Source organism: Pseudomonas sp. PA-5-4B, from assembly GCF_021606215.1.
GTDB lineage: Bacteria > Pseudomonadota > Gammaproteobacteria > Pseudomonadales > Pseudomonadaceae > Aquipseudomonas > Aquipseudomonas edaphica.
In genome coordinates, this window is the sequence record NZ_WKDB01000018.1 from 56498 (window position 1) to 99842 (window position 43345).

The window sequence follows — 43345 nt, forward strand, 5'->3', positions numbered from 1 at the left end:
TAGGACGCATAGAGGCGACATTAATTCCCATGGCGGCATCATACAGGTCTGCGATACATCATTCGCATTGTTTAAGCCAACGTTTATGACGGCCAGAATAGACAGTGAATGATAAAGTTGCCTCTTTATCCTTAAAGGAGCAGGGCTGTGCGTAAAGTAGCGATGGCAATTGCGGTGTTGGCGTTGGCCGGTTGCGGTGAAGGTAAACCGGTTGACGCCCCCAAGGCCAAGCCTGCCGTGACCGAGAGCCAGCCACAAACCGGGGCGATTGCCGCTCAGGAATGGGATGTGTGGGTAGGCCCGCCGGACCATAAGCTGCAAGCAATCACCGACCTGACTGCCTGGTTGCTCGAACATGGTTTCAACTTCTATATCGTCAAAACAGACGGCAAGGACGAGGTGTATCTAGGCCCGTTCGCGAGCAAGGCCGAGGCTGAAGCCAAGCAGGCGCTGCTGACCGAAAAGCTCGCACGGGCCAAGAAAAACGATACCGAATCAGAGGTTATCGAGCACAAGGTCGCGCAATAACCGGCAGGGTGGGCGGCAACTCCGCCCACGCTCAACCGCAGGTCTTCAGGTTTACCGGGCCGACGAACTCGTTACCGCGCCCCATCACACACGCCACAGTCTGGTTGCGCTGGCGCTCCCAGGGTTGCACCGGATAGGTCTTGTTCCAGGCTTCATACAGCTGGCGGTCCTGTTTTGACAGGCGCAAGCCGTATTGTTTGCTCATGTAAAAATACGTTCGGGCGATCATTCCGCGAATAGACGGGCGGGGCATGACTTTTTTGGCCTTGAAATCGACCTGGGTCAGGCATGAGCCGTACTGCCCGCGTTGCGCCGGCAGCCAGCCAAAACTGAAGTTGTTACGGTCGCCATTGACTTGCTTATCCGATAAGACACCGCATTGACATCTGTACTGAGAATACATAAAACCTAGAAAAATCAATGGTTTTAGTCGGGTTTAACGTGTCATATAAATCACCAAAATCTTGTCAACGTTGACATTTTGACCCTTCAGCGCAGCCGAATTTATATCCGACGAACGGTAGGGCTGTATTCGGATCCGGATGTACGTCCGTTCAAAAATGAGCCCATCCGACTCCCGCATCTGTTCATATCTCTGCCAGCGCTTTCCACTCCGTCCGCACAGATTTATCTAGGTGAACCCTGCCTACGTCGCCTGAAAATGTCCCCAATTCCACCTGATGAGAATGCGAGTTTCGGTCGACGCAACCTGACTATGCCCCTATTCGTTCCTGAGGAAATGATGGTGAAGCGGCTACTGATTCCACCACCACCATCATCTAACAAACAGAAACTCAGCCGTCGGATTTTCGATTCCAAAGCCGGCGTAGTGTGGATCCCGGAATTCCGAGCTCCTTCGCTGCCTGCGACTGACTAAATCCTCGCGCTTTCAGATCCTGAACCGCCACCCATTTTTTGCGAGCCTCTTTCACCACCGCTGTCGTCAGAGGCTGAGGTTCGGTGGGCAGTTGAACGTCTGCGAGACTCAGGGTTTCGACTTCGGCCAGAGAAGCCAGGAGAACCTCACGCACTGTGCGTTTTTCGTGAGATGCGACAGCAAGTGCGAGAAGAGTGATGGGCTCTACTTTGAGGGCAGCAGCGATCTGAACGCTCATATCGACTGTGGCTGAATTCTTGGCGAGTTCGAGGTTACTTATGTTTGCTTGCGTCAGTGAGCCAGCGAGGTTTGCCTGGAGCAGCCCTTTCTGAGTGCGTAGCAGTCGAAGCACTGCCGCGTAGGAGTGGCGCAGAGACATCCAATGATCCCCATAAAAGCAGACGGTATGCCGTGTTTGCCTGCCGCCACACAAACATATATATTTGTATAGGTGGCGCTTTGCTCCTGAAGGCGCTTTAATTTACGAATATTGTCGAGATAGGCGGTGATGGGTGGTTAGTCCCAAGGAGCATGGTTTGCTGGGGGAGGAGGGTATTGAGCTGCAAGGTTCCGAACTTACCCTTGACGAAGCGCTGGCGTTGGCCAGAAAGCGCTACAGATGGATGCCCCTATGCGCCGTCGAGGAGTGGATCATCCTAGACGCCGTCGTCACCGACGAAGAGCGAGCCAAAGTAACCGCCGCAGGCTGCCAGCCAATGTTTATGTTTGCCCACAAAGTTGTGGAGGATGAGCAGAGGCGTTTCGAGCCTGGCCACTGGGTCAGGTCGAGTATGGGGACTGCGTTCAACGACGGTTTTCTGTTCGAAACTCGGAATTCCGTCTACGTGCTGCTGGGCCCAGGCCATCGTAAATCTGCTTCTATCGAAGCGATATTTTCCCTTTTCTGATTACCCACCGTTTCTGCTGGGCAACTGACGTGCTCCAGCAGCTTGAGGCGACACATGTTCAGAACCTTAGACAGCGACCTGATAGGCGTCCCAGGAATGTTCGGGGAGGGCGTGTCCCATTGGCGCGGAGTCTCAAGGCTGCTCCGAACGGCTTGGTACCACTTAACCCTTAGCGTCGAAAACGAGGGTCGGTTCAGCGAGTGCGCGATGATGATTGACGACACCCATCAGCTTCAAAAAATGTTGGTAAGCCAGGGTGCGGATTTAGCTATTACCGAGATTATGGCTGTGACGCCATCTTGGATGAATAAGTCCGGGGGCTGGCAGATGGAGCGGTTAACCAAAGTGTCCGTTGGGGAGGACGGGTCTGGTTCTGAGGTTTGCTTGCTGGAAGTGGCCAAGGGAGCGGTGTATCACACCTCACACCAGCGAGACTTCAAGATTGAAGGGCTGGCCAACCTGAGGCCCGTCTTTCTCTCAAGCATGATTCGATCAGCCTGAAATTTACCAGTAATTTCCCACGAAACCAGCGCCTCTGGTTGCGTGCGAAATTCCTGATAACTCCATACAGAACGCAACCGGAGCGCAGCGATGCTCGACACCATAGATGTAAATTTTCACGGAAAGCGCCATACAGATTTCGATCTGAAGCGAATCTTAAAAGCTCAGGAGCAAGGTTTTGATATGCCTGTCACCGCCTACCTTTGTGGAGTTTCCATCAGGTCGCGTGCAGGTATCGGTGTTGTTTTTGGCCACAAGCGGAAAGACCAGTATGGGCGGTTCGGCGACGGCCATTTGATCCGCACTTCTGATGTTCTGAAAGTCGAACGTGAAGGGCGATTTTGGGTGATGACAACCGTGAATTCGCGTTATGTACTAGCAACGTTCCAACGGGATAATGGACGTGCAAGCCTCCGCCAATACCTACGACTGTCTAGTGGTCAGCATCATCTATCCCCGAACCTGCTGCAATAAGGCGTGCCTCCTATCATCGGACTATGACTAAAGGATCCGGAGATTGTATGTCGAGAATGTTGATGAGAGCGGGCGAAACGATCTGTATTGCATCAGGTGTTGATGACCTTCCTGTTTCGTAATCGATAGCTATTCACATCCCTTCCGTTTTGGGCTTGCCCCAGTTGGGGGCTGGCTGGCGTTACCAAACCCTGACTGCACCAGGTTTTGGCCCTATGGGCTTTCATTCTCAAGCCTTTGGCCCCAGAGGGCCGGCGCGCTCTGCTTGCTTTAGGCAGTCAATGAGCGCTTTTATAGGCAGCACCTCTTGTATTTTGAGCCGCTTCCACAAGGACATTGGTCGTTGCGCCCATGTCTCTTTGGAACCAATGCTCTCTCGACCATTTTCATTGCCGAGCCCAGCGATGAAGATGGCTTCATTGCCTTCGTCAACTCATCCATTTCTGACGATTGCTCCCACGGAAAATCGAGCGTGATACCGAATTGAATCTCCCCTTGAAGCCCCACTGAAACTCCAAACCAGTTCGCGGTTCGCTGAGCGTATTTGCGTTTCGCACAATGGAGTTCCAAGGTTCTGACGGCTGCTTCACTAGGCGTCGGGTTGCAGTGGAAACAGATGCCAGTACCTGGTTCAGTCATCCCAAGTACGAAGTCATGTCGCTGACCATCCATCTTTCCCATCTTGGTCAGCCCATCAATAGCCCGATGAACCGTATTACATGAGTCTCCGTCCATGGAAAGAAGCGTGAAGCCCAATTCTAGTACCGCTGGATGGGGGCGGCGCTCTATCTGCTCAATCAATCGCTCGTAGTATGTGCCCTTCATCTTGGTCAAAATTCCTGGCGGCACACACTGGCCAGGAAGGCCTTCACGCCGAACAGTCATGGCCGTATCTAGGTCGGCTGCGATTGAGTCTTCCAGCATCACTATATTGTATTGCTCGTCGAGAAAGAGGTTGCATCGAAGGTGGTACGCAAGAGCGGTGAGCTCATGCCCCATCATCAATTTTTGTGCCGACTCTAGCCGCATACGGACGTAACTAATGAAGCGCAATGGCGTATCCAGCATTTCTGCTAGGACATCCAGCAGGAAAACGTCCATCACGAAAGGGGGACGGATGATCTCATCGGCAGAATATTTGAGGTACTGGCTGACTTGAAACGCCAATGCGGGGTAGTGGTCGGATACCACGCAGAATGGATAGATCTCCTTGATCGTCTCCGGGAGCACGACAGCTTGGCCACTATCATTTTCTAAGCGACATTTGCCTGAGAGGATGGCCGCCGCACACTCAGCCCCTTGGTCGTAGGCCTTTTGAATCGCTGCGGCAAAATCAGCCTTGATCTGTCCGTCGCTACCTTTGCGGGCAGCAAGAGTTAACTTTTTGGCTTTTGCCTGAACGATGATAACTCGGTCACCAAAGATGACCAGAACGTCCGCCTCGGCGACAATCCGTTTGCCCTCGTAGAGATTGACGTTTGTGTGAACATTCGCTTTTCCGAAAACCGCTGCCAGGCGACGCTGGGAGAATTGTTCAGTGAATGCGCCTCGATTGTCGGACGCTTGTTGTCTGTAAGCTTTATCCTGGTGCATCCAGAAGAAAGGTGACTCGTACAGCGCTTCATAGATCGCGTAATGAGAGAACAGTAAGACCGAATCCCGCCCTGTCGGCAGCAGTGGGGTTGCAGCTACCTGATTAAAGTCTCCCACTTCATTAAATTGGCCATTATCGCCACTGAAGGTTAGAGCTTTGAAAACGGCTTCAACAACAGCGAGCTCTTGACCAGAACGCGCAGCGATCTCTTGTGCGGTGAACTCGAAGAGTGCCAGCACCGATGCTGCAGGTAGCTCCCCTATCTTGGCTCCGCCACCTACTTGCGCTCCTTTGGTCGCCCTGACGTCCATCAATGAACACATTGCACTCGCCACTTGCAAAGCCTGTGCACTGCTAAACGCCATGGCCCGAACCAACCAGTCATCATCCTGGGCATGTTTCTCAGCAAAAAAATCTCGATACTGGAAGCTGTAAGCTGACTCGGTGCCATAGAAAATCGGCTCCTTCATCATGGCGCCTTTCCAAATGTCACTCATGGCGATGCCTTGCTGAGCTTGAGGCATAAGCTCGCCGATCATAAGGCCGGTCATTGCGTCGTGAAGCTCACTCATCAACTCATCAGTACGCGAGGCGTAGCTTCTCAGCGTGGCTTCATCAACTTCAGTTAGATCTAGAGGTTGACGCGACATCAACCCCAAGATCGTAGTTATTTCATTCCGATTGAGCCTTTTGCGGTCGAAGAGATGCTCAATATCAGAAGACTTATGCTCACCTTGAAAAGACACTAAGTTGTCGCGATAACAGATGCCAGCAATGGCATGAGCGTACCCTGGCTTGGCCGCCAGAGCTGCTAAATCATCAATGACGTCAGCTTCGCTTCGGTGCATGGGATGCATGGCTGATACCCTCAGAACTTATGATTTATGAATAGCTCGGAAGGGAACACTTCGGCTAGAAAACCCGCCAAAGACCCTCTGAGAGAACTGTCGTCGAAAACAGTAATCCTTTAGGTCGTACCTGCGCCCCACGCCCAGTCACCACCTACCACAATGAAGATCTCAGACTTCAAAAGTCGCGCTCGGAAGGCAGCTTGTACCGAATTACGGACATCGTTTCGTACAGCAACTGCGCTGGTGCCGTTAAAGAAACCCATCGTAGAGGTGGTGGGAATGACTACATGCTGCCCCTCGTCTGCCTTAACCACCTTTGCTAGGCCGATCCGCTGAAGATCTGCATAGGCGCTTTCGTAGTCCTTCGAAGAGGCGTTCTTCAAATCAAACGTGCAATAGACCAAATAGCTCATAGTACAAACTCCTAGATAACTCACACTCGAAGAGTGGGGGCCAGCCCATCCAGCAGCCGGCTCACCCAAGAGCGAGAAACCTAACCTCTAGCCTCTTCCTACTGGGTGTGGCACACCGAGGAGCACGTCCGGCAGCCGTTCGACTGCGGGTATGTGTTGCGAGCCTGACGCACGGCAGTCACACAGCTGCTGTGTTGGCCCAAATCGAGGCGGTTCTGCAGTGCCGGCAAGAAAATGCATGAACTGGTATGCACTTCATGATCGCCATTGTTTTGGGCATTGCGGTTAACGTAATACTGAGCCATCTCACTCACCCCGCTGTTTATTCGATTGAGCGAGTACCGAGGCCGCGAGGGTCTTGGTGGTGGCGTTGTATTTGTTGCTGTCGAGGACGTGGCTTGCTTTGGTTTCCATATCAGCACCAGTTTGTTTACCGCTGGAGGCTTGGGCCATAGCTGATCCCGCCAATTCTTTCTGAATCGCGGAGGAGCTGTCGCTACGCAGGATTTTGGAAGCCAGGCTGGCCAAGGGAGTCGAGGTTTGTTTAGTATTTTTAGGCACGGTTAGGTGCTCCTGTATTTACATAAAAATTGCGTAAGCAGGAGCAGCCCTTGAGCGGAAAACCAAGCCGGATAGTTGACATCCAAAGTCGGATTTTTCTCTAATGCGCATCCCACCGATGTTCGCATTGGCTCAGGGTAGGCAGGTATGTGTGCTCGGCGACCAAACTTCGCACGCATACCTGCTGTCTTTACTGAATCCTCAGCTCACTCGAAAAACACTACATATAGATGTGCTTCTCTGGTGTAGCTACAAGATAGTGTGGTCGATTTTACTTTGCAAGATTACAAGGCTGTGGATAACGTGTATTTAAATTGCAATGTGGATCCATTTTGATGCTGTATGGATGCCCAGGCCTTCTAAATCGGGGGCTAAGAGCCATAACAGCCGAAACAACTTGTAATACTTTCCGTCCTTACCGTCGATTTACCTTTAAAAGTGCGGCGATCAGCACTCGAAAATGACGATTCTATGACGTCATTTCTTTGTTTCATGACGTCAGTAACCGTCGGTTTCCAAGCTATTACTCCAGTCGCCCCAACGCTTTGATCCGGCACAAGTTGTTCCAGTAGTCGTACTCGAAGCAGAGCCTTCGCTGAGCGTGTAGTTGATGACCACATCATCGTGAATCAGGATGGCGAGCGTTATCTCAATGCCAGTCGTCATCACCTCCATGGTGGTCACGATTGGAGCAGCACAAGAACCACCAACTATCTTCATCGCTGATCCACCTTCGTCGTGCAGCCGGCGCATCGCCCTGGCCTGCCTGGCAGTTACAGTGGCTGTCCTGAGAGCTACTTCTCCCCAGCGCCGGACACTTCATCCTAAATACCCATCACCTGTCAGCCACCAGAGTCTTCAAAAGCGAAAGCACGCCTTCGGAAAATTCTCCAATTTGCCGCAAATTCTTCAGTAAACACTCTGCCGTGGTGTACTTAAGCCTTTCCATGAGTAGCGCTTATGAGATTTCATTAAGAACGGACATCGCTTAGATCAACCACCAGTTTTGACACCCGGCATACCTGAGACCGCCCAGGTAGCGGCTGGTACTGTAGGAGTCATATGGTGGGATTATTCGCCCCGAAGACTTGGACGCCATTGGCGTAGCCTGGCATAAATTAAGGACAAAATATGTTCAGCAAATCTCAGATCATCACCATCCCAGTCCTGATCTCATCGGTACTCTTACTCACCGGCTGCCCGCCACCGGCGTCTTTCACCCAATGGAAACGTGCTTCGACCTCTGTAGAAGGCGTCAAAGCCGCAATGGCAGAATGTGGCGACCCTGTAGCAGGGCCACAAAACCATTTCCCAATAAACGAACAAATAATCCACTTTCAGTGCATGCAGCGTCTCGGTTTTACTCGAAAAGACGGCTTTGAATACTGCGACATAATGAAGAATATGCCGGCCTGTGTTGAAGAAAGGCAGGGGAGGCCGCTCAGCTTGTCCCAGCTCGAAGCGTTACCGTTTGTCGAAGACGAAGCATTTCACCCAATCAAGCCTAATTCAGGCCGGGATGAACGTATGCAGGTCTCATGGCGTAAAGCGGGAGCATCACTCCATTTCTCATTCAATGTAGCAAATGATAGTGAAGCCCTGCCGGTGATGTATGCGTGCGGCTATGCGAAACCACTAGGGTCGAATCTGGACGTCGCAAGCATCGGGCGCACTGCAGAAGTGCAGCGTTGCATGATTGATCATGGCTTTGAGCCCAAAAACAAAATAATGCAGGTTTGCCAGACTTACCCTCAAGTGACGGGCTGTTCGTCGACAACTCCACCGAGTTGATGCAGATAGAGCGCATAGCCAAGGGGCGCGCTCGTTAGCGATAGAGAGCTCATCGGCCCAGTGGCGTCGTCTACATCGATTTAACCGATACGACATCCACGTACTTGTACTTCTTCCTAGCAGCCTTCACAGCCTCTTGCTCAGCAAGCAACGAGCTCAACGTATCAGCCTCGTGAATCAATTCGATCATTTTCCCTTCAAACTCGTTTCCAACACGTAACGTGACCCTCAGCCTTGGCGTAAATGCTTTCGCCACTTTCTTCTTCACTTGGGGAGCTTCTGCTGGCTTTGTAGGTACCATTTCTGGCTCAGGCTCCTGTACTTGAGGCGCAGACACCTGGTCTTCGGGCTGAGGCGTACCGAATAGCGCACGACGCATTTCTTCTTCAGTTAATTCAGAGCTCATAGAACATCTCAAAGGGGGCGGTAATCAGATCGACGAATTCTACTAGGATGGCTGCTCCAGCGTGTCCTCTGGAAGCATGTATGACCACTGTTAATTCGGGCTACGTGCTCGCAACATTTCAGCATGGTAGTGGGCCGGATAGCGATAAGAATGATGCAACGTAAGCTAGGCTATTGAGGGCTTAAGGGTGCATCGCTATGGTTGTCTGGCTTCGTCTTCGACAGCTGAGTGAACTGCTCCAATGCGTTTTGGAAGTCCTCCAACGCAAAGCTTATCGGCTTGCTCTCCGCAATCCATTTTGTCGAGATTCCAACTTCCAGTTTGTCCGAAATACTACGACCAAAGCGCCGCCAGTGTACGGTGTCACCTTCGATTACCTGCTCAGCGACCAAGACGATACAGTCGAAATTCATGTCATCGCTACAGACCAGCAACGGCACGATTGTGGAGCTTCCATCCTCCGCCGGGATGATGCGACGGTTCGCAAGAGCGTCTTCGTCTTCGTCGATAAGCCAGATCAGAGAAAGACCAAGGCTTGCGACGTCTGACCATTCGAGATGAGTGGACAGCCATTGCTCAATGCCAATGCCGTCAATCATTAACCATGCGCAAGCGCTACTGGCGAATCTAGGTCGGTAGTAAGCTGCGCTGATAACTTGGTGCATGGCGAAGTCCTTTTGTGCGGTGCGGCTGGGTCATAGAGAATGATGATACTCCAGTGATATCACCCTGCGTTTCAGATCGCTCCTCTCGACGCTTGAGGGGCAGCCTAATGCACCGGGACGTATTGGCAGCTTTCAGCCTGGTCACAATGATGAGGTTGGATTGTGAGCATCTTTGCCCTTCGGGCTTCCCTGACAAGCTGCTCCTCCGATTTTAATCAGGTACGATTCTGACGACTCTTCAACAATCGAGATCGTGTCATGCAAGATGGCTGCTGGCCCTTCCATCTCTTCGGTGCCAATTTCGTCACTGAATCCGATGCGCAGAAATTTGTGTTTGAGCAGTGGGAGCCAGAGCCCCCTGAAAGCACAAGCGAAGCCGAGTACATTTCGTGGGAAGACCGCAATCCAATCTGGCGACTAGCGGAAGAACTTGGGTTCTATATGGATTCAGACTTCGTTGAGCTAATCGGCACCCCAGAAGACGTCATAGCGCAAATCCGCAGTCAGTCCGAGAGAGCGTTGGTCAGCTCTAGGGTAGGAGAGTTCACGCATTTTATAATGGTGGGTTCGAATGCCATCTGGGGTGACCGTCGTTCGACTTCTACCCAAGTAGAGCCGCTGGTGCGCTTGCCGGAGAGCACTGCAACCATCACATATCTCGGCCTGTTCAACTGAGCTGACGGCCTCCTAGGTTAGGCCCGTTTTTGACCAGGGGCGGGCACTGGATTAAGGCTAAAATTGTCCTCATTAGGGGCGGATGACGATTCAACCAGACGTGAAATTATGACCAGACAGCTTGTCTACCAACGAATACGAAAACGAATTGTCGAGCTACTTGAGTGGCTGATTGAGTGCGAGAATGAGCCACCTCGGTGTGGTATGAATGAGTTAATCAATTCATGGGAAGATTGGGTGCCAACTCCGTCGCCAAAAGGATACTTCGTCGATCAGGGGTTCACTCCAATGCAGAGCGTTTTTTTGGTAAATGTAAGCGCAGCCATCGAGGATTTTTGCGAAGCAACACCTGAACTCATAGAGAACGACGCTGCGGCAATTGCGCTCCCTCAATGGCGCCTTGTCATCGCTGCTGCCAAGCGGACGCTATCTGCGATGAAAGCGAGTACCAAAATGTCGGAGGAGAGTGACGACAGGCTCGAGCGTTGAGTTGCTGGCTCTTTAAGCAAGGTATTGCGTACGATTTTGCCAGGGTGCAGCAATCGGTCAGAAATAGGTAAGCGTCCAATCAAGTCATCTACCGATCCAGTTATCAGCACGAGGATGACTGCTTTTCGCCCATGCCGTAAGGTTCGCTACCAAAATCGCCACAGCCTTCCAGTGGTGGTAATACAGCAAGGAGAGCGAACAATGAACACCTTCAAATCATCAGTTCAAAACGTAGCTGCGGCCATAGGCCTCATCGCAGCAGTGACAGTCGGCGGATGCGTCATGATCCCTTACGACACGCCGGAATCAAAAGCCCAAATCCAGCGCGATCTGAAAATTGCACCATCGGATATTCAAGCCGTATCGGAAACTAACTGGTGCTTGTTCCCATATGGAAGCGAAGGCAGCTGCAGGGCCACTCAAGGCCTGGGAGTGTTGACCAGCAAAGGCCTGATCCTCAGCCTCTACAACAACCACACCTACACTGAAACCGCACGCATCCTCCCAGAACAAGTGCAGTGCGTGAAGACAGTTGGTGGTCGCACTGGAGTCGAACCGTTCGTTGTATTCACCAAAGACCGAGCGATCATGCTCGCCGTCATTACGCCGGGTGGGCAAATGAATGTGCCTGTGAAAGTCAGTTTCTTTGATTATCTGACGAAGCCAGGGCAGCACGTCTTCACTGGGACGGATGGCGGATATGTGCGCAAGTCGGGTCGAAAGCAAACCGTAGGCGGAATGGTGTCAGGCACTGCCATCCCGTGGCATACAACACTCGACGTAACCGAGGTTTTTAACCCTTGCCCGCAGGTTACAGATTAACGATGACTGGCGCGTTCCATCGCAAGCGGTGCGCGCATGCCGAAGCCCGTAGGTGTGAAGGATGAATGCCCGAAGGGCCGAGCCCCCCCGGCGGCTCGGCTCGCGAAAGCCGCCCTTGAAGAGGCTGGTTTCGAATGCCATCTGGGGCGACCGACGTTCGACCACTACCGATGTAGAGCCGCTGGTGCGCTTACCGGAGAGCACCGCAACCATTTCATATCTCGGTCTGTTCAACTCAATTTGACTGCTCGAAAGGGCATGTCTGCGTTTGCATACGACTGCGCGCTTTCGACCCGAAGCGGTCATCCGGCGAACCATAAGGCCTCCGGCTAAAGGATTTTGATGCCGTCACCCCCCTGTCGCAAAACTTGCATCAGTTGCCCAACAACGAGGGCTTCAACGGCACCTTCACTGGCATCCGCCTCAAAAGCAGCGCAGCAAGCCGATGCGTCGCCGTCGCAGATGCGGTAGACAGCAATGACGCTGCCTGGCCCGCAGCCTGTGTGCCCGGATAGAGAATACCCACCGTCAATCGAACCGTGCATCAAGCCGAGGCCGTAGCCCGGGGTGACCCATGGGCGCCCGGGAATCGGGCCGCCTAGTGTTCGTGCTGTCTGCATTTCCTTGAGCAAGCCCGCGCAGAGGAGATCTGCGCAGAGAAGTCGATCCAGAAAGAGCGCTGCTTGCGAAATCGGGCCGATCAACAAGCCATGGTAAACCCATGCGGGGTCATAATTTGAGGCGCGTCCAAGAGGGGACGTTTGTAAGTCGGCTCGTGTTTTAGCAAAGCGAACGTTCGAGATGCCCAGAGGGGAAAGAGCACGTTGAATCACCGCATCATCAAGCGCCAGATCAGTCAGCCGTTCAATTAGCCTGCCGATGAGTAAATAGCCGACATTCGAGTAACGCCAGCCGGTTCCGCAGGTGTATCGAAGTCGAGTACCGTCAAGGCGCCGCATCATTTCATCTGCCGTCCATGCTGGCTCACCGTTAGTAACGGCGGTGTGATACTCCGCAAGTTCTCCGTAATCAGCCAAGCCGGCCTCGTGCCGCAGTAGCTGGCGTAACGTGAAAGGGTGATCGGGAATGGGGTCGTCCAATCCGATCAGTCCGTCACGCACCAACGATAGGGCCGTCGCAGCCAAGACCGTTTTCGTGAAACTCCACCAGGGGGCGATCAGTTCCAATCGGTCTGGCGTTTGTGGCTGACCATTTGACAAGAGTGAAATGAGCATTGGCTTCCCTGGAATTTTGAGCGAATCGACAGCTCGACAAGATATCTCAATTACTCTTCTTCGCCGGGGTGACGTCAGCCGTTTGTGCTGTGCTGAACGACTGCTTCTGGCCGATTGCAGCCCTTCGCGACAGGCAGTTGTCGTTCCCAAAGGCACACCGGAGCAGGTTATCTACCAGCTGTGTGTTTGGAGGTGTGTATTGTTGAATTTGCCGTTACCCTTCTGGGACATCACGCAATAAGGGCTATGCACATGAATGTCGGAATGGCTAATGCGATTGAGGCCGCAGAAAGCGAGTATTTGTGTGCCCGCGTCGAGAGTTTGTCTCGGATAAGTGGAAACCCTTTTGGTGCTCGTGTGTTTTTCAACGAAGCTTTTCCATGCTTTCAGGTGAAGGCATCACCTAGCCCGATGCTCAATCGCATCTACGGCGATAGTACCGACAGACCCAAGTCACTATTGAGCTTGCTCAAGGAATCAGCAGAGTATTCGACAGTAACGCCTCTTATCGGAAAGGCCTCGACTTTGGAACAGTACACTTTGGTGGGTGAGAAGCGGCTGGAGCGTCTGAGGGGGTGGACGCATCTGCAACTCGCGTGCACCATCGAAAATGTGGTCTTGAATCACCACTCATTCGAAATCGAAGAAGCCACCTCACAAACGCTTCTTGAGTTCGCAGCCGTGCATGCGAGTGGATTTCATACCAAGCCAGAGTATCTTCAGTTGAGCCAGGCTTCGTTCGCAGGACTGATGTCAAATGAACGTCTGAAAATGTACGTCCTTAAAGCTGATGGAAAGGTCGTGGCAGGAGCGTTGATGTACCTGGCCTGCAATGGAGTTGCCTACCTTGGGACGGCTGCCACCCGAAAAAATGCACGAGGCCAGGGCTACCATGGAGCCCTGATATCTCATCGGATAGAGCAAGCAAAAAAACACGGCAGTCTTGTGATCGCCGCAACCGCGCTTCCCAGCTCGCAAAGTCGCCGAAATTTGCAGCGTACAGGGCTAGCGACATCCCACGCTCAAGCGCTATATCGCCTGGTAGATAGCTGAAGTCTGCTCTTGGCCGATTGCAGGCTGTCATGAAGAGCTACTGCTGGCCGATTGCTGCCTGTCGTGAGGAGCAGCAAGCGACCCAAAGCGGACATTTGACAGAAATGTAAGCGGTAACGAATTTTTCACTGTGGCTCCAATTCTGACCATAAACAACTGCGCCCAATGCCGGCCATTAACGTACCGTAGTCTTCAAAATTACTGGCACTCACCTCATCCTGGCTCGTCCACGTTGCTTCACACTCTTCGCACACCCACAGCAAAATATTTGTGGAGCGCACCCGCATTGCTCGAACGTAACCTTGGCTGCACCTTTGGCACTCAATCAGCATACAAATAATCTCTGACAGGACTTAGATGTAGTCTAATCCTATCGGCTGCTTTTGGCCGATTTCTGCCTGTCGTAGCGGGCAGTAATCGGCCAGAACCGGATGTTTAAAGCTGGGGCAATGAACTCGTCGAATTTCTTCCCGCTTTAAGAGTTTGCCGGCGCGCTCTTACACACTCTGGGCTGGCAAGTAGAGTTAGGAAATCAACTCGTCCCTTTTTATAAAGTAGGTGCAAATGGTGGCTCCCTTCGTTCTCCAGGACTTTGATGTTGGATGGGTCTGTCTCGGATTTCACACACCTCAATCTCGGTAAGCGGCTGGCCCTTTTTATCCTCGGCGGCTTGCAGCACTGCCGCCAGAGCCGGCACAAAGACTAGACATAACGGATCTGTAGTCATCAGTTCTTCCCTGAGTCGATTAGAAATTGCATGGTAGGCCAGTTTCGGACATCAACATTACCTCGAAGTGCGAACGTCAAAGTTAGCGTAGCGTGCTGCTATGTGATGGCAGGAAAACCTATTTCGCTCGGCGGCAGACCTTCAACGATGATCCTGGAACGCTTAGGATTACTCACTCAGTTCAGTTCCATCATGGAGAGGGCCACGGTTTATGGATATCGAATTTCGCGGTAATGGCATGCGTGAAAATCCGTCTGTAGGTACATGCGACGAGTACGGCGTGAGCGGGATTACCAGCTTTGACGATTTGACCGAAGCTCGTCGTAAGATTGTTGAGGCGCACCCAGGCTTTAAACCTCTGTTCTCGCTCGATGACCTGCACCAGGCCCGCTACACCTCGGGACATGTGCGCAATAACTTAGGGATGGACGATGCATCGGAGCAGGACATAGCGGGGTTACCTCCAGAGTGCTTTGAGAATGGTGAATACATTGGCTATCCGACTACGAAAGCGGAGTTCGCAATCTGTCTTCGCAATTTCATGAGCCTGGTTGCAGCCACGTCTTTCGAGGATGCTTGCGCTCATGGTTTGACGCTAGATCAGCAGGCCCTCCAGGAGTGGATCGGTTACCAGAACAACCCTATCTCTCTTCTAGAGCAGCCTCTTTCAGTGCTCTTGGTACCCGTTCAGCAGTCTTGCCAGGCACTCTCGGCTTTTCCGAATGGCTATTTCACTTCCGACCTGGATCCTGCAAAAAACTTTGCGGTTGCGCGTCACTTTTCAGAAGCGCATGGCTATGAGTTGATGGGCGTAGGTGCTTCTTACATCGGCTTCGTTCGTGCTGAACCGCCTGATACGTCCCTTGCTAACGTCGTAGCCCAAGACTTCTGTGCGCTCTACAACACTAACGATGAAGACCTACAAGCACGCATTTCCGCAGTCGCACAGGCGATCTCTGGTCGGACATATTTGTGGCTCCGTTACGTGGAGTGAGCTTCGTGCGCAGCAAAAGCCCGGCTGAATAGATACCTGAGCTTGTGAGAGGTCTGGGGTTTTTGGCAGCCATGTAGGAGGGCATTTGCTTTGCGCTTTTTGTTCAGCCACGGCGGTGGTGCTACTGAGTCAAGCAAGATCTGACTGACTTACGTCTGTTGGCGAGCCGCTGTGCGCGGGCGGGCTGTCGTAAACCGAGCTCCCGCGTCCCGCCGTATCTCGGCCCTGCGGGCGTCCATCCTTCACGCCTTCGGCTGTGCCAGCCTGCGCGCTCCGCTTGCTCCGATTACTCAGCGTTTTCCGACGTACTGTGGTTAAGCAGGATTGGCGATCTCAGATTCCCAGCTGACTCGGTCTAGTGGAAGGATCAGAGAAGCATCAGCTATTCAGATTGCTTCCCACCCAACTGGGAAAGGCGGCCTTCAATGGACGAGAAGCTAAATCAGCCAAGTTGGTCTCAGTAAAAATTCAACAACCCTAACAATTGAAGTGCGAATTGTTATTAAAATCAATATTACTTGGACTTAGGGTGGTAAACATAAGAAACAATCTATTTAAGCTGCGCGTGAGAAAAAAATCTCAATAATCGGACTTGCTTGCCGATACATCTCCAGATCAATGGCACGCCTCAAGGTTAACCAGATCTCCCCTATCGAAGAGAAAGCTCTATGACTTGGTTTCTGAATTTACGCCTTGCGGCAAAACTGTCCATATCATTCTTGATATGCGCATTGATAACTATTGCGATTGGGCTCGTCGGGATGAACGGCAACTCGCGGCTGGGCGACGCGATCTCATCGGTATTTAGCAATAATATAACTTCAATTAACAAGGTGAATGAAGCTCTTCAGCAAGTAATTTATCACAATAGAGACCTATACTTGTTGCTGGCACAAAAAGCTGGTGGTGCAGCTGAGGGGGAACTCGCAACCACTCTAAAATCATTATCTGACCGCCAGCGTGCTGTAGAGAAAGCATTTGCTATTTATCGTAGCACCCCGCTGCGCGATGACGAAAAGGCATTAGGTGATAATTTTGAACGGGATTGGCCTGCTTATATAAAAGCGGGAGATAAGTTCGCCAATACTTTGATGTCGGGGGATTTGCCAGGGGCGAGATTGCAACTGATAGGAGACGTCAGCGATAAGTACGGTTTCGCTGAGAAAGAGATGCTAGGGATAATTGCATCTAACAATGATCAGGCAGACGATCTCCGAAGTGAAAGCGATGCTCTCATTCAAAGTTCTAAGCTAACGATGATTGCAGGTATGGTAATCGCGTTCGTCCTGGCAATGGGCCTGGGTCTTCTTATTACGCGACTCATTACACGGCCACTCTCCTATGCAGTATCGGCTGCGGAGCGTATTGCGGGTGGAGATCTTACGCAACGTATTGACGCAGGTAGCCAGGACGAAACCGGGAAATTACTGTCCTCCCTAGATGGGATGCAGGCGAGCCTTCGAAGCACAATTCAAAATATATCCAGTGCATCAGATCAGCTAGCCTCGGCAGCAGAAGAGCTGAGCGTCGTAACGGACGAGAGCACACGGGGTCTTACTCAGCAGAACAGCGAAATCGAACAGGCTGCTACCGCTGTGAATGAAATGACAGCTGCGGTCGATGAAGTCGCTCGAAATGCCGTTTCTACAGCAGAAATATCGCAAAGAACCAATCAAGACGCCATGGCAGGCAAAAGTAAGGTTGGAGAAGCTGTTGTAGCGATTGAAGGAATGGTTGGGGAAATCAACTCATCGAGCTCGCAGGTTCAAGAGCTTGCTCATCAGACTAAAGAAATCAGCAAGGTGCTTGAAGTCATCAGGTCGATTGCTGACCAAACCAATCTCCTAGCTCTGAATGCGGCCATTGAAGCTGCTCGAGCGGGCGAGCAAGGTCGCGGATTTGCAGTAGTAGCTGACGAGGTAAGAGCTCTAGCTCATCGTACCCAATCATCGACTATTGAAATCGAGGGGATGATTAACGCTGCTCAGACAAGCGCTACCTCTGTAGTAGAAACCATGACTAAGAGTCAGAGCCAGGCAACTAACACACGTCAGCTTGCGCAGGCTGCAGGCATTGCTCTGGAGTCAATCACTGAGGGTGTAGCTGCAATCACAGAACGCAATCTGGTTATCGCAAGCGCGTCAGAAGAACAGGCACAGGTTGCTCGTGAGGTAGATCGTAACCTCGTCAACATTCAAAGCTTGTCAGCTCAAACTGCTACAGGAGCACATCAGACAAATGCCTCGAGCCACGAGCTCTCAAGGCTTGCAGTATCCTTCAACCAGTTGGTAGCCAAATTTAAGCTTTAGATCCTGCAAAAAAGTGCGCTTTTGCTGGCGCACTTTTCAACCTACGTTACACGAGCGCGAAATAACCTGACGTTCTGATACGGCCATTATCTGAACAGACAACATCAACGTTTTAACAACTTCTCTTCATCAAGTTGCAAGGGGTCGTGAACGTTACGCGCGCAATCGCGGCAACACTCATACCTGTGAGATGCTTCATCTCTAGCCAGGATGTAAACCCGTTTCAAATTTCCGATAAAACTTCTGCGCCGCCCGGTACTCAATTGACGTAGTCACTGAAGGATTGCACATGATTGCTCGTTGGCGTTGGGTAACGAATCAACTCACCAAACGGCTGTGGTTCAGAGCCTCCCTATTCTCCCTTCTAGGGGTGGCTACGGCACTGCTCGCTGTTGTATTCAAAGACTTCATTCCGGAGTCATTGCCAGCGCGCATCGGCGCAGATGCCGTAGACAAAATTCTGGGGATCATTGCCTCCAGCATGCTGGCCGTCACAACCTTCTCGTTGAGCACAATGGTCACCGCTTATGGGGCCGCGAGCAGCGGAGTGACACCGCGCGCCACCACCTTGGTAATGGAAGACACGGCGACCCAAAATGCCCTTGCCACGTTTATAGGCTCATTCCTGTTTAGCCTGGTGGGGATCATCGCGTTGAGCACGGGTGCATATGGCACGCAAGGTCGGGTGTTGCTGTTCGCAGTGACTATAATTGTGGTGATCTTGATCGTTTACACCCTCTTGCGCTGGATCGACCACCTGTCAAAACTTGGACGGGTGGGAGAAACCATCGACCGCGTCGAGAAGGCTGCGATAACGGCAATCACTCAACGAGTTCAGTGGCCTTACTTGGGCGGTTCTGCTTACCCGAGAGATCTCTCGCTACCTCTCGGCGCAATAACGGTCAAAAGTGAGCTGACAGGTTACGTGCAACATATTGATGTAAGCGCACTCGGAGCTTTCGCGCAGGACGATCAAGTACAGATTTATCTGGAGGTGCTTCCGGGGACATTTGTGCACGAAGGAATGCCACTGCTCCACATTGTGAGCTTGGGCAACACGATGGGCGGTGATACCGATACTACAAGAGAGAAGATTCTAGCGACCCTGACCTTCGGCGTCCGTCGAACCTTTGAAAATGATCCACGCTTCGGACTTTGTGTGCTCTCGGAAATCGCTTCTCGCGCCTTATCGCCTGCGGTGAACGACCCAGGGACAGCCATCGATGTCATTGGCCGGGGAGTGAGGACTTTAACTTGCTGGAGCAAGCCTCACGTCCCTAGCTCGCAACCGGATCAAGGCTGTAAACAGGTATTTCTCCGAGGATTGACGGTTGATGATCTGTTCGATGATTTTTTTGCCCCGATCAGCAGGGACGGTGCAGCTTTGCTGGAAGTTAACTTGCGCCTGTTGAAAGCTCTCATCAGTCTCGCTGAAATAAACCCAGCGATCTTTAAAGATGCATGCGACAGGCACGTGGATCTTCTGATGACTCGTGTAGAGACCACGTTAGCGCTGCAGCATGAAAAGGATCAACTGAACTCTCTGGCTAGAACGATGACACGATAAGGTCTATCGAGCTTGATTCTTTGGTGCAGCAGCAGGTTCTGCACTCTCGAGAAAGCCTCGCGCCAATTGCTGATACAACTCAGGGCCCATTCTTGAGCTGACAGCCTTGGCGATCAGGGCTACCGCCATGAGACTGATCACCATGCTGTGGCTATCAATCATCTCCATCACAATGATTGCGGAGGTGATTGGCGACTGAGTAACGGCAGCCAGAAATCCGACCATGCAGAGTGCAATAGTGGGCTGCGCGGCCAGATGGAATAGCTCTGCGGTGTTGGCGCCGACTGCGGCCCCTACAGCGAGCGAGGGGGCGAAAATACCTCCTGGAATACCGGAAAAATACGTCACTACGGTCGCCAAGAAGCGAGTAATGGGGGCGTGCCATGGCAGGGCTACATCAGATGCGATGACCTGAGAGGTAATGCCGTACCCACTACCGAACGACATTCCGCCACTCAGCCAGCCCAATATAGCGACGACCAATCCGCAGATGCCGGCAAACCACACTGGGTGCAGGCGCCACCATTGCCAGATGATGAAATGTGGATGCCGTTGTGGCCATAACAACATTCGGCTAAACAAACCACCCAACAGGCCACATCCAATGGCTATCACTAATGCCGGGATGACTATGTCCAGGTTGATGTCCTGAATGCCGAAATGACCGAAGTAGTTGTAGTTTCCCTGCAGCGCAATCGCGACCATCCCAGAAAGGATGATGGTACTGAGAAGAACGCCACTGGTACGGGTTTCCAGCTTGCGTCCCAGTTCTTCTACCGCGAATGCAATCCCTGCTAGGGGCGTATTGAATGCAGCTGCAATACCCGCCGCACCTCCCGCCAGGATGAGATCCTTCGCTGCGTACGATTCTTGCGTTGGGGAGGAATCGGTGAAAGAAGTGCATGATGGACGCGGCAACCTGAACTGAGGGGCCTTCACGCCCCGCCGAAAAGCCACCCGTCAACGCCAGAGTTCCAAGGCCTATCTTGGCGAAAGCAATTCGCAGTGAAACCAGTCTTTCAATGGGCTTACCTTGACGCGCGAGTCGTGTTGCTGCGATTACCTGAGGAATTCCGCTGCCTTGGGCCCCCATAAAAAAGCGCGTTGTCAGCCAAACTACGAGCATGCCGATCAGTGGAGTATAAATAAGAGGAAGCCACGCTCGCTCTGCGGTCAGGTGGGAAAACTGAGCCAGGGCTATGTCCGCGAGCCTTGCAAAAGCCACCACCAGCAAGCCGGCAATGGTTGCTGCGATCCATAACGTGACCCTGGTGCGCCAACGCATGGAGGCGAAGCCTCGCCGTAACAGCATTATCGGTTTGATCAATCCGGAACTCCCGTTCAAGTAGCCGTATTCAGGGCAAGACTATACAAATAAAACGTTGGCTCCAAACGGCCTTGGAGCGCAGCGAGTGAGATAAGGAGGGGGAGGGCCGGCAGGTAGAGCGTAGTAGAGGAAGCGCCGTGGAAGGGCATGACTTAATGCAAAGCGCCGTCGGTCAGGTAACGGGTCGCAATCAAAATTAGCTTTAAGGTATTATTGGTGCCGCCTCCGCCTTGAGCTACAGGAACATCAGCATGACTGTACTCCAAACGATCTACTGGCAGCCTACGCCGCCTTAGCGCTACGCCCCCTCGCAACACCTCGCACCCGCCTGTTTCGCTCGCGTTGCGTGCTGCTGTATGCCCGGTTCTTACACCCAAAGCACACAGTCAAATAATCCTCACAATTTGAATTCGTATCGATGCGCTCGCCATTTTTTTGGTGTGCGTGCGGTGCATTGCCTTGGATATTTCTATGCTGCAAAAAATTAATCAAACGTGGTTTTCCAACGTTCGCGGAGACGTGCTCGCAGGAGTCGTCGTCGCACTCGCGCTGATCCCGGAAGCCATCGCCTTTTCCATCATCGCCGGGGTAGACCCCAAAGTCGGTCTCTACGCCTCCTTCTGTATATGTGCCGTCATCGCCTTTATCGGCGGGCGTCCCGGAATGATCTCGGCGGCGACAGGCGCCATGGCACTGCTGATGGTTACGCTGGTAAAAGAGCATGGACTTCAGTACCTGTTGGCCGCGACCCTACTATGTGGCGTACTTCAAATCCTTGCCGGCTACCTGAAGCTTGGCTCGTTGATGCGGTTTGTTTCACGGTCGGTAATTACCGGTTTCGTAAACGCATTGGCGATCCTGATTTTCATGGCGCAGTTGCCGGAACTTACGAATGTCACCTGGCACGTCTATGCCATGACCGCAGCGGGTCTCGGGATCATCTACCTGTTCCCATACGTACCGAAGATCGGCAAGCTGATTCCGTCACCGTTGGTGTGCATCCTGACCCTGACTGCCATCGCCATTTATCTTGGCTTGGATATCCGTACTGTAGGCGACATGGGCCAACTGCCGGATACGTTGCCGATTTTTCTTTGGCCCGAAGTGCCGCTGAACTTTGAAACCCTGCGCATCATTTTCCCGTACTCGGCTGCGTTGGCCGTAGTAGGTCTACTCGAGTCAATGATGACCGCGACTATCGTCGACGATCTCACCGATACCACCAGCAACAAAAACCGCGAGTGCAAAGGTCAGGGTGTGGCCAACATCGCCGCAGGAATGCTCGGCGGAATGGCGGGTTGCGCGATGATCGGCCAGTCGATCATCAACGTGAAATCGGGAGGCCGCACCCGTCTCTCGACATTGTGTGCAGGCGTTTCCCTGCTGCTGATGGTGGTATTTCTTGGCGAATGGCTCTACAAAATCCCTATGGCAGCACTCGTGGCTGTGATGATCATGGTGTCCATCGGCACCTTCAGCTGGGATTCTTTGCGCAATCTGAAAGAGCATCCGCTGTCGACCAACCTCGTGATGGTGGCGACCGTCGTGGTCGTCGTGGCCACTCACAATCTAGCCTATGGCGTACTGGTAGGTGTGTTGCTGGCTTCTCTGTTCTTTGCCAATAAGGTCGGGCACTACCTAGATATCAACAGCACTCTGGATGAAACGAAATCGCATCGGACTTACCACGTTGTGGGCCAGGTGTTCTTTAGCTCTGCAGACAAGTTCACTGAGGTTTTTGACTTCAAGGACGTGCTCAACCAGGTCACCATCGATCTCACACAGGCTCATTTTTGGGATATCACCGCCGTCGCAGCGCTAGATAAGGTCGTGATAAAGTTCCGACGCGAAGGTGCTGAGGTTGAGGTGCTCGGTCTCAATGAAGCCAGCGCAACAATCGTTGACCGCTTCGGCGTGCATGACAAGCCCGGTGCCATCGATAAGCTCATGAGCCACTAAGGAGAACGACAATGACCCACGTAACGGCATGCATTGATAACTCATAATCCTCATTGGCGGTCTGCGATTACGCAGCATGGGCCTTGCTACGACTCAGCGCTCCCCTGCATCTGCAGACCTGATCGGCAATATTGGCCTTTGCAGTCAAGAGCATCTGCTGGAGGAGCTGGCTACATTATCTCAAAGATGTGCTGACACGTTGCCGACACAGAGAGCCAGTAGGATCGGCCAATTGAACCCAATCAAAGGATGCCGGCTTGCTGAATAATGAATCGCCCCGAAGCAGAAGCTAGGAGCGATTCACTACTATAGCTCTAGCCGGGCAGGCTCAGGTACAGCAAGGGGGAGGGGCGGCCCTCGTCATCTAGCTGAGAAAGACGTGCTTGAAGACACCCGCAATGTAAATAAACCCTACCGCTTCGGGATTCTGTTCTCACATCAACACTCAGGGGGATCTAGCATTACGGACAGTTGGCTTTTCCATGGCTACCTCATGGTGCCTAGGTCACAAAATAGAGCTGAGCGGACAGCTTTTACCTTATATCTAAACTAGGTCGATGTGATTGGGCGGCATCTGAACCCGATTACGCCAGCTCGAACAAAAATCGACTCTCGACGGTAATAGATAGATGGTCGGCGAAGTTGCCAATGTCAGTGTGGATAAGAGGTACACTACTGATTGCTAATTGCCACTACAGTTTGCCTGATCGAAGGAAATACCATGCACGCCCGTATTGACCATAGCGAGAAACACAGACGCATGATGCTCAAGTCGCTGCTTTGGACAACTCTGTGCTTTGGTATCTTCTTCTCACTGTTCAACGCCAAGCGTGGTTACTGGCTGCTGGCTGGGCTGGAACTAGCTTACGCGTTCATCTCTCTGTACATGCTGATGATCATTGACCGCACCAAAAAACTACGAGCCTTGACCATCATTTATCTGCTGCCGTTCTTCACTGTTATGATGTTCACGCTCGTCTCGCCAGAGACATCAGTAGGAATATTTGCCTGGATCCAGACCATACCGATAATTCTCTACCTGCTGCTTGGCTTACGTCTGGGGCTGATTGGTTCTCTGCTGTTCGTTAGTCTTGGCCTGTACATGATCACCATGCACCATGCAGAAAAGAGTCCAGTGGACGATATTGGCTTCGTTCTCGACATTGGTCTAGCGACATTGGCAATCACCATTTTCTCGCACACTTATGAGCGTACCCGAGTTCTTACCGAGCAGCGTCTGATAGAGCTAGTGACTACCGACCACTTAACCGGATTGGCCAATCGCGCAAAGCTGGCCGAGGTATTTCAGCGTGAGTCAGAGTGGGCCCTACGCAATGGTTCGCCCCTAGCGCTGGTGTACCTGGATATAGATCACTTCAAGCAAATTAACGACCGTTTTGGCCATGACGCAGGTGACCAAGCGCTCTGCCATTTTGCCAGCATACTAACGAAACGTCTGCGTGCCACCGATCTACTTTGTCGTCTGGGCGGAGAGGAGTTCGCCGCTCTGTTGCCGGGGGCCAGGGCGGAACAGGCCATGCTAATCGCAGAAACCTTGCGCGAGCACCTTGCCGCGACGCCCTTAGAGCTCAGTGGACAGCAACTGAACATGACCCTAAGTGCGGGTGTCGCAGTTTTCGGTAGTAATTGCGAGCACCTTGACGATCTGTTAAAGGTGGCAGATGGTCGTGCCTATGCAGCCAAGCGTGCGGGACGCAACCGAGTGGTCGGTATCGAGCCCCCGTCACAGACAGAATTACGCGCTAACGACAGTGCTTATTAGGGGTGTTCATGTTTCGCATGGGCAGTCGTAGAATTGAACAAGCAGGTTGCGAGGGTACTTTCGCAATTTCTGTTCAACGTGTCGAATCGCTACGTCACTGATAGTCACTGCTTGAGTCGCGCGAATGAGTGGTGTAAATGTTACCGTTCATCCTGTAACCGCCACACCACAAATGACAGGCGGGCGCTCACACGTCCCAGGCAAAGAGCGCTATCCTCGACTACATCACGCCAATTTTCTTGCTATATAGACCAGAGTTGGTGGTATCCCTACACAAAATCTCCATTCGTCGTATCAGTACGATTAAGTCATTTTCAAGACCCTGCGTATGCGTCCGTCCATCACGCCTAGCGTGATTAAACCGGTTGTCACTTATGCGGCAGCAACTGATCGATCAAACTCGCCCGCTACGTCGGCAGACGCGTGAGCACGTCCTTCAAATAAGCATATACATCATGTCCATTCAGTCGCGCAGACTGGATCACAATCATGATCGCCGCCGCCGGTTTTCCGCTGCGCAGCGATCCGGCGAAGAGTCAGTTCTTGCGTCCAAGAGCCCATGGCCTGATTTGATTCTCACACCAATTGTTTTCTATGGGGACGACCCAATCATCCAGGTAGCGCGACAGCGCTGCCCAGCGTTGCAGGCTGTAATCCAGCACTCAAATGATGGCCGAACCTTAGGGCACCAGATCGCGCTGGGCGATCATGCAGGCATGCAGCCTACCCATCACCTGTACAGGTTTTCCTACCGTATTTGGCGCCGTAAATCCGGTTCCAGGTCGCGGACTTCGCTCTCGATTTCGTACAGCGACTGGATGTACCGCAAGGACTGCTCGGAAATCCACTCGCCTAACTGAGTTAACGACCGCAGCAATTCCCCCTGAAGAGCTCCATTGAAATGGTGATGGCTCAGCGACATCACTACTCTCAAGGCGTTCCAAAGCTGTACAAAAATAAATGGCTGTACAACTTTTGATAAAGTTATCAATCTCAGTGCCGACAGGATGACTGAAACGTTTAATTAGATAAAACGTGATTAGCCGAATGAGCCAGACAGAGCCAGGCATTCGAGAAAATGGAGCGTTCTCAGCAAAAAACTAACTACAAACTGTCCCATTCCGGGCTGTGAGAACTCTATGAATATCCTTGCTCCTGCCATAAACCTAGCTAACCGTTTACGCTTCCCCGCGAAATTTGGTGTGCTTGCAATCATCGTCCTAATCCCCTTGGTTCTGCTCGGCACGCGCGTGATCCATCAGATCAACGGAAGCCTTGAGGTCATTCGCTCGGAACAAGTAGGCCAGCGCTATCTATTGGACGTAACGCCTGTACTGCGCCTATCGATGTTGCAACGCGCACTCACTAACCGCTTGCTCAGCGGGGATAGAAACGCTCAAGCCGATCTGTCGGCCAACCAGTTGAAGTTGGAGGATGCGTTTTCGAAACTGGCTGCAACCGACCGACAACTCAACACGCAGCTGGAAACCGGTGATCGAGTGCAGCGTCTGCACTCTGGGGCGCAGCGTTTGATTGAGCTGGCGAAAGCAGATGCCAACCAGAGTGCCATCTTCGACGACTGGAACGATCAGCTCACCGAGACGTTGAACTTCGTGTACTACGTATCGGCCACGTCGGGCATGGTGTTGGATGAAGATTACGCATCGCTTTTCATGATCGACCAGAGCACCTTGAGGCTGCCACGGCAAATCAACATCGTCGGGCAATTGCGCGGCCTTGCCAGCGGACTGCATGACGGACAAACGTTGAGTTCGGGGGCGCGCAGCGTTATCAAGTCGATGCTAAAAAATGAGTTACTCGTCCACAAAGAACTTCAACAAAGCCTGGCCCTGTTGCGTCGCAGAGAACCTGCCCTCGCCGATAGTATTCAGGCACCGATCACCAGTGCTTTTGTGAGCCTGGACAGTTTCCGTGCCGACCTTGAAGTATTAATTGACGCACCAAGCGACACCATCACCGGCGTTCAGAATCTTCCAGGCAAAGGCAATGCGGTGGTCGCTGAGTTGTACAAGGCGCAAGACACACTGCAAGACGCACTGCTGAATGCGCTTGAACGACGAGTTCAGGAAAAAACCTCGGAACGGCTATTCATCCTGGGCATGTTTGCCGTTCTTGGCCTGTTGCTGGTGTATGTGTTCAGCGGTATCTATAGCGCCATGCGCCGCACCATCAACGACGTTTTGGTAGCTACCCAACTCATTGCACAGGGTGACCTGAGCGTGCGCATTCAAGTACGGGGCAAAGATGAAATGGCCGACGTTGGTAATGGCCTTAACCATATGGTGCAAGCCTTTAGCTCCTCGCTTGCTCAGGTAGAGCGCAGTTCACAATCGGTCTCCGATGCGGCGGAGCGTATAGGTGTGTCGATTGACCGGGCTAAGCGCGCGATGAGCGCACAGCAAAGCGAAACCGAACAAGTCGCAACGGCTATCAACGAGATGACCACCAGCGTTGCGGACGTGGCGCAAAACACCGAGGGTGCCGCACACGCCGCTGAGCACGCCAGCCAGTCCTCCAACACCGGCCTGGCGAAGATGCAGGAAACCCGCGTGACTATTGAAGCCTTGGCCGATGAGGTGGAGCGCAGTGCGCAAAAGGTTTCGGCGCTTGCGCAACACAGCCAGCAGATCGGTGGCGTTATCGAGGTGATCCGTAACATTGCTGATCAAACAAACCTGCTGGCGTTGAACGCGGCCATTGAGGCGGCCCGCGCCGGTGAGCAGGGTCGAGGATTCGCGGTGGTCGCCGACGAGGTCAGAACTCTGGCCTCGCGCACACAAAACTCCACCGAAGAGATCCGCCGGATTATTCAAGAGCTTCAACTGGCGACAGGTGACGCCGTCGAACAAATGAAAGCGGGCAAGCTGCGCGCGCAGGAGTGCATCGAGTCCGCTGATCAGGCCTCGACCAGCCTGGATGCAATCAATGACGGCGTTGAGCAAATCGTAGGGATGAACACCCAAATAGCCAGCGCGGCAGTTCAGCAGCACGCCGTCTCGGAGGATATCAATTGCAATGTGACTGAGATTCGTAACGGTAGCCTTGCATTGATGGAGGGCATAGAAGACAACGCTGTTACTGCGGAGGAACTGTCGCTGCTGGCAGGGGAACTGCGTACTGTCGTTTCGCGTTTCAAGCTGTAACGCGACAGTGGGGGAGCCCAATTTGTTGCCTCCCCCAGCCTTTGTTTGCGGGCTTATGCTGGTGCTTATCTGCTCATTCGCTGTTCCATTCGAGCGAGTACAATTAATTTTTAAACCTTCTCAGGTAAAGGCTAGTCGATGTAAATACAGTGACGCCATATTGATTACTGGTGGTACCTGAATAATGCTCCCACGCCTCTAAAAATAAACGTATTGCCAAGCTTCCAAGCGCTTGGTTGAGACAGGTTGAAAGCGATGAATCACGATGCTATTGATGGTATTCCCATCGACTATGCAGATCTCTACCAGCAGGCTCAGCAGGCATCTGAACGGCTTCAGCTGGCACTTGATGCAGGTGCCATCATTGGTACGTGGGTTTGGGATGTGCCAGCAGATCGCTTTACCGCAGATGAACGCTTCGCGCGTTCATTCGGTCTTTCGCCTGACCTGTGTTTAAAAGGGTTGCCACTGGAACTCGTCACGGCCTCTATTCATACGGATGACTTTGCGCACGTGCAGAGCAAAGTGACCGATGCGCTCGGAAGAGGTGGTGCCTACCGCTGCGAATATCGCGTTTTGCAAAGCGATGGTGTTTACAGATGGGTTGAAGCAAATGGGCGGGTGGAGCTCGATGAGGATCACAAACCGCTGCGTTTTCCTGGCGTCCTTATTGATATCGAAGCGCGGCGGGTAGCAGAGGCCGAACGAGACAGGCTCAACACGCTGCTGCGAACGTTCACTGCCGCAGTCCCAGGCGTAGTATTTGCGAAAGATCGGCAAGGCAGGATGCTTGTAGCTAACCAGGGTACGACAGAGCTAATCGGTAAAAGTCCTGAATTTTACATTGGCAAAACAGATGCCGAGTATCTGGATGACCCGGAACAGGGTCGCGTAATCATGGCGACAGATCGAAGAATTATGGAGAGTGGTCTATCAGAGCAAGTTGAGGAGGAGGTCAGGCTTGCTGATGGCTCTGCCGCTACATGGCTGTCGGCCAAGGCACCACTGTTTGATGAGAGCGGCGAGGTCATTGGACTGATCGGCTCGTCAATCGACGTGACAGATAGGAAGAAAGCTGAGGACGCACTCAAAGAACTTAACCAGACCCTTGAGCAGCGTATTCTTGTTGCCGTCAGTGAACGTGAGAACATCGAGAAAACCTTGCGTCACTCGCAAAAGATGGAAGTGGTGGGCCAGCTCACAGGGGGCATCGCACACGACTTCAATAACATTTTAGCTGGCATCTCGGGCAGTCTGGAATTGATGCAGACTCGACTCGCTCAAGGGCGCTCAGCAGATGTTGATAAGTACCTTGCTGTTGCCGAGAGTGCTGTCAAGAGGGCGAGTGCCCTCACTCATCGCCTTTTGGCGTTTTCTCGACGCCAAACACTGACACCTCAGCTAACTGATGTGAAGGCGCTTATCGAGGGAATGGTAGAACTGATTTCACGGGCTGTTGGGCCTTCGATTAGCATCGACGTCAAAGAGATGGAGGGATTGTGGCCTGCGTTGATTGACTCTGCCCAGTTGGAGAACTCGTTACTCAATCTCTGTCTGAATGCGCGTGACTCGATGCCTGACGGGGGGCGAATAGTCATATCGGCGTCCAATGAATGGCTTGAAAAAAACGACGAACTCGATCATGAAATCGTACCCGGTCGATACCTTCGTATATCTATTTCGGATAACGGCTCGGGTATGACTCCTGAGACGCTCTCCAAAGCGTTTGAGCCGTTCTTTACCACCAAGCCTTTCGGTACAGGTACAGGCCTAGGACTCTCAATGGTTTTCGGTTTTACACGTCAGTCCGGTGGCGATATCAAGGTTGAATCTTCGCCGGGTAGAGGAACGACCGTATCGATTTTTCTGCCACGCCACGATGGCCACGTTACGCCAAATCCTGACGAGACTGATATCAGTGATGACCATTCTGGACGAAAGCGGGAAACCATACTGATAGTCGATGACGAGCCTTCAATCCGGATGCTTGTGGCTGACGTACTGAGTAATCTTGGATACGCCACGCTTGAGGCTGCTGACGGTGTAGATGGCTTGAAAATTCTTCAGTCTGACGCGGTTGTAGACTTGCTCATTACTGACGTCGGATTGCCAGGTGGAATGAACGGTCGACAAATGGCAGGGGTTGGTCGCAAATCTCGCCCCAATCTCCCTGTCCTCTTCATCACAGGTTATGCCGAAAGCGCTGTATTAAAAGACGTCCATCTCGAACCCTGTACGCATGTTCTAACTAAGCCATTTGGGCTGGATGTTCTGACTTCTATGGTGGCGGATTTGGTCGAATAGTCCACGTTGTGAAGGCGCGGCCAGTTGCGAGTGACAGTGGATTTGGAATGCAAAATATCTTTCTGACGTTTGAATCGCTCAACTAAACTTGCGATCAGCCACTCCTGCCAGCACTCGGTGAGCCGCCATGATCGCCCATACGCCCACTCTCTTTGCCTGTGTCGCTTTAGTCGCAACCATCATGGCTTTTTGTTTAATCCTGGTCGGACAGTTCAACCAGCGTGACGGCCTTCTAACGATTGGCTTTGGTTTGTTAGCGCACGCCTTGGCCTATATTGGCTATACGTTCTATGGCCATGCACCGTTGTGGTTGACCTACGGCGCTGCCAATACCCTGCTGGCAGTAGCACTGGCTTTTTATGGGGCCAGTGTTTTTCGGATTGTCGAGCTTCCTGTCGCCTGGTGGCGAGTGTTTGCTCCAGCAGCATTGATGCTGGTGTTGATGGTCAGTTTGATCGATACGCTGGAACCGCGAATGCTCGCTGCTACGCTCGTGTTGATGGTGCAGTGTTCATTGATCATCTACTGGACGCGCCGGCACATTCCCGCCCAAGGTCGTGCACGCATGTTGTTGATCATCGGATCGAGTATCAGCCTGATCGGCTTGGGTATGCGGGTTGTCGCCGTGCTTGGCGGAGGTGCTGCGCAAATGCGTTACGACGTAAGCAACCTCAAGCAAACAATATCGGTAAGTATCGGTACGTTCACCGCGATGATGATCTCCCTCGGCTTGGTGCTCCTGGCTAAAGAGCGCAGCGAGGCTTTGCTTCAGCACATGGCGCTGCGAGATGTGCTGACCGGTATCCTAAATCGTCGAGCCATCCTTGATCAGTTTTCGAGGGAGTTGGAGCGTGCGCGCCGAGACGGTTCGAGCCTGGCAGTTGCTATGGTCGATATTGATCACTTCAAGCATATCAACGACAGGTATGGCCATCTGGCAGGAGACGAAGTTATTAGGCACTGTGCCAATCATCTAACCCAGCGTATTCGCCATTCCGACAGTATTGGTCGTTATGGAGGTGAGGAGTTTTTGATCTTGCTGCCGACCACTAATACTGACGGGGCCTTGGGTGTACTAGATGAGTTGCGCGCCTCTTTAGCTGAGTCGTCAGCTCAATATGGTGAGGCAAAAATTTCGGTGCGCATCAGTATTGGTGTTTGCTGCGTTGTACCCAATGAGGGCGACGCGATAGCCAATTTGCTTGCCAAGGCGGACGCGGCGCTTTATGAAGCAAAGGCGTCAGGGCGCAATACTTTGAAGCTCGTGCAGTCATACCCCCAACAGAATGAAGCGCCTTTAATACTGTAGCCGCAGCACTAAAGAACTTCCTCCCAGTAGCATGATCATTCTCCTACACGTCCTTATTGATCGTATGCGCCGGATGAGACTGCCCCGAAGCGAGCAGTAAGGTTATACGATTCAGGGGCGGAACTCTTGGCCGTCCCGGTAGCGAGCGAGGTTCTCTTGCGACATCAAGATTAGCCCGCTGAATTAGCATCATGACCTCACATAAAACGGAACAGCTTGTCTGCCGACGGCCTAGCTCCCAGGTGCAATCACCGGCACTGGGTAGATTCCTGTTAGGGCGCCGGCATTGACGCTCAGCGCGCTGCAATAAACCCCAAACAGCTGCGCCAGATTTGCCGGGGTCATGAGCTTGATCCAGTCGGCACGCATGAACGGGCACGATCCATATATCTATCTGAAGGACGTTTTGACTCGCCTGCCGACGCAGCGGGCGAGCGAAGTTACTGACCTGTTGCCGACTAATTGGGCAATCAAATCACAGGATTGAAGGAAATTAACGATGGAAATAGATCACATTTTTATTTGTGTAAATGATGACGGTCGAGGCGCTGACGCACTGAAAGCCCTAGGGCTCGTTGAAGGGACGCCAAATGTACATCCGGGCCAAGGCACTGCGAATAGAAGGTTCTTCTTCCGAAATTCTTTCATCGAGCTTTTACATCTCACCGATGAATCAGAAGCTCAAAGTCAGTTAACAGCGCCAACCCAACTCTTTGACCGCCTCAAGTGCGCAGATGGAATCGCCGCGCCCTTTGGAGTTTGCTTCAGACCGTCCACCGTAGGGGAGAAGCCAATATTTCCAGTTTGGGAGTATCGACCTGTCTACCTGCCAACTGCCCTGAAAGTCGAAGTGGGATATGCGCCTATATCCGAACCGATGTGGTTTTTTCTTTCGTTTGCCAAGAGACCAGATGAGGCTCCGGTTGAGCGAGCGCAGCCGTTTGAACATTCCAGCGGCTTTCGCGAAATTACATCTGTGCGAGTTACCACTCCCAACAGCCAAGCTTTTTCTACCCCTGCAAATTGCGCAAACCAGCTGAAAGGATTTGAAATTGTTCATGGTGATGAGCATCTGGTCGTATTGGAAATCGATCATGGCGCAAGTGGCCAGACACAAGATTTCCGTCCAGGATTGCCCATGGTTCTGAACTGGTGATGTATTGACCTAACCATTCAGCCAACATCTCGTTCTGATCCCAATGCGGGGGCTCTGGCGTGTGATTCGTCGAGGTTTGGATTCAGAAGAGGTGTTGGCCCGGCGCTTACTCATCGCAACGTGCCTTAACCGGACGCTTACACTTGGGCGACAAGGATGTCGCTTTCGCTTCGTTTTTTTGGGTTTTAGGTAAAGCTCCGCTCATGGCTAATCACTTGTGGTTAAACACATCATGATCTGCTGGACGGAGTTAGCCGATTCAAATCCGGTTGGCGAGCAGTAAAGTGAATAGAGAGGCGCTCCCAGGAGCGCCTCTTTTTTTGGCGCTACTGACGAGCGGTCGTCAATAGCCAGCCTCCAGGTTATTTGTCTTGTTTGAAGCTCTGGCAGATCACGTCTAGGTCATCCCACGGCGTGCAGTGCTGCCCAGCATAACCAGAACCCGGAAGGTGCTCAAAAGCGTTCCCTCGTTGAGTCTCAGGCTGCTGGGAATGGCATGTCTTGCAGGACACAATGCCGCCAGCAAGACGCCAGCGAGTGTTCCAAGTAATCAAATCTTCGTTTGCAGTCATGACGTTATCCGGTTGCCAGCCCTCAATCATAGAAGGTGTAGCAGAAAAGCTGGCCGGCAAGGCGCAGAGCGCGGTCGGGAAGCTGATTGGTGATTCGAAGATGGAAGCTGAAGGTGCTGGGCATCAAGCAGCTGGACAACTGACTAAAACCTACGGCGATACACTGGATAGCGTATTCACGTTCGTTAAAGAAAAACCAGTCACTGCACTCGCGATAGGTGCTGCAGCGCTGATCCTGATCAACCGCATTTTTCGTCGCTGAACGAGTTGGAGGTGTCTCCAACCTGGTGACACTTCCTGCTAAGTTGGGCTTACTGTGAGCTGATCCAACCTTCAAGTTTTTGCAGTCTGCCCATATCGAGAAGTTTCTGTTTTCCGGTTCCCAGAAGCGTGAAGAGCATTTGTCTGTCCTCTAGCGAGGGAAACCACTCAGCCATCTCGACATTGCTGTGCTTAGAATCGCTTAGAGTCCACTTAACGATCATGTCGGAAGCCGCTCGGTAATGATCGGCCATGAAGAAGCGTTTGCCTTCTGATGCCCAGCCTAGCTTCGCCAACTGGTCGGTAACGTCGCATATTCCAGCGTCACCAAAGAAGTCGGTGGTATCAGGATAATGAATACCTGCAAGCGACACTTTTGCCACGCTCGTATCTCTGTTGAAGTACGACAGAAAATGCCAACCGCCAGTTGTACTCCCAGCGTGCGGAAAGTTGATCGCCGCCTTGCCAGTGATGTAGTGCGTGCGGGAAACGCGTTTGAGATCAAAATCGAAAAGCGGCTGGGTCATGGGAGTTTTTTGAGCCGGGCCAGCCCCTGTTTGATATGACCAGCGTTCTCACCAATTGTGTAAAGCGCACCACGGACGTTGTCGCCCACTTTCGCATGTCCCTGGGCTTCCACTTGGAGGGTCAACTCCATGAGCGCAGCTTCGAGAGCGAGCTGATTTTGGTACATTCTTTCCAGCACATCCGACAACGAGTATTCCTTTGGCATTGATGTGGCCTCCTTCAGGGAAACTCAGCATAGCGCAGCACAAGAAATGAATACGTATCTAGACAAGGCGAGCTGTCAGACTACTAGCAGTGGATGGGCAAATGGCCTTAGAAAATATGGGTAGAGCCACGATAGCCTAGAAAGCTATCGCGGTTGTTCTGCGTTTTAGCGGTTAGCGTCGGCCAAGCCAGCCTCGATGAAGCGAACGGAGCTCTCCATAGCCTGCTGAGCTTCAGGCAGCATGGTGGCGTAGAAGTGCCAGGCGTGGAACATCGCTGGCCATACTTCCAGGTTCACGCGAACGCGGTTATCAGCCAGGTGATTTGCAAGGCGCATTGCATCACTCAACATCAACTCGTTCTCGCCGATCTGCACTAAGATTGGTGGAAGGCCGGTGACGTCCGCGAACACAGGTGAGGCCAGAGGATGATTGGCCAATGTGTCGCCTAGGAATGCTCTGGCGAGGATGTCCAGGACAGGCTTGGAGTTCAGAGGATCCAGACCTTCACGGTTGCTCATGGAAGCACCGGTGTGTTCAAGGTTCGCCCATGGTGAGATGGAGGAGCCAACCGCAGGCAATGGAAGCCCTTTCGATTTAGCCGCGACCATGACGCTGACAACCATTGCGCCGCCAGCCGACTCGCCAGAGAACGCAATTTTGTTAGCCGGGATTTTCTGCTCAAGCAACCATTCGTAAGAGCGCAATGTGTCGTCAATAGATGCTGGAAACTTGTGCTCAGGAGCGAGGCGGTAGTCCGGCATGTATACACGAGCACCGAGCATTTTCGCGTAGTTGCCGCCGATACCGTGGTAGCCGTCTGGACGTCCTACGATGTAGGCGCCGCCGTGGATGTACATCACGACCGCGTCGGTTTTGATCTCGTCCGGAGTAACCAGTGTGCCGGGTACGCCACCCATGTCGACTGCTTCGAATTTAACGCCAGCTGGCGCTGGATTTTGCGCGAGCATTTTTGCGTAAGAGTCGCGGATGTCGCTCATTTTTGTGGTGGTATCGATTCCCTTAAGAACGGGTACCAGATCGCTAAGGCTATTGGCCCAGGTTTGGACGGCTGCTTGGACTTTGGTGTTCATAATGACCTCAATTGATCGCTGGGAGTTGATTAGCTAATTGAGATACTATGCTTACTATTGGGGAATAGGGTTCCCCATAACAGGTGCTAAGCCGCCCGAGCGTTGAGACCACCGAGGCCGTATGGAACTCCATAATCTGAATGATATCGCCGCGTTTGTAAGCTCGGTAAACGCGGGAAGCTTCACTGCGGCGGCAAAGCAACTTGGCCTCACGCGCTCTGCGGTGGGGAAGTCGATAGTCAGGCTTGAGGCTCGTTTACAGGTACGTCTACTGAATCGCACTACGCGTAGCTTGAGCATGACCGATGACGGCCAGGTTCTTTATGAGCGCTGTGTGGGCGTTCTTCAGGATCTGGATGACGTGGAGGATGCTCTTGCGTTTCGTCGTTCGACACCCAGTGGGCGACTGCGGATGAGTTTGCCTGTTGCGTTGGGCAGACTTCATGTCCTTCAGCACATTGAGTGCTGTCTCAAGGATTGGCCCTCCCTGAGCGTTGATATCACCTTCTCTGACAGGCTGGTCGATCTGATCGATGAGGGATTTGATTTGGCCATGCGCATCGGGCCACCGAAGGAAGATTCTCGGTTGCTAACGCGCACTGTGGCCTACCAACAAATGATTACCTGCGTTTCACCCAAGTATTTGGCTGAACATGCTGAGCCTAGAACGCCTGAGGATTTATCCGAGCACCAGTGCCTGCATTTTGTGAGCGGCGGCAGACTGCTTCCTTGGAATTTCCGAGTAAACGGGCGATATGTGCCCGTTACTCATGGTGGAAGACTACAGATGGACAGTGCTGAGTCATTACACCAGTCAGCTGTAGCTGGCCTGGGCATCGCGACTCTTCCTTCCTACGTGGTGAACGACGATTTGAGGAGCGGCAAGCTTGTTCAATTGCTCGCTGGGTATGCAGAGGCCGCAGAGCCTATTCGGGTGATCTACCCTAGCAAGCGGCACCTCTCTCCAAAAATTCGACTCTTCATCGATAAGCTCGTGGAGGCTTGGTCACCATGCCCACCATGGGAGCAGCATTCTGCGGAAGGCATTCACTCTGCATGACCCGTGACCTGCTGATTAACGGCCAGTATGCTTTCGAATGCAGGGGGAACATTCCAGGGGCAACCTACGAGGGAGAGTTTGTGGACGCCAAGTGGGACGGTCACGCCTGGGTAATACTCGCGGGTGTGCTCTGCGACCTATCCATCTTCCGAGTAAGCCCTGCGTTATATCCAGTTTCTGTACGAAATCGAAGGCGAAGTCCGCGATCTGGAGCCGGATTTAAGGCGTCGAATACGACAAGAAAAAGCTGTACGGGTGATGAACATGCTCCATGCCTTGATGAGCGCCCAGCGCGATCTGGTGCCCGAAGGCTCAGCCATCAGCAGAGCACTCGATTACAGCCTGAAACGCTGGGCAGCGCTATCACGCTACATCGATGACGGGGCAGTACCCATTGACAACCATTGGGCCGAAAACCAAATCAGGCCATGGGCTCTTGGGCGCGAAAACTGGCTCTTCGCTGGATCACTGCGCAGCGGCAAACGGGCGGCGGCAATCATGACCTTGATCCCGTCTGCGCGGCTGAATGGTTATGATCCATATGCGTATCTGAAGGATGTTCTCACGCGCCTACCGACGCACCGGGCGAGTGAGATCGATCAGTTGCTACCGCATAGTGGGTGACCAATTAATCACAACTGGTAGGGGTAGTCAGTATTCCTGTCGCTATAGCATCTCTGTACGAGTTAAACAGCCGGAGAGTGACGGGGAGTACGATGACAATTCAGACACCACAAGACACCGGTGACCAGAAGTGCAATCGCCGCAATTTCATGTAAGTCGGGCAGCCGATGCTCCCATAGAAATCCAAAAACCAGCGCCGCTAACGTCTCAATCACGAGCACTTGTCCGCTTAGTGCCAGTGGTAGAAGTCGGCTCGCCTGATTCCAGCACGCATTACCCACAACCGAAGATAAAAACGCTACGCCACCGGCTACCATGACAAAGTGTAGCCATTCGGAGTTGTCATGCGTTCCGACCTGCCAGCCCAGGACAGGTACCGCCAAAAGCAGTGACTGAGCGCCAGTCATGACCCCTGTCAGCAGTGCCCAGTCATGGGCGGAAACGCTGGTTACCTGAGCCAGCCGCCGAGCGTTGCTCACTGCGAACCAACTCCATGTCACTAACGCGCCCGCTGCGCATAGAATTCCGGCCACGTTTGTCAGTATATCTGGCTTGTCGCCGTTGATCAGTGCGTGCCAGCTGATGAGTACGACCCCGCCCACAGCGCAGAACAGCGAGGGAGTTAGCTTGCGCAAAGAAATTGCGTTGACGTCATGACGACCTGCCAGCGTGACGAACACGGGAATGAGTCCGACGATCAGAGACGTTGTGGCAATGCCAACCAACTGCACACCGGTGCCCACTAGCGTGTAGTAAATGAGGTTCCCAATCAGGCTAAGCCAGAAGAGTGAATTCCAGTCGGCGATAGTGAGATTGGCGCAAACGCGCCTCCAGCGGGGCATAAGCAAGGCCACCGAAATCGCGCCGTAGCAGAGAAATCTCAGAACGGCGAATTGCAGGCCGCTCAGCCCCGGGGTGAGCTGGGGGCCGAGGAAGATCACTCCCCAACACAGGCCCGCGCAAACTCCGTAGACAATGCCCTTTAGCAGTAATCGATCAGCAAGCATTTCATCAGCGCTCCAAAGCGTTATGGGTAAAGTCTGGAGCAACTGATTCGGGGAGTATTGTCGGTAACTACGGGATTTTTTACCCAGACTGTTTTTGCGTTTTACGATAAACCGCCGGGGTCGTGGCCCTCACGCGCTGCATGGCACGGGTCAGCGATGCCTGGTCGCTAAAGCCGGCACGCAAGGCAATCTCGGATATGGTCAATGAGGTTCCACGCAACCATCGTTGAGCTTCTTGCAGGCGTAAATCAGTCAACCAAACTTGCGGACTCATCTCGAACATTAGCCGGAAACGTTGGTGCATCTGACTCATGCTCATTTTTGCTACTTGAGCCATGCGTTCATTGCTCCAGTTCGCTCCAGGATCCGCCTGAATACGAGCGATCAACTGCTTCATGGGGTCTGGAAAGCGGGAGATATCCGGATTTAGAGACGATAAAAGCAGAGGCCCCAATTGGGAGGCCGCGATGGACAATTGTGCATTGCCGATTAGCTCAGCGAACTCTATAAGCCGACGAGTAGCGGGGGAAATGGGCACATATATTTTCTGAGCAAGACGCTCGATCTGGAGCGTTTCCATAATCGTCGGCGCACAGTCCAAAACTAAAAAACGGCTATCGAGGTTAGTCTGCTGCGAATGGATCGAGCCAGGTGTCACAAGCGCTGCCAATGACTGATCAATGCAGCCGCCGCGACCGTTTACGTCAATTTCCATTTCGCCACGAATCGGCAGTACCAATTGAGCATGCTCGTGGTGGTGGTGACGGTCTTCCCTCTCATAGCTGCGAACTTCAAGACTAAGAAACATTACTGCACCTTCCGGCCCGTCTGGTTATCCAAGGTTGACGTCCCAAAACGCCCAATGCGCGCCCGCGTTAGGTCAGACTTGCCACTGATTCTAACATCTACGGATCAGACCGTTGATCGCACAACCTGTATTGGCCATACACTTACGGAACAACAGCGTATCAGGCCGGCATACAGGCAAATCATGTAAAGAAGGTTACTTAAGCCACGATGATTATGTGGGATTAATCGCAGAGTCGATTCGACCCAATGATTTCAAGTACAAAGATACGACTGTTCCCTTGTCGGGTGCATTATCAACCATGACGGTGCCCCCAGCGTTCTCTGCGAACTTACGGACTTGCGATAAGCCCAAGCCCGTACCTTTTCCTCTTTCCTTTGTGGTGAAAAAAGGATCAAAAATTTTAGCCGCCAGGTCATCTGGTATACCTGGCCCGGTATCAGTGACGCTGAGCACGACGTAATTGCCTCCAGCCAGTGTTACGTCATCATCAACCCGCATCAGTCGCGTTGAAATGCAGATACTTCCTGCTGACCCGAGCGCATCCCTGGCATTTGTGAGAAGGTTCAAGACAGCTGCATTCAACTGGGCTTCTTCACACATCACTGCGGTGTCGGGGGCTGACAGGTCGAAAGTCAGCTCAACACTTTCGGTCGCGGTGTGAAACAACAAATCGCGCATTGCATCAAGTCGAGCATTAACGTCAACGCACACCAAATTTGGGCTGTCGAGTCGAACACAAGAAAGCAGATGATTGACCAACTGCCGTCCCTGTTCGACCGCCTGCAATCCGGTATCACTAAATTGCTCGACGGCTTTTGGTCGTCTGGCGCGCAAGCGGATCATCTGCAAACTTGCGCTTAGCGCTTGAAGAATATTGTTGAAGTCGTGCGCAATACTGGCCGTGACCATTCCCAAGGAGGAGATACGCTTGGCGTGACGCAGTGACTCTTCGGCCACTTGATTAAGTGCATTCGCCTGAGCCAGTTCTTGTTCAAGCATTTCTGCTCGACGCTCTATTTGATGTCTGAGCAGGCGCAATTGCAACAACGAAGCGGTCTGTCTCGCCAATGCCAACAATGCCGTGCGCTGTGGTGCTGTCAGGGTTCGCGGCTTGGTATCAATCACGCACACCGTACCCAGAGCGTGCCCCGTATCGTCAATGATAGGAGCTCCCGCGTAAAAGCGAATGTAGGGCGGGCCAAGCACCAGCGCGCTGTGTTCAAAGCGCGGGTCGAGTCTGGCATCTTCGACAGTCAACACATCGGCGGGAGCCAGGATCGCGTGCGCGCAAAACGCCAGATCCCGATGCGTCTCCCTCACGTCCAGCCCGACGCACGCCTTGAACCACTGACGTTCTCTATCCACCAGAGAAACCAGCGCGACCGGTACTTCACACAAGGTGCTCGCGAGCACGACGATATCGTCGAATTCTTTCTCCGGAGCTGAGTCCAGCACCCCGAGATGCTCTAGCGACAGGGCTCTTTCATCCTCGTTCGGAGGAAAGGGGGCAGGAATGTGGGGCATCTGATTATGCATCGCTGAGGGCAGTAGGGCGATCATGCTGTTTTGATAGCTTGGACAGCAAGAAATTGTTTCTCCATCCGAACAGCGATGTATCTGTTTCCAGATAGCACTCGAAGGGCCGGCGACGAGTGGTAGTCGTCAACCGTGGAACTCCCGGTCGCAGTCGCCAGTCAATTTTTCTGTCCAGATAGGACACCTATTCCTAACCGGGAGACAGCCATGAGTGGTACTTCAGACAAAATCAAAGGCCTGGCCAACGAAGCTATCGGTAACGTGAAGCAAGGTGTCGGCAAAGTCACAGGCAATGAGAAGCTACAGGTCGAAGGTGCCATCCAAGAAAAGAAAGGTGAAGCACAGCAAGTGGCTGGCAAGGTCAAAGACGCCGTAGACAAAAAGTAGTTCTAGGCGGTAACACCGTTTCGCTGGGATGGCTATCGGATGGTAGCCATCGCAGTTCACTCATTCTGAGCTTCCAACTTATACGAAGGTTTAATCAATCATGAGAAGTGAGCAGGTAGAAGGCGTTGTAGAAAAGGTTGCCGGTAAAGCCCAAAGCGCAGTCGGAAAACTGCTTGGTGATTCGAAGCTGGAAGCCGAAGGTGCGGGACGCCAAGCTGCCGGTCAGCTGACTCAAACCTATGGCGATGCCCTGGACAGCGTATCCACGTTCGTTAAAGAGAAACCAGTTGCTGCAATCGCGATTGGTGCAATTGCTCTGCTGGTTCTAGACCGTCTCTTTCGCCGCTGAGTAAGGAAAAGGACGTTTCGACAGGGGTGCTCCATTTAACTTTTATCGCCTCCGTCCCCTAGAACTGTCCATCAGCGGGCTGCGGGGGTACGAGGGCAGGTATGCACAATTCACTTCCATCCAAGCAGCACGTCCAAATTACGACGAGGCTATTGGGCCACAAATCTCTTGGAAGGGTGACTTGGGGTCAGTAGCAAGCGGAGCACGCAGGCGGGAGGATTGAAGCCCACATGGCCAGGACTCGGCAACATCGATGCTTGGTTTACGACAGCCGTCCTCGTAGAGGCCCGTTCGAACTTGGCTCCCTAGAGCGCTTTCAGGAGACGCTCAAGCGTCTGATGTTCCCAAGTGCTGAGCAACGCTATTGGGTCAGTACCAAAGCGATCTCCAGAGTCAAACGACCAGCGTCGCCCATCAGAGCTGATGCACTCTTCGCAGTAGTCGAGCGTGTCACATTCGTTGTAGATCGATATCCGCCAACCCTCGACGCTCACCACGAAATGGCCCGCATAAATCTCATCCCAAGACGGCTGACTGACCCTGGTCATCGACCGTCGCTCGAAGATGACCTCTCGCAATAATTGGCATACCTTTCTCGCTGAGATCTCCGCCGTAGTGTTTCCGCTAACGCTACCTACTTGGGATGAACGAGCTGCGGTTCTGGCCTCTTTCAGCCTTTGCTCAGCGTACATAGCCGGATCATCGTCTGGCGGAGGGTAGCCTGCTGCTGCGAGAGTTTCGGCGCGCTCCTCAATGAGCAGACGTTCGGGATCTCGAGTGACTTGATAAGCTCTGCCCGGCACGCGCCAAGTGGAGTCCATTTGTGGCTCCCTAGTGGCTGACCGGCTTACTTTCCAATCGGCTTCGTCGGTATCTTTCGAAAGCAGCCGTTCACCACAATTGGGCACGTGGTTCGCGATTTCATACTCACGCCAGTCCACCATAGCTCCGGCATCAATGCCGAGCGTCTTGCGCTCAATCAGCCAGGCAACAGCGTTAATGAACTGGCCGTGAGAGTACGCAGCGATGTTTTGGGCGGGGTGCTCTGCAAGACACTCCAAGAAAGACTGAGCTCTAGCTATGAAATCTAGAAATGACTCAGCGCCTTGACCATCCGTGAAACCAGGATCTGCTTTGGCCCAATACGCCTCCACCCATTCGCGCCGATCAGCGACGGTTGTGCCAGTGCACCGCGCGGGTTCAAGGTAAGTGAATTCTTGGATGGGCCAAGTTTCAAAAGGGATATGAGGAAACACCGCTGCGGTCGCCATAGCGGTTGAGTGCGCTCGGGTGAAAGGCGAGGCAACGATCAGAGCCGGAGCATGGTTGAACGACAATGCCACCAGCTGCGCTTGCTCAACTCCTCTCGGGGTCAGAGTAATGGTCGCATGATCTAAAGTGGCTTCGCCCGCGTTCGCAGCGCTTTCTCCATGTCGTATTAGTCTCACATGCTTCATTTACGAACTACTCGCACAGATTCGGCCATCATTTCTCTTCGATCCCCAAGGTTACTGGTACTCAACCTTCAATCAAGAAGCCTCGACAGCAATCCCTCTATCTGGGTGCCTGCATGCTTGAATTTAAGCTCTTCGAGCTTAGCTTCCCTTCGTTCGCCGGTGAGCAAGCTGAGTCCGTGAAGCGCATTAAGCAACTTCTGAGACTCACCAATTTCCGAACGCAAAGTCAGCCAGGCAGTGTTCACTCGACGAGCTAACTCGTCGGCCTCATGGCTCAAGCGTTGTGACTCAATTAGCTTGTTAGCGTTGGTGGTGGCCTTAAGATGACCTAAAGCCTGCTCAAGTTCGTCCAGTAGCTCGGTAACAGCCTCCGACTGGTCAAGTGACACGGGGCGCCCCTCTACATAAATCGTGTCCGCCTGAACGCAATAGACAGCTAGTGGCCCTTCCTTACTCAATTGCCACCTAGCAAGTGACCAGCCCGTATTGTCCACCCCGCGACTGCACCTTCCAACAGAAATATGGACAGACAGGATGACTGCACTCCACTGCTCAGGGCTGAGGTATACCTAGTTTCTTCCGTCGATGGAAATAACCAGAACAAGCGGAGCGCGCAGGCCTGTAAGGCCGGAGGCGCGAGGATGGAAGCCCAAGGGGCCATGACTTGGCGTCAGCCATGGCATGGTTTACGACAGCCGACCCGATAGGGCGCGCCATAAACCGCGATTTGCTTAGATTGCAGGATTGCTGATGTTCTGCAGACTTATGTATTCCAATATTTTTGGACTGTGCTTCTGGCAACGCCGAGCTTTTCAGCGATTGTTTTCCTGTCGAAACCTTGCGCTTTCAGGGCTCGAATGTAAATCGCATTAACGGGCCGCTTTGGCTTTCCCTGGGAGCGCTTGATGAGCTTTCCATCACGGAATTGCTCCTCTACCAACTGCCACCCTCCGGACATCTCGAATTCCCTGATTCGCAGGGCAGTACGTTGCAAAGCCTCGGATGGAAGTTCGT

40 protein-coding genes and 9 pseudogenes are annotated in these 43345 nt (G+C 52.8%); 27 read left to right on the top strand and 22 right to left on the bottom strand.

All coding sequences use genetic code 11. The features are described from left to right. Positions 1-162: 162 nt before the first annotated feature. Complete coding sequence (locus GIW28_RS11350) at positions 163-528, top strand: SPOR domain-containing protein (RefSeq protein ID WP_017138764.1); 366 nt, start codon at positions 163-165, stop codon at positions 526-528. Between the two features lie 31 nt (positions 529-559). Here the strand turns inward: GIW28_RS11350 and GIW28_RS11355 are convergent. Together GIW28_RS11355 and GIW28_RS11360 are read right to left on the bottom strand one after the other, a co-directional pair. Then, positions 560-886 (bottom strand): annotated as a pseudogene (locus tag GIW28_RS11355) (endonuclease); the annotation flags it as partial. Positions 887-1322: 436 nt separating this feature from the next. Beyond that, positions 1323-1784, bottom strand: a complete 462-nt coding sequence (locus GIW28_RS11360) for a helix-turn-helix domain-containing protein (protein WP_236446467.1) — start codon at positions 1782-1784, stop codon at positions 1323-1325. Positions 1785-1941: 157 nt separating this feature from the next. Here GIW28_RS11360 and GIW28_RS11365 point away from each other — a divergent pair, with 157 nt between their 5' ends. From GIW28_RS11365 to GIW28_RS11375, 3 genes are all read left to right on the top strand, one after another. Continuing rightward, positions 1942-2313, top strand: a complete 372-nt coding sequence (locus GIW28_RS11365) for a DUF6957 family protein (protein ID WP_236446466.1) — start codon at positions 1942-1944, stop codon at positions 2311-2313. Between the two features lie 207 nt (positions 2314-2520). Further along, entirely contained in the window at positions 2521-2814 is a 294-nt protein-coding gene (locus tag GIW28_RS11370; protein ID WP_236446464.1) for a hypothetical protein, read from the top strand. A gap of 90 nt (positions 2815-2904) precedes the next feature. Next, complete coding sequence (locus GIW28_RS11375) at positions 2905-3288, top strand: hypothetical protein (protein WP_236446462.1); 384 nt, start codon at positions 2905-2907, stop codon at positions 3286-3288. Positions 3289-3579: 291 nt separating this feature from the next. Here the strand turns inward: GIW28_RS11375 and GIW28_RS11380 are convergent, their stop codons facing one another. From GIW28_RS11380 to GIW28_RS11395, 4 genes are all read right to left on the bottom strand, one after another. Then, on the bottom strand, positions 3580-5739 hold the full coding sequence (locus GIW28_RS11380; RefSeq protein WP_236446461.1) for a YecA family protein: 2160 nt from the start codon (positions 5737-5739) through the stop codon (positions 3580-3582). 110 nt (positions 5740-5849) lie between these two features. After that, positions 5850-6146, bottom strand: a complete 297-nt coding sequence (locus tag GIW28_RS11385; protein ID WP_032900667.1) for a hypothetical protein — start codon at positions 6144-6146, stop codon at positions 5850-5852. Between the two features lie 306 nt (positions 6147-6452). Continuing rightward, positions 6453-6707, bottom strand: coding sequence for a hypothetical protein (locus tag GIW28_RS11390; RefSeq protein WP_236446460.1), 255 nt, complete (start codon positions 6705-6707; stop codon positions 6453-6455). A gap of 498 nt (positions 6708-7205) precedes the next feature. Next, entirely contained in the window at positions 7206-7460 is a 255-nt protein-coding gene (locus GIW28_RS11395; protein WP_236446458.1) for a hypothetical protein, read from the bottom strand. 378 nt (positions 7461-7838) lie between these two features. On the opposite strand from GIW28_RS11395, the gene GIW28_RS11400 reads away from it, so the two are divergent. After that, positions 7839-8498, top strand: coding sequence for a hypothetical protein (locus tag GIW28_RS11400; RefSeq protein ID WP_236446455.1), 660 nt, complete (start codon positions 7839-7841; stop codon positions 8496-8498). Between the two features lie 70 nt (positions 8499-8568). Here GIW28_RS11400 and GIW28_RS11405 read toward each other — a convergent pair whose 3' ends face one another. Then, positions 8569-8904 (bottom strand): hypothetical protein, encoded by a 336-nt coding sequence (locus GIW28_RS11405; RefSeq protein ID WP_065926142.1) that lies wholly within the window; start codon positions 8902-8904, stop codon positions 8569-8571. 170 nt (positions 8905-9074) lie between these two features. Then, positions 9075-9569: a hypothetical protein gene (locus GIW28_RS11410; RefSeq protein WP_236446454.1), complete on the bottom strand. Its 495-nt coding sequence runs from the start codon at positions 9567-9569 to the stop codon at positions 9075-9077. A gap of 258 nt (positions 9570-9827) precedes the next feature. On the opposite strand from GIW28_RS11410, the gene GIW28_RS11415 reads away from it, so the two are divergent. The 3 genes from GIW28_RS11415 (at position 9828) to GIW28_RS11425 (ending at position 11555) form a co-directional block, all read left to right on the top strand. Further along, positions 9828-10244, top strand: a complete 417-nt coding sequence (locus tag GIW28_RS11415; protein WP_236446451.1) for a hypothetical protein — start codon at positions 9828-9830, stop codon at positions 10242-10244. 204 nt (positions 10245-10448) lie between these two features. Next, positions 10449-10733: a hypothetical protein gene (locus GIW28_RS11420; protein ID WP_236446449.1), complete on the top strand. Its 285-nt coding sequence runs from the start codon at positions 10449-10451 to the stop codon at positions 10731-10733. 201 nt (positions 10734-10934) lie between these two features. Next, positions 10935-11555: a hypothetical protein gene (locus GIW28_RS11425; RefSeq protein WP_048402005.1), complete on the top strand. Its 621-nt coding sequence runs from the start codon at positions 10935-10937 to the stop codon at positions 11553-11555. Between the two features lie 329 nt (positions 11556-11884). On the opposite strand, the gene GIW28_RS11430 is transcribed toward GIW28_RS11425, so the two are convergent. Continuing rightward, complete coding sequence (locus GIW28_RS11430; RefSeq protein ID WP_236446448.1) at positions 11885-12790, bottom strand: serine hydrolase domain-containing protein; 906 nt, start codon at positions 12788-12790, stop codon at positions 11885-11887. Positions 12791-13042: 252 nt separating this feature from the next. Between GIW28_RS11430 and GIW28_RS11435 the strand changes: the two genes are divergently transcribed. The 4 genes from GIW28_RS11435 to GIW28_RS11450 all read left to right on the top strand — a co-directional run bounded on the left by GIW28_RS11435 (position 13043) and on the right by GIW28_RS11450 (position 19440). Continuing rightward, a complete protein-coding gene (locus GIW28_RS11435; RefSeq protein WP_032900661.1) occupies positions 13043-13843 on the top strand; it encodes a GNAT family N-acetyltransferase in 801 nt (266 codons plus the stop codon). 938 nt (positions 13844-14781) lie between these two features. After that, entirely contained in the window at positions 14782-15564 is a 783-nt protein-coding gene (locus GIW28_RS11440) for a DUF4253 domain-containing protein (protein ID WP_236446446.1), read from the top strand. Between the two features lie 668 nt (positions 15565-16232). Continuing rightward, positions 16233-17873, top strand: coding sequence for a methyl-accepting chemotaxis protein (locus tag GIW28_RS11445; protein WP_236446444.1), 1641 nt, complete (start codon positions 16233-16235; stop codon positions 17871-17873). A 289-nt stretch (positions 17874-18162) separates the two neighbouring features. Next, on the top strand, positions 18163-19440 hold the full coding sequence (locus tag GIW28_RS11450) for a DUF2254 domain-containing protein (protein WP_236446443.1): 1278 nt from the start codon (positions 18163-18165) through the stop codon (positions 19438-19440). A gap of 3 nt (positions 19441-19443) precedes the next feature. Here the strand turns inward: GIW28_RS11450 and GIW28_RS11455 are convergent. Then, positions 19444-20668: pseudogene (locus GIW28_RS11455) on the bottom strand (chloride channel protein). Between GIW28_RS11455 and GIW28_RS11460 the strand changes: the two are divergent. From GIW28_RS11460 to GIW28_RS11470, 3 genes and pseudogenes are all read left to right on the top strand, one after another. Then, complete coding sequence (locus tag GIW28_RS11460; RefSeq protein WP_236446471.1) at positions 20640-20789, top strand: hypothetical protein; 150 nt, start codon at positions 20640-20642, stop codon at positions 20787-20789. The pseudogene GIW28_RS11455 and the gene GIW28_RS11460 overlap by 29 nt on opposite strands. A gap of 449 nt (positions 20790-21238) precedes the next feature. Next, positions 21239-22726, top strand: coding sequence for a SulP family inorganic anion transporter (locus GIW28_RS11465; RefSeq protein WP_236446469.1), 1488 nt, complete (start codon positions 21239-21241; stop codon positions 22724-22726). Between the two features lie 53 nt (positions 22727-22779). Continuing rightward, a pseudogene (locus tag GIW28_RS11470) lies at positions 22780-22919 on the top strand (universal stress protein); the annotation flags it as partial. A gap of 121 nt (positions 22920-23040) precedes the next feature. On the opposite strand, the pseudogene GIW28_RS30790 reads toward GIW28_RS11470, so the two are convergent. Next, positions 23041-23159 (bottom strand): annotated as a pseudogene (locus tag GIW28_RS30790) (GNAT family N-acetyltransferase); the annotation flags it as partial. Positions 23160-23447: 288 nt separating this feature from the next. Here GIW28_RS30790 and GIW28_RS11475 point away from each other — a divergent pair. Then, positions 23448-24509, top strand: coding sequence for a GGDEF domain-containing protein (locus tag GIW28_RS11475; RefSeq protein WP_236446441.1), 1062 nt, complete (start codon positions 23448-23450; stop codon positions 24507-24509). A gap of 407 nt (positions 24510-24916) precedes the next feature. Here the strand turns inward: GIW28_RS11475 and GIW28_RS11480 are convergent. Next, a pseudogene (locus tag GIW28_RS11480) lies at positions 24917-25231 on the bottom strand (IS66 family transposase); the annotation flags it as partial. Positions 25232-26686: 1455 nt separating this feature from the next. Between GIW28_RS11480 and GIW28_RS30795 the strand changes: the two are divergent. The 7 genes and pseudogenes from GIW28_RS30795 to GIW28_RS11510 form a co-directional block, all read left to right on the top strand. After that, positions 26687-26809 (top strand): annotated as a pseudogene (locus tag GIW28_RS30795) (HAMP domain-containing protein); the annotation flags it as partial. A 159-nt stretch (positions 26810-26968) separates the two neighbouring features. Continuing rightward, positions 26969-27673, top strand: a complete 705-nt coding sequence (locus GIW28_RS30800; RefSeq protein WP_442963522.1) for a methyl-accepting chemotaxis protein — start codon at positions 26969-26971, stop codon at positions 27671-27673. Positions 27674-27928: 255 nt separating this feature from the next. Continuing rightward, positions 27929-29977, top strand: coding sequence for a hybrid sensor histidine kinase/response regulator (locus tag GIW28_RS11490; protein ID WP_236446437.1), 2049 nt, complete (start codon positions 27929-27931; stop codon positions 29975-29977). 127 nt (positions 29978-30104) lie between these two features. Further along, entirely contained in the window at positions 30105-31286 is a 1182-nt protein-coding gene (locus tag GIW28_RS11495) for a GGDEF domain-containing protein (protein ID WP_236446435.1), read from the top strand. A gap of 328 nt (positions 31287-31614) precedes the next feature. Continuing rightward, positions 31615-31773 (top strand): annotated as a pseudogene (locus GIW28_RS11500) (transposase domain-containing protein); the annotation flags it as partial. Between the two features lie 12 nt (positions 31774-31785). Further along, a complete protein-coding gene (locus tag GIW28_RS11505) occupies positions 31786-32442 on the top strand; it encodes a VOC family protein (RefSeq protein ID WP_122476224.1) in 657 nt (218 codons plus the stop codon). A 570-nt stretch (positions 32443-33012) separates the two neighbouring features. Further along, on the top strand, positions 33013-33276 hold the full coding sequence (locus tag GIW28_RS11510) for a CsbD family protein (protein ID WP_122822264.1): 264 nt from the start codon (positions 33013-33015) through the stop codon (positions 33274-33276). Positions 33277-33325: 49 nt separating this feature from the next. Here the strand turns inward: GIW28_RS11510 and GIW28_RS11515 are convergent, their stop codons facing one another. From GIW28_RS11515 to GIW28_RS11525, 3 genes are all read right to left on the bottom strand, one after another. Continuing rightward, entirely contained in the window at positions 33326-33802 is a 477-nt protein-coding gene (locus GIW28_RS11515; protein ID WP_122822214.1) for a hypothetical protein, read from the bottom strand. Next, the gene (locus GIW28_RS11520; RefSeq protein WP_122822213.1) at positions 33799-34008 is read right to left on the bottom strand and encodes a hypothetical protein; all 210 of its coding nucleotides are present in this window, start codon (positions 34006-34008) and stop codon (positions 33799-33801) included. Before GIW28_RS11520 ends, GIW28_RS11515 begins: the two co-directional genes overlap by 4 nt. 165 nt (positions 34009-34173) lie before the next feature. Next, positions 34174-35100: an alpha/beta hydrolase gene (locus GIW28_RS11525; RefSeq protein WP_236446433.1), complete on the bottom strand. Its 927-nt coding sequence runs from the start codon at positions 35098-35100 to the stop codon at positions 34174-34176. A 121-nt stretch (positions 35101-35221) separates the two neighbouring features. Here GIW28_RS11525 and GIW28_RS11530 point away from each other — a divergent pair, with 121 nt between their 5' ends. Further along, positions 35222-36160 (top strand): LysR family transcriptional regulator, encoded by a 939-nt coding sequence (locus GIW28_RS11530; protein WP_236418332.1) that lies wholly within the window; start codon positions 35222-35224, stop codon positions 36158-36160. 156 nt (positions 36161-36316) lie between these two features. Further along, a pseudogene (locus GIW28_RS11535) lies at positions 36317-36784 on the top strand (IS66 family transposase); the annotation flags it as partial. 62 nt (positions 36785-36846) lie between these two features. Here GIW28_RS11535 and GIW28_RS11540 read toward each other — a convergent pair. The 3 genes from GIW28_RS11540 to GIW28_RS11550 all read right to left on the bottom strand — a co-directional run bounded on the left by GIW28_RS11540 (position 36847) and on the right by GIW28_RS11550 (position 40126). Continuing rightward, a complete protein-coding gene (locus GIW28_RS11540) occupies positions 36847-37791 on the bottom strand; it encodes a DMT family transporter (protein WP_122753194.1) in 945 nt (314 codons plus the stop codon). A gap of 79 nt (positions 37792-37870) precedes the next feature. Beyond that, the gene (locus tag GIW28_RS11545; RefSeq protein WP_003191427.1) at positions 37871-38599 is read right to left on the bottom strand and encodes a helix-turn-helix domain-containing protein; all 729 of its coding nucleotides are present in this window, start codon (positions 38597-38599) and stop codon (positions 37871-37873) included. A 213-nt stretch (positions 38600-38812) separates the two neighbouring features. Beyond that, on the bottom strand, positions 38813-40126 hold the full coding sequence (locus GIW28_RS11550; protein WP_032901073.1) for a sensor histidine kinase: 1314 nt from the start codon (positions 40124-40126) through the stop codon (positions 38813-38815). A gap of 219 nt (positions 40127-40345) precedes the next feature. Here GIW28_RS11550 and GIW28_RS11555 point away from each other — a divergent pair, with 219 nt between their 5' ends. Next, positions 40346-40525 carry a CsbD family protein gene (locus tag GIW28_RS11555; RefSeq protein WP_003191424.1) on the top strand — a complete coding sequence of 60 codons (180 nt, stop codon included), beginning with the start codon at positions 40346-40348 and terminating at the stop codon, positions 40523-40525. A gap of 100 nt (positions 40526-40625) precedes the next feature. Continuing rightward, positions 40626-40874: a CsbD family protein gene (locus tag GIW28_RS11560; RefSeq protein WP_083221824.1), complete on the top strand. Its 249-nt coding sequence runs from the start codon at positions 40626-40628 to the stop codon at positions 40872-40874. Between the two features lie 305 nt (positions 40875-41179). Here the strand turns inward: GIW28_RS11560 and GIW28_RS30805 are convergent, their stop codons facing one another. The 4 genes and pseudogenes from GIW28_RS30805 to GIW28_RS11580 form a co-directional block, all read right to left on the bottom strand. Then, positions 41180-41695 (bottom strand): DUF7693 family protein, encoded by a 516-nt coding sequence (locus GIW28_RS30805; protein WP_442963094.1) that lies wholly within the window; start codon positions 41693-41695, stop codon positions 41180-41182. Positions 41696-41722: 27 nt separating this feature from the next. Continuing rightward, positions 41723-42331 (bottom strand): annotated as a pseudogene (locus GIW28_RS11570) (histidine phosphatase family protein); the annotation flags it as partial. A 68-nt stretch (positions 42332-42399) separates the two neighbouring features. Further along, entirely contained in the window at positions 42400-42720 is a 321-nt protein-coding gene (locus GIW28_RS11575) for a hypothetical protein (protein ID WP_206199171.1), read from the bottom strand. 374 nt (positions 42721-43094) lie between these two features. Continuing rightward, positions 43095-43345: helix-turn-helix domain-containing protein (locus GIW28_RS11580; protein ID WP_236490394.1), on the bottom strand; the 251-nt coding region annotated here is incomplete at its 5' end.

What these genes read in the sequence shown, in the direction of transcription:
- GIW28_RS11350 (WP_017138764.1), top strand. Translation starts at nt 163, where the DNA reads ATGGCAATTGCGGTGTTGGCGTTGGCCGGTTGCGGTGAAGGTAAACCG.
- GIW28_RS11360 (WP_236446467.1), bottom strand. Translation starts at nt 1,784, where the DNA reads ATGTCTCTGCGCCACTCCTACGCGGCAGTGCTTCGACTGCTACGCACT.
- GIW28_RS11370 (WP_236446464.1), top strand. Translation starts at nt 2,521, where the DNA reads ATGATGATTGACGACACCCATCAGCTTCAAAAAATGTTGGTAAGCCAG.
- GIW28_RS11375 (WP_236446462.1), top strand. Translation starts at nt 2,905, where the DNA reads ATGCTCGACACCATAGATGTAAATTTTCACGGAAAGCGCCATACAGAT.
- GIW28_RS11380 (WP_236446461.1), bottom strand. Translation starts at nt 5,739, where the DNA reads ATGCATCCCATGCACCGAAGCGAAGCTGACGTCATTGATGATTTAGCA.
- GIW28_RS11385 (WP_032900667.1), bottom strand. Translation starts at nt 6,146, where the DNA reads ATGAGCTATTTGGTCTATTGCACGTTTGATTTGAAGAACGCCTCTTCG.
- GIW28_RS11395 (WP_236446458.1), bottom strand. Translation starts at nt 7,460, where the DNA reads ATGCGCCGGCTGCACGACGAAGGTGGATCAGCGATGAAGATAGTTGGT.
- GIW28_RS11400 (WP_236446455.1), top strand. Translation starts at nt 7,839, where the DNA reads ATGTTCAGCAAATCTCAGATCATCACCATCCCAGTCCTGATCTCATCG.
- GIW28_RS11405 (WP_065926142.1), bottom strand. Translation starts at nt 8,904, where the DNA reads ATGAGCTCTGAATTAACTGAAGAAGAAATGCGTCGTGCGCTATTCGGT.
- GIW28_RS11410 (WP_236446454.1), bottom strand. Translation starts at nt 9,569, where the DNA reads ATGCACCAAGTTATCAGCGCAGCTTACTACCGACCTAGATTCGCCAGT.
- GIW28_RS11415 (WP_236446451.1), top strand. Translation starts at nt 9,828, where the DNA reads ATGCAAGATGGCTGCTGGCCCTTCCATCTCTTCGGTGCCAATTTCGTC.
- GIW28_RS11420 (WP_236446449.1), top strand. Translation starts at nt 10,449, where the DNA reads ATGAATGAGTTAATCAATTCATGGGAAGATTGGGTGCCAACTCCGTCG.
- GIW28_RS11425 (WP_048402005.1), top strand. Translation starts at nt 10,935, where the DNA reads ATGAACACCTTCAAATCATCAGTTCAAAACGTAGCTGCGGCCATAGGC.
- GIW28_RS11430 (WP_236446448.1), bottom strand. Translation starts at nt 12,790, where the DNA reads ATGCTCATTTCACTCTTGTCAAATGGTCAGCCACAAACGCCAGACCGA.
- GIW28_RS11435 (WP_032900661.1), top strand. Translation starts at nt 13,043, where the DNA reads ATGAATGTCGGAATGGCTAATGCGATTGAGGCCGCAGAAAGCGAGTAT.
- GIW28_RS11440 (WP_236446446.1), top strand. Translation starts at nt 14,782, where the DNA reads ATGGATATCGAATTTCGCGGTAATGGCATGCGTGAAAATCCGTCTGTA.
- GIW28_RS11445 (WP_236446444.1), top strand. Translation starts at nt 16,233, where the DNA reads ATGACTTGGTTTCTGAATTTACGCCTTGCGGCAAAACTGTCCATATCA.
- GIW28_RS11450 (WP_236446443.1), top strand. Translation starts at nt 18,163, where the DNA reads ATGATTGCTCGTTGGCGTTGGGTAACGAATCAACTCACCAAACGGCTG.
- GIW28_RS11460 (WP_236446471.1), top strand. Translation starts at nt 20,640, where the DNA reads ATGTCCGCGAGCCTTGCAAAAGCCACCACCAGCAAGCCGGCAATGGTT.
- GIW28_RS11465 (WP_236446469.1), top strand. Translation starts at nt 21,239, where the DNA reads ATGCTGCAAAAAATTAATCAAACGTGGTTTTCCAACGTTCGCGGAGAC.
- GIW28_RS11475 (WP_236446441.1), top strand. Translation starts at nt 23,448, where the DNA reads ATGCACGCCCGTATTGACCATAGCGAGAAACACAGACGCATGATGCTC.
- GIW28_RS30800 (WP_442963522.1), top strand. Translation starts at nt 26,969, where the DNA reads ATGACCACCAGCGTTGCGGACGTGGCGCAAAACACCGAGGGTGCCGCA.
- GIW28_RS11490 (WP_236446437.1), top strand. Translation starts at nt 27,929, where the DNA reads ATGAATCACGATGCTATTGATGGTATTCCCATCGACTATGCAGATCTC.
- GIW28_RS11495 (WP_236446435.1), top strand. Translation starts at nt 30,105, where the DNA reads ATGATCGCCCATACGCCCACTCTCTTTGCCTGTGTCGCTTTAGTCGCA.
- GIW28_RS11505 (WP_122476224.1), top strand. Translation starts at nt 31,786, where the DNA reads ATGGAAATAGATCACATTTTTATTTGTGTAAATGATGACGGTCGAGGC.
- GIW28_RS11510 (WP_122822264.1), top strand. Translation starts at nt 33,013, where the DNA reads ATGACGTTATCCGGTTGCCAGCCCTCAATCATAGAAGGTGTAGCAGAA.
- GIW28_RS11515 (WP_122822214.1), bottom strand. Translation starts at nt 33,802, where the DNA reads ATGACCCAGCCGCTTTTCGATTTTGATCTCAAACGCGTTTCCCGCACG.
- GIW28_RS11520 (WP_122822213.1), bottom strand. Translation starts at nt 34,008, where the DNA reads ATGCCAAAGGAATACTCGTTGTCGGATGTGCTGGAAAGAATGTACCAA.
- GIW28_RS11525 (WP_236446433.1), bottom strand. Translation starts at nt 35,100, where the DNA reads ATGAACACCAAAGTCCAAGCAGCCGTCCAAACCTGGGCCAATAGCCTT.
- GIW28_RS11530 (WP_236418332.1), top strand. Translation starts at nt 35,222, where the DNA reads ATGGAACTCCATAATCTGAATGATATCGCCGCGTTTGTAAGCTCGGTA.
- GIW28_RS11540 (WP_122753194.1), bottom strand. Translation starts at nt 37,791, where the DNA reads ATGCTTGCTGATCGATTACTGCTAAAGGGCATTGTCTACGGAGTTTGC.
- GIW28_RS11545 (WP_003191427.1), bottom strand. Translation starts at nt 38,599, where the DNA reads ATGTTTCTTAGTCTTGAAGTTCGCAGCTATGAGAGGGAAGACCGTCAC.
- GIW28_RS11550 (WP_032901073.1), bottom strand. Translation starts at nt 40,126, where the DNA reads ATGCCCCACATTCCTGCCCCCTTTCCTCCGAACGAGGATGAAAGAGCC.
- GIW28_RS11555 (WP_003191424.1), top strand. Translation starts at nt 40,346, where the DNA reads ATGAGTGGTACTTCAGACAAAATCAAAGGCCTGGCCAACGAAGCTATC.
- GIW28_RS11560 (WP_083221824.1), top strand. Translation starts at nt 40,626, where the DNA reads ATGAGAAGTGAGCAGGTAGAAGGCGTTGTAGAAAAGGTTGCCGGTAAA.
- GIW28_RS30805 (WP_442963094.1), bottom strand. Translation starts at nt 41,695, where the DNA reads ATGGACTCCACTTGGCGCGTGCCGGGCAGAGCTTATCAAGTCACTCGA.